Here is a 57,671-nt window from a genome sequence, read left to right on the forward strand (position 1 = left end):
GAAATTACTATAAAAAGCCAGTCCGTGCGTATACGCTTCATCAAAATCCTGACCGGAAACGTGCGTAACGTTTTAAGGCAGCGCATTGAAGAGTGTGCCGTTGTCCGCCATTGGGACTTTCTGGAAGTCAGAACCAAAGATCCGGCTAACGGCCCGATTATTCGCGACGCTCTGACGCGAATCCCCGGTATTCATCACATTCTTGAAGTGGATGAAACGCCCTATACCGACATGCACAATATCTTCGAACAGACGCTGGCTAACTATCGTGAACAGTTAGAAGGTAAAACGTTCTGTGTGAGAGTTAAGCGCCGCGGTAAACAGGATTTTAACTCTCAGGATGTGGAGCGTTACGTTGGTGGTGGTTTGAACCAGCATATTGAGTCAGCCAAAGTGAATCTGACCAATCCGGACGTAACCGTGCGTTTAGAGATTGAAGACGATCGTCTGATTATGGTGCAAGCCCGCTATGCAGGGTTAGGCGGTTTCCCAATTGGTACTCAGGAAGATGTACTGTCATTGATTTCCGGTGGCTTTGACTCGGGTGTTTCCAGTTATATGTTAATGCGCCGTGGATGCCGGGTTCACTACTGCTTCTTCAATTTGGGTGGGGCAACCCATGAAATTGGTGTTAAGCAGGTTGCCCACTATATTTGGAGCCGGTTCGGCAGTTCCCATAAAGTACGCTTTATTTCCGTTGATTTTGCCCCAGTGGTGAGCGAAATTCTGGAAAAGGTGGATGATGGCCAAATGGGCGTGGTGCTTAAACGTATGATGGTCAGAGCCTCTTCAGCGATTGCAGAGCGTTATGGTGTTCAGGCGATTGTCACCGGTGAAGCGTTGGGGCAGGTTTCCAGCCAGACGTTAACTAACCTGCGTTTAATTGATAATGCTTCCGATACGCTGATTTTGCGTCCGCTGATTTCTCATGATAAAGAGCACATTATTAATATGGCTCGCCAGATTGGTACTGAAGATTTTGCCAAAACCATGCCGGAATTCTGCGGTGTGATCTCAAAAAGCCCAACGGTGAAAGCGGTGAAGGCTAAGATTGAGGCCGAGGAGGCAAACTTTGACTTCACTATTCTGGATAAGGTCGTCGAGCAGGCGGTGAATATCGATATTCGCCAGATAGCGGAACAAACTCAACAGCAGATCACTGAAGTAGAAACGGTGGCGGCGTTTGGCAGTAACGATGTGATTATTGATATTCGTTCGCCAGACGAGCATGAAACCAGTCCATTGAAGTTGACGGAAGTGAATATAAAACACATTCCGTTCTATAAGTTAGGTTCGGCATTTAGCGAACTGGATAAATCGAAAACCTATCTGCTGTATTGCGATCGCGGTGTGATGAGTCGTTTGCAGGCATTGTATTTGCAGGAGCAGGGATACAGTAATGTGAAGGTTTATCGCAAGACAGCCTAAGCTAACGATTGCATGATGTTTTTATGACCGGAATATTCAGTGAGGTCTATTTATCTGGTTTATCCGTAGTCAAAAAGGCCCTAAAGATAACCAATCGTTGGGCGGGTGTTGGGGTCGACTTGGCGTAAGCCAACGAAGCGCCCCTAACCCGGCCAGGGCCAACGTGCTCGGTCGCTGAGTACAGATGGTTTACCGACCGTTACCGGTGTCGATATAAGCACATTGTTTTTACGGTCGGAATATTTACAGGTGCTGATTTATTCGGTTTGTCAGCAGTCAAAAAGGCCCGAAACCGGGCCTTTTTGCTATATGAAAAATGAAAAAACGATGTCAGAACTGATACACCAAACCTGTCGCTACAACATTATCGGTGGAAATCCCATTGTCTTTATAGAAACTGTTATCGTCTAACAGGTTAATTTTGTAGTCCACATAGGCGGATAAGTTTTTGTTGAAGGTCTGTGTTACGCCAACATCCGCATATTTCACCAGATCTTGGTCACTACTATACTGACCATTATTGGTGTTCAAATCTTTGCCTTTGGATTGCAAATAAGCAAGAGAAGGGGCTAAACCAAATTCAAACTGGTATTGGGCGACCACTTCATAGTTTTGGGTTTTGTTGGCGATGCCATCGCCACCGTATGGTGTCATATTATTGGTTTCCGAATACATGGCTGCCAGATAAACGTTATTCGCGTTATAGCGCAGGCCCGTAGTCCAAGCATCCGCACTGTCACCACCGGCAATATTACCACCTGCGGTTTTTTGTTCTCCGGTACGGTTGGATGAACTGTAGGCGGCACCTAAGCTGATACTTTTCCCAAGGTCATAAGTGGAGGAGATCCCCCAACCGTCACCGTTTTGATGTTGAACATCATGAGGGTTGCGACTCAGGTCTTCACATACCTTGGTGCCACTTGATTCATCACAATTCTGCCCGTCATTTTTACCCTGATACTGAACGGCAAAATTTAAACCTTCAACCTGACCAAACAGATCGGTATTACGGTAAGTTGCTACGCCATTAGCTCGGCTTACCATGTAGTTATCTGCTCCGGTATAACTATCACCACCAAATTCTGGCAGTACGTCGGTCCAGCCTTCAACATCGTATAAAATACCGTTGTTACGCCCATAATCCAGAGAACCAACAGTACGGTGTTTTATTCCGGCATAAGCCAGACGGGTAAAGCTTTGGTTGCTGCTACCTTCAGTGCTACTGGCAAGAACGTTGTATTCCCACTTCCCAAAGCCAACCACATCTTGGTTGACCTGAGTTTCACCTTGAATACCGAAACGGGTGTAAGTAGCATCGCCATCTTGGCTGCTATCCGATGAGAAATAATGTAAACCATCTATTTTTCCATACAGGTTAAGTTTATTTCCATCCTTGTTATAGATTTCGGCCCCATGAGCTGCACCCGCAGCAACGATGGTTGAGATGAGCACTGCTATTACTTTTTTCATATATTATGGCCTGTGGTGATAATGATAAAAACAAGGATGAGATTAAATCCTGTTACTTGCCGTTTGAGCTTAGTAATTAAATGAACTTCTGGTTATTAATAATATGTAAATAAAAGATAGAGAATAAAACCAAATATTTCAACTCATCCTTAACAATAAGTTAATACTAAAATTAATTTATATATCCATATGATTTATCTAATTAAATTAATTTTTATTTCTGGATTTTTAAACGGGTGATTGTGTTGTCATATTCATTATGAGTGAATTTAATTTTCAGGGTGATAGCATTTATAAAACTTATAGACCACATAAACTATATGTTTTATATGAATTATTTTGCACATCATTAGTGCAGCATGGATAGTGGTAATATTACTTTATCAACACCAATTTAGGTTAAATGTTGAACTAATTTTATTTATCAATAATAAAAATAAATTCTATAAGGTGTTGGTTTTTTAAATTTTGCAACGGGTTGTGATTTAATTAATCTGCTTTAGTCGAGGGGTGTTTTCATTTTTCGGTATTTTTTTCATGATTTATTATAGTGCAAAAATGCACAAGTAAAGTGCAGAAATGATAATTTCCCGGCAGAGATAATGATATTTTATAAAGACGTTTTATATTGGTGGAAAACACGACAGATTTTAATCAAAAAAGAGCAGAGTGCGGAGCCGTGGAGCCCCGCAAACGGCTTAGAGGTAGGCGTATATCCCCGGAGCGACTATAAGCTGCTCGGCAACTTCGGCGGCCTTATCCCGATTGATCAACAACTCAATTAATTTCAGACCAAAATCGATTGAGGTTCCCGGTCCTTGGCTGGTGACGAGATTGACGCGTTCATCATAGTTGACCCGTCTATCGACCCACTTATTATCCGGAATCATATGTTTGAAACCAGGATTAACGGCCATATTACCTACCGGAAACAGGTTGTGGTGTTCCAGTACCAGCGCGGGTGCCGCACAAATCGCAGCGACAATGTTACCGCTAAGATGAGTTTGGCGAACTCTTTCTACCAACAGTGGACTATCCCGAAAGCACTCCGCACCTTTTACTCCGCCTGGCAATACGACGACATCAAAATGCTCATCGGCGACGTCAACCAATGCATGGTCAGCAATTAATTTTACACCCCGGGAACAGACAATATTCAGGCAGCCATCCCCTTCGACGCTGGCAGTGATCACTTCTATTCCACCGCGAACCAGTAGGTCAATCGTAGTAACCGCTTCGGTTTCTTCCGTGCCGTGAGCTAGGCAAACCAGTGCTCTAGGTACCATTTGGTACTCCTTAATCAATAAGATTGTCAACCTGACAGGTTGTGCAGGCGTGAATATAACCGTTATCATGCATAACATTATTTGTTATTAAAAGTGCCATCATAAAAAAGGAAGAAGTTATGCCATCTTTCGATATTGTATCTGAAATTGATATGCCTGAAGTCCGTAATGCGGTGGAGAATGCCAGTCGTGAGCTAACCAGCCGTTGGGATTTCCGTAACATACCCGCCAGCTTTGATCTGAATGAGAAGAATGAAACCGTGAAGGTTGCCAGTGAGTCTGAATTTCAGGTTCAGCAGTTGCTAGATATTCTGCGCGATAAGTTTTCCAAGCGCGGTATTGATGCCGGGGCGTTAGAGATCCCTGAAGAAATGCTGCACAGCGGTAAAACATACAGCGTAGAGGTTAAGCTTAAGCAGGGTATTGAAGCTGACGTGGCTAAAAAAATCATTAAGCTGATTAAAGACAATAAACTGAAAGTACAGGCGCAAATTCAGGGTGAGCAGGTCCGTGTTACCGGCAAGTCCCGTGATGACCTACAGGGTGCCATGGCACTGGTGAGAGGGGCCGAGTTAGGGCAACCGTTCCAGTTTAATAATTTCCGTGACTAAGGGAATGACCCCAAATACCAGACAGCGCCGCTAAACTGGCGTTGTTTGGTTTAATTGAAATGGAGTTTGTATGAGTAAAGCGGGTACGCTGAAAAACTACTCCCGGTTATTGCCGCTGTTTATCGGCGCGGGCATCGTGTTAAGTGGATGCAGTAATAGGTATGAGCAGCAGCTTGAGTTTGCCGAATATTGTGCTCAGGTTGACAGGCTGGGGGGGATCGATTTTTCCTTTTCCGGTTTTACTTATGATGAACTGAAAGAGGTGACGGTAAAGCACGAGCGGGATGGAGAAATTATCGATCTGTTCTCTTTACACGTTGATACCTACAGTTTTAAATCCGGCGAAAATAATTTTTCTCTGTATGACTACAGCCGGCAGTTGCACGTCCGGGATAAATACACCGTTAAAGTTTCAGAACAACAAATTTTTGTGTTAAACGGCATGAAAACCAAAGTGATACCGCAGCCCGATCCAACGGCTAAAGGGGATGGTTGTCACTTGAGCGGTTACTCACTGAATGGTATTTCGGTAGAGAGTTACGCTTCACCGGTATTTGTAAAGCTTGAAGTCGCTGAGAACAAAAATACCAAAAAGAACAAAAAGAGTAAGAAGAGAAGAATTAAAAAATAACGGATATAGTGAATAGCGATCTAAATATGGCCCGGAATGGATATTCTGGGCCATAAGTTTCTCAAAGCAATCCGGTTTACCGCCCAAACAGTCTGGAGAGGTTAATGCCTTTCAGGAAGATGAAGGCCAGTAATAGTCCTCCCCACAGCGCCATAGTAATGTAGCTGCTTACTCCCAGAATATTCAGTCCACTTTCCAGCATCTGTAATAAAATCAGCGCCATCACCATGCCGAATACCTTACCAAATCCACCGTCCGGGTTTATTCCGCCTAATACTGCCGCCAGAATCGAAACCAGCAGGTAGGATTCACCATAAGAAGCTTTGGCTGAGTTGAGCTTAGACATCATCAACAGCGCGGCAACCACACAGAGCATTGACGATAGAATGTACACCCAAACGATAGTTTTACGGGTGTTGATACCGGAATAGTGGGTTGCCTGTTCATTGGAGCCAATCAGGTAAATAGTGCGACCAAATGCAGATTTTTCCAGAATGACCCATATTACGGCAACGACGGCCAAAAAGACTAACAGCGGTACAGGAATGCCCAACAGATTGGTGCTGTTAATGGTCAGAATATAGTCTGGAAAATTAGAGATAGCCGAGCCACGGGAGATTAAAATATTAATCCCGTTCAGCAACGTCATAATCCCTAGGGTTGCCAGAATAGGAGAGACTCTGACTACCGCAATCAGAAAACCGTTCACACTACCGATAACGATAGCCATCGTTAGCCCAGCAAGCAGCACTAATGCCATACTGCCAACGCTCGGTGGATAATGGGTGGCTACCCAAGCCATTACTAATCCACAGGCATTCATGGTGGCAATAATCGATAGATTAATCCCGCCGGTGAGCATGGTGATCGCCATAGCTAATGCCAGCACGCCGAGTACCGGCATTTGTGATGCGATTGACTGAAAATTAGCCGATGACCAGAAAACATCAGGGATCAGAAAACTGAAGGTCATCACCACCAGACCAATCAGCAGGCTTAGGTAAATCTCTACATTATCTTTTACTTTTCTTGCGCTCATGGTTACACCCCCTGACCTTTACGCTGGCTCCAGGCCGTCATACTGACGCTGATGACGATCACCAAACCGGTAACCACGGTATGCCAGTAAGAGGATATACCTAGCAGGTTCAGGCCGTTTTGTAGTACGGCTAACAAAATAACGCCCAACAGAGTACCTAGTAGGGTTCCTCGGCCACCAACAATGCTGGTACCACCTAACACGACGGCAGCTAATACCGTTAGCTCATAGCCCAGTAGCGAGTCCGGCGCTACGGTTAATACGGTTGCAGACTGAACTACCCCAGCGACCCCGGACATCAGCCCCATATAGCCATACACAAATAGCTGAAGTTTAAATATGCCAAACCCCATACGGGAAGCGGCTTCTTTATTGCCACCCATGGCGTAAATCATTCGGCCAATACTGGTTTTATTCATGATGATGCCGGTCAGAGCAATCACCACAATCAGCGTGATAATTTGCAGGCTTAAACCATAATCATAGCCATCTGTAGCGGTGAATTTAAACAGCATAACGCCTTGCTCGAACCACTCGGGATAGCTGTATAGCCATACTCCTTTGGTGAGATAGAGCAGCAATCCGTAGAAGATATTCAGGGTTGAGATAGTAATAATGATGGACGGAACTTTAAGCCGGTTAACCAACACAGCGTTAACCATGCCCAGCAGCAAACCAATACCGCCAGATAGCGCAAAAGCAATGGCAAAGTTACCGGTGGTGCCCTGAATAAGCGTAACCATCACATATTGAGAGATAATGGTCATGGCCGGGAAAGAGATATCAATACCGCCGGAGATCAGAACAATAAACAGACCGCAGGCCAGTATGGTTAGCATGGCGTAGTTATTGACCAGATCGTAAATATTGCCAAAGGTCATAAAGTCCGGACTGGCAAAAGAGAGATAACCACCAATAACCAAGATGGTTAAGCCTAAAAATAGTTCATGTGGCTTGATGCCAAATTTATTAACCATTGACCACCTCTGCCAGGATTGCTTCCGTTGTTTCTCCCGGTAAATATTCCGCGGTGATTTCACCTTTACGCATCACTAAAATCCGGTGGCTATTAAAGAAGGCTTCATCGATTTCATCGGTAATCATCAGTACCGCAATGCCTTTTTGCGACAGTGCAGAGATAATCTGATAAATACCGGCTTTATTGGCGATATCTACCCCAACGGTAGGGGAATCAAGAATGAGAACTTTAGGATTAATAGCCAGCCATTTGGCAATGGCAACCCGTTGGGCATTGCCTCCGGAGAGGGTATTCACCGGTAGATTGACGCTGCCGATTTTAATGGTTAATTGTTTCACCAAATCTATAACCACGCTGTCTGCTTTTGGCTTATTTAACAGTTGCAGTGGGGTTTTCAAACGGTTTAGCACGGTGGAGATAATATTGTCATTAATCGATTGCTCCATCACTAAACCTGTACTCATCCGGTCTTCTGAAACGTAGCCAATACCGGCTTTAATCGCTTCGCGATTGCTGGAGAAGTGAATGGGTTTGCCGTCTAGCAATATTTCACCAGCATCAGGCTTAGTAAGGCCAAACAGACTAAGGCAAAGCTCGGTACGACCCGCGCCAAGCAGACCAGTGATTGCAACGATTTCGCCTTTATGCAGACGGAAGGATACTTGGTTATATTCCTGAGCGCGGCAGAGGTTTTTCACTTCCAGCGCGATAGCCTCGTTTCCCTGTATTGGTGGTAGTACGGCATAGGAGAACTCTTTACCCGTCATCAGGAAGGCCAGTTTCTTATTATCGATTTCTGCGGCAGGGTACGTGCCAACCAGTTTGCCATCTTTCAACACGGTGATGCGGTCAGAGATTTCCATGACTTCGTCCAGCCGATGGCTGACGAAGACCACACATATATTTCTTTTTTTCAGATCGTGAACCACCCGCAATAAGCCTTTCACTTCCTGCATGGTCAGGGAGGCGGTGGGTTCATCCATAATAATCAGTTTGGCTTCCTGCGACAGTGCTCGACAAATGGCGACAATTTGGCGTTGGGCAATGGGCAGAGATTCTACCGTAGCATCAAGATCCAGTTTGGCGTCGATGCTCTTAATCGTCAGTTCGGCAATTCGGCGAAGTTCACGTTTATTAACCAATAAATTGTGGTGATATTGGTTAATGCCAATGTTTTCAGCAACGGTCAAATTTGGGAACAGCGACAGATCCTGATAGATAACCTGAATACCGGCTTTCACTGAATCAATAGGGGAAAGGTGAGTGTATGGCTTACCATTGATGGTAATGTTTGCCCCCGCGTCCGGTTGATAAACCCCGGAAATAATTTTAGTCAGCGTTGATTTTCCGCAACCATTTTGTCCGGCCAGGCAGTGAACTTCTCCCGGTAACAGCGTTAGGGCAATGTTATCCAACGCCTTAACACCATAGAAAGTCTTGCTAATATTACCCAGTGAAATAAAGGGTTCCATTTTTACCTCTTATTAACTTCTCACCCATTTGTAGCGAACTGCTGTGTTTCAGCTTCCCCTGCCGTGGGTTACCGGCAGGGGAGAGAGAACGATTAATACAGGCTGTCGATATTTTCTTTGGTGACGCGCAGAACTTTATGGAATTTGATAATGTGTTTTTCCATATCCACATCGGCTTTACCCAGATTTGGAATATCCAGCTCTTTAGTAATCTCTTCACCTTTGAGGATTTTGTTAGCCACTGCTGTCAGCGCATAACCTGCTGAAGCCGGGTCATAGGTTACGCCCATGGTGATGTCACCGCTTTTAATCAGCGATGCGGCCTGAGATGGGATCATCATGCCGTAAACAAAAACTTTGCCGCGAGCGCGTTTCTCTTTAACTGCACGACCAGCACCAATAGGACCTTGTGAACCAAAGGCGATAATGCCTTTCATTGTTGGATAGGCTTTCATCAGATCCAACGTAGTGCGACGAGCATCATCAATGTTTTCTGCCACAGGCATACGGCTGGTGACTTCAAACATTTCCGGATAGTGTTCTTTCTGGTATTTAACGAACAGATCGGCCCACAGGTTGTGCTGAGGAACGGTCAAGCTACCCACGTAGATAACGTAGCCACCTTTACCGCCCATGGCTTTCGCCATTTCTTCTACGTTGTCCGCAGCAAATTTTTCATTATCGATGATTTCAACATCCCAGTTAGCGCTTGGCTGCCCTGGGGATTCGTTAGTTAATACAACGATACCTTCACTGCGGGCTTTTTTAAACACTGGTTCCAACACATCGGCGTCATTTGGTACGATAGTAATAGCAGAGACTTTTTTGGCGATTAAATCTTCAATAATTTTAACCTGTTGAGGGGCATCCGTACTGGATGGTCCAACCTGATAGGCTTTAATTCCCAAATCTTTTCCTGCATTGGTTACCCCTTCACCCATTCGGTTAAACCACGGCATGCCACCAATTTTGGAAATATTAACGACTTCAACTTCTTTTGCCATTGCGGCGGTAGAACAAACCACTAACCCTAATAAACTAGCGGATAATAGTTTAGCCAAATTCATTTTACTCATCTTATACCTCGAGCTGGTGGTAAAAATAATTACGGTAATAATTTTGTTTATGAAGAAATAAAAAAATACCGATTTCTTTTTTGCGCACAGTTACATCCTATTCAGCGATAAAGGAGTGAATTTACCGTAATTAAGGTGCCTTTTTATGTAAAAGTTGGCTATAAAATAATTATGGATAGTGTCGGTGATTTTGATGTGTTCTCGACAAACCCCGTCAACACTCCTTTCTGCCACTGGACTGTAGAGTTTTAAGGTCAAAATGGTTATGTATTTATTGGCTGTTTTTATGGATAAAAATGTCTCTATTCTGTTTTGAGACTTGGGTCACAATTGGGGGTGGTTGTTTTATCGGCTATTTAAAGTTTTATGTCGTTTATTCAAGTTATAAATTATTTAGATTATTTAACCATTAACTTATTGATATATGTTTTGACGGTTAGTTCTTATTTGTATAACTCGAGTAGATAACCTGAATATTAGACATAAAAGTGTAGTTTAATATAAAAGCTGAAACGAGAAACCAATGTATATAATAATGAAGTAAGGGGAAAGGTATCTTGAACATATGAAAACTAAACGAAGTCGCGAGGCGGCTAACTTCGTTTAGATTGTGCTTAAAGCGTTATTTCTACCGGAGATGAACTCTCTACATCAGTGTAGGTGGTCAGTTCCATATTTCTGCGACGGAAATCGCTAGGGCTGACCCCGACACGTTTGCGAAACACGCGGGAAAAATAGAGCTGATCGTCATAACCCACAATGCGTCCCACGCTGGCGATAGATTCCTGAGTTGTTTGTAGCAGTAATTTAGCGCGAATAACTCGTTGGTCTTCACGCCAACGCAGCATATTAATACCAACCTGCTCGCGAAAAAGATGTGCCAGACGGGAAGGGGAGAGGCAGACATGGTTAGCAATATCTTCGATACGGACGTCATCGGACAGATTACTGGTCATATACTGGCAGGCTTCAATGATCCGTGGGTCCATGATTTTCTGTGGCGATTGAGGATCTTCTTCAATGCAACGCAGTAGCAGCCTTTCTAGCAGGTTCATCGATAGCTCTTCAGACAGGCGCCTGCCGGACTGATGGGTTTGTTCAATAGAGGTAAACAGCAGCTCAAACTCTTCCTGTAGTGCTTCTGTCGGCAGTGTCAGACGACCCACACGGTTGGTCTGGCTATACCATTCCAACCAGTCTGCCCAGTAGGCACGGGGGCGGAAGTAGATCCAACGGTGATACCAACAATCGCTGTCAGGTGAGCGACCATAATAGTGAGACTCTTTTGGCTGGAATAACAACATATCGCCGGGGTTACAGTAAAACGCATTCTCGCCGTCAAAAATTTGCCCCTGACCTTTAATCGTTAGATTCAGGATATAGCCTTTCATGCCGTTAGGGCGGTCAATAAAGAAGTCGAGAGGGCCATCAATGACGATGGGAGTCAGCCCGGCCACTAGGTAGGCGTTAAAGGAGTATCCGGGTAACAATGGGTTTGGTTGTGAGTCAGAGACAATGCGTTGGTACAATCTTTCCTCCTCAGGCTGACATTAGCGCGTAACATACCATACCGAGCATAACCCGGTATGGCGATTAGTTAATTATACTTTCTGTTTTGCCAGTTGTTTATAACGGTCGAAGATAACCGCTGCAAGCAGGATTAGACCACGCACAACATATTGATAGAATGGCGAAATATTTAACAGGTTCATCGCATTTTCTACCGTACCGAGAATCAGTACACCGGCAATAACATAAGATATTTTACCGATACCCCCTTTCAACGAAACCCCACCCAACACACAAGCAGAGATAACGATCAGCTCATAGCCCATTGAGGTCATTGGCTGTCCGCTGGTCATCCGTGAGGCTAAGATGATACCTGCGGCCGCAGAAATTAAGCCAGTTAGGGCGAAGATGATGATCTTAGTGCGAATTACCGGTACACCCGCTAGGCGGGCCGCTTCTTCATTACCACCAACTGCCAGCGTGTTGCGACCAAAGGTGGTTTTATTTAGCAGGAAACCAAACAGAATAAAGCAGAACAGGGTAATCCAGATAGGAACTGGAATGCTGAACCAACTGGTGTTACCCAACTCAAAGAAACGCTCATCCTCGATACCTACCGCTTTACCATCAGAGATGATATAGGCTAAACCGCGGGCAATTTGCATGGTTGCAAGGGTCGTAATCAGGGCGTTAATCTTCAGGCGAGCGATAACAAATCCGTTTAGCAGACCAAATACCAGCCCTAATAATAAGCCAGCACCAATGCCGAGAGCCAGACTTTCGGTATGGTTGATGACGACCGCCGTGGTTACGCCAGCGCAGGCAATGACGGATGCTACCGACAGGTCAAAATCGCCGGATGCCAGACAGAATAGCATTCCGCAGGCCACCATGCCGGACATGGAGATAGCCAGACCCAGACCGCGCATATTAATCCAAGAGGCAAAGTTAGGGACAAATACCATACAGGCGATAAACAGTACGGCAAAGACTACCAGCATACCGTAGCTATCCCAGATACGGCTCAGGTTATTGCCTGTATCGTTAGCCGATGTTTTTGCCGGGGATATGGGTGTAGTTGTTATTGACATGAAGATTTTCCTTCTCTTAGGCAACCGCATCAGCGGTGGTATTTAACATGGCCAAACTTAGGGCTTTTCCTTCGGTAGCGTTGTCATGGGTTAATTCCCCTGACAGCGCACCTTCTCGCATCACCAGAATACGGTCGGCAAGGCCGAGAACTTCCGGTAAATCACTGGAGGCAAAGACAACGGCAATACCCTGTTTTGCAAGTTCATAAATAACGTTATAGATTTCGTGTTTAGCGCCAACGTCAATACCGCGCGTAGGTTCATCTAACAAAATCACTTTCATTTCTTCGGATAGCCAGCGACCAAGAATCGCTTTTTGCTGGTTACCACCAGAAAGATTCATAATCAGCTGTTCTGCCGACGGGGTTTTGATGTTGAGTTCGCGAATACGCTGTTCAGCGTTGCTGTTTTCCCAATTGTTATTGATTAGGCAGCCTGCGCTGAGGGTTTTACGCCGAGCGCTGATATTGATATTGTCTTTTACCGAATGTACCGGAATGATACCCTCGGCTTTGCGGTCTTCCGGGCATAACATAATGCCCTGAGTGATACCGTCGATGGGGGTAGTGATATTCAGCGTTTTGCCATCCAATTCGACGCTACCGCCAGTAATACGCGTCGCGCCAAATAGCGCTTTGAGTAATTCACTGCGGCCAGCACCGACTAGGCCGAATAGACCGACGATTTCTCCCCGGCGTACCTGAAAACTAATTGGGTGCTTAACCCCCGGTGCTTTGACATTTTTCAGTTCAAAACGGACATCCCCTAATGGACGAGGGCTATAACCATAGATGTCACCAATATCGCGCCCAACCATGGTTTGAACCAGTTCGTCGTGAGTCAGATTAGGAATGTCGGTAAAGGTTTTCATGTAGCGGCCATCTTTAAACACGGTAATGGCATCGCTAAGGGCGAAGATCTCCTCCATACGGTGCGATACATACAGAATGACTCGACCTTCAGCACGCAGCTCGCGAATAACGCGGAATAGCTGTTCAATCTCTCTGGCGGACAGTGAACTGGTTGGTTCATCGAAGGCAATGATCTTGGCGTTACGCGCCAGTGCCTTAGCTATTTCCACCATCTGCCACTGGCCGATGGAGAGATACTTAAGCGGAGTATTTGGGTCGATATCCAGTCCCAGATGCTCCAGTTGAATACTTGCCTCATAGTTAAGGATTTTTTATTGACTACGCCGCCTTTGGTCGGCAATTGCCCCAAATAGATATTTTCAGCGACGGTCATTTCAGGAATCAAATGCAGTTCCTGATAAATAATGGCGATACCAGAATTCAGGGCATCCATGGTGTTATTGAATTTTACCGGTTGTCCCTTGACTCTAATCTCACCCGTGGTTGGGATATAGTTGCCACTGAGTATTTTAAGCAGTGTTGATTTTCCTGCTCCATTCTCTCCCATCAGCGCATGAACCTGACCTGGGTGACAGTCAAAGCTAATGTTTTGCAGCGCTTTCACGCCTGGAAACGTTTTACTGATTTGACAAAACTCGAGATAAGGTGATTGCAGCGTAGGCATAATAAGTTCCTTAATGCTCGTACCACTTATCCGCAGGGGGCGTGTAATTTTAAACGGCCCAAAAGAAGCGACTGACGGAATAAGTATATTTTTCGATAATACGGTGTCGTATAAAGAGGGCAGATGGTTAACCATCTGCCCGATGGACCATTACAGACCTTTCTTTTTCAGCTCAGCTTTGAAGTTGTCGCGCGTAATCAGGACTACGTCGGTAACTTCAGTGAATTTAGCTGGCTCAACACCTTTGGTTTCCCAGTTGTAGAGCATTTCAATACTCTTATAGCCGTGTACGTCCGGGCTTGGTAACAGCGAGCCATAGAAACCAGTAGCATTAGCTTTTGATAGCTCATTGACCGCATCTACCCCGTTGATACCGATACCGATAACGTTTTCAGGTTTGAAATTTTGACCTTCTGTTGCACGTACTCCACCTAAAATGGTGTTGTCGTTAAAGCCAACAATCAGCCAGTTTTTCACTTCCGGATGTTGCACTAACATGGAGTTAGCCGCATCGAAAGCCCCTGGGATATCGTTTGATTTGGTTGGAACCTGATAAATTTGCTTCTCAGGGAAGCCAGCGGCTTTCAGTGCTTCCATAGAGCCCGCTGTGCGGCGACGAGCGGTATCCAGTTCGTTAGAGGTAATAGCCATTACACCCGTCTCGGCTACGTTCCACTTACGCTTGCTCATCTCTTTCCACAGTTCTTCACCCTGACGCTCACCAATTTTGGTCGCAGCCATCATCACTAGAGGTACCGTATCCATCGGTTTACCTTTAGCGTTAACGAACTGGTCGTCAACGGTAATCACTTTCAGGTTATAGCTCTTGGCTTTAGCGATAATTGCCGGCCCTAATTTCGGGTCAGGTGTACAAATAACAAAACCTTTTGCGCCATTAGCCGCTAGGCTATCGATAGCATTTAGGGTTTTTTCACCGTCTGGAACGGCAATTTTAATGACGTCAAAACCGAGGTCTTTACCTGCTTTATCAGCAAATGCCCACTCGGTTTGGAACCAAGGTTCTTCAGGTTGTTTAACCAGAAAGCCGAGCTTCATCGTTTCAGCGATAGCTGAATGTGACATAATCGCCGACAATCCTACAACAGCAAGGGCCTTAGTAAATTTATGCATATGTTCTATCTCTCCTGTACTTGGTCTATATAGCCTAATTGGCTGTCTTTATGTTATTGACTCAGCGAGATCTACTATTGTTATAACAACGAATTTGCATTTAACACGCGTGTTTAAGCTCGTTTTTATGCAATCCATAACAAAGTGGCGTAAGTTTTAACGTTTATTTGATATGAGTTTTTAGAGCGCCATCACAATTGAGAATTACAGCAATATTGTTCATATATTCAGTGAAAAAGTGATGCATTTTGATTTTGAAGTAGATCACACTCCACCTTAAGAAAGCAGAATTGTGCATATATCTAGCTAATGCATCCTCGCCGATTTGATGGGATTTTTTTATGGTATCCCCAAACAAAAATCACCATTAATTCGTATATGAGGTTTTTATGTCAAAAGGCGCTATTGCTCTTGGGCTTGACTTCGGTAGTGACTCTGTTCGCGCTTTGGCTGTTGATTGCATAGAAGGCTCCGAGATTGCAACCGAAGTCGTCTATTACCCTCGCTGGAAGCAGGGGTTATTTTGTAAACCCTCTGATAATCAGTTCCGCCATCATCCTCAGGACTATATTGAGTCGATGGAGCAGGCAATTAAGGCCGTCGTTGCGCTGCTGACGCCGGAACAGCGTAAAAGTATTGTAGGTATTGGTGTTGATACGACGGGGTCAACGCCAGCGCCAATTGATAATGAAGGGCGAGTATTAGCGTTACGCCCTGAGTTTGCCGATAACCCGAATGCGATGTTCGTGTTATGGAAAGACCACACCGCCATTGAAGAAGCAGAAGAAATTAACCGTCTGTGCCATAGCGGTAAGTTTGATGACTATACCCGCTATATTGGTGGTATTTATTCATCGGAATGGTTCTGGGCCAAAATTTTGCACGTTTCCCGTGCGGATGCCGCGGTACGCAGCGCGGCAACGTCGTGGGTTGAACTGTGCGACTGGGTACCTGCATTATTAAGCGGTACGCAGGCACCAACGAATCTTAAACGTAGCCGTTGTGCTGCGGGTCATAAAGCATTGTGGCATATGGACTGGAATGGTTTGCCACCGAGCGATTTCCTTCAGGCATTAGATCCTATTCTGGTTAATGATCTGACTTATCCTATGTTTACTGAAACGCACACCGCTGAGAAACCGGTAGGGCAAATCACTAAAGAGTGGGCTGAACGTCTGGGTTTGCCAGAAAACGTGATGATCTCTGGTGGTGAGTTTGACTGCCATATGGGTGCCGTGGGTGCTGGCGCACAACCTTATACGCTGGTGAAAGTGATTGGTACTTCCACCTGTGACATTCTGCTGGCGGATTATGAACTGGTGGGCGATCGTGCCGTTGCTGGCATTTGTGGTCAGGTGGACGGTAGCGTTATCCCGGGGCTTATCGGTATGGAGGCCGGACAGTCTGCATTTGGTGACATGTACGCTTGGTTTAGTCGCTTGCTGGCATGGCCGCTTAATCATGCGGCAGCACAGAACCCTGAGTTAGCGCCAGCGCTGAAGCAAATCGAATCTAATTTGTTACCTGCTTTAACCGAAGCTTGGGCCCAGCAAACCTCACTGGACAAACTTCCTGTGGTGCTTGACTGGTTCAATGGCCGTAGAACACCGTTTGCCAATCAGCGCCTGAAAGGTGTTATCACGGATTTGAACTTAGGTACCGACGCACCAACTCTGTTTGGTGGATTCATTGCCTCTACGGCATTTGGTGCTCGCGCCATTATGGAGTGCTTTGTCAATCAGGATATCCCTGTGGAAAACGTACTGGCATTAGGCGGTATTGCCCGCAAATCTCCGGTGATCATGCAGGTTTGTACCGATGTAATGAATCGCCCACTGCAAATCGTTGAATCCGACCAGTGCTGTGCGCTGGGAGCCGCCATTTTTGCAGCGGTTGCCGCCGGTGTTTATGACACTATTCAGGATGCTCAACAAAACATGGCCAGCCCGATTGAACGCACGCTGACGCCAGATCCTCAGCGTGCTGCACAGTATGAAAAACTTTATCAGCGTTATCAGCAATGGAGTCAGGTTGCAGAACCTTGCTATGCAGCCAAAGCAGAATAATGCTGTACTGAATTTTGAATTAGCCTGCTGAAAAGCAGGCTCTCTATTAGGAGTTTATATGAACGTCTTTAATCAGTTAGAAGTTTGGTTTGTTATCGGTAGTCAGCATCTGTATGGGCCAAAAACGTTGCAACAGGTGAGTCATCAGGCTCAAGAAGTGGTCGATGGCTTAAATCAACACGCAGGATTACCGATCAAGTTAGTGATCAAACCGCTGGCGACTACGCCGGATGAGATTACAAACCTGTGCCGGGAGGCGAATTATGCACAAAGTTGTGTGGGTATCGTCACTTGGTTACACACTTTCTCTCCTGCCAAAATGTGGATCGCCGGTTTAAGCCAACTGGAAAAGCCGTTATTACAATTACATACCCAATACAGCAATGAAATTCCATGGGGTACCATTGATATGGACTTCATGAACTTGAACCAAACCGCCCACGGTGGTCGCGAGTTCGGTTTCATTGGTGCACGCATGCGTAATGAGTACACCGCGGTTGTGGGTTCATGGAAAGATAAAGAAGTACATCACAAACTAAACCGCTGGATGCGTGTTGCTGCCGGTATTTATGAAAGCAAAAACCTAAAAGTCGCACGCTTTGGTGACAATATGCGTGAAGTGGCGGTAACCGAAGGTAATAAGGTTTCTGCACAGATCAAATTTGGTTATGCGGTAAACGGCTACGCCTTAGGTGATTTGGTATCCGTAGTGGATGCCGTGTCTAAAGGTGAGATTGATGCGCTGGTTGAAGAGTATGAAGCGACCTACCGTCTGACTGATGTGGTCAAAGTTAATGGTGCTAAACGCAGTAACTTGCTGGACGCTGCCCGTATTGAGCTGGGCCTGAAGAAATTTCTGGAGCAGGGTAAATTTGGTGCTTTTACCACCACGTTTGAAAACCTGTATGGTTTAAAACAACTGCCGGGGTTGTCGGTTCAGCGTTTAATGCAACAAGGCTATGGTTTTGGCGCAGAAGGCGACTGGAAAACTGCGGCTCTGCTACGCATTATGAAAGTAATGGCAAGCGGTATGAAGGGCGGAACGTCCTTTATGGAAGATTACACCTACAACTTTGCAGCCGGTAACGATCTGGTATTAGGTTCCCACATGCTGGAAGTTTGTCCATCTATCGCCAGCGAAGAAAAACCGTTGCTGGATGTACAGCATCTAGGTATCGGCGGTAAAGACGATCCAGCTCGACTGATTTTCTCTGCTCCAGCAGGGCCAGCGCTGAATGCCAGCCTGATTGATATGGGCGACCGTTTCCGCCTGCTGGTAAATACAGTTGATACCGTTAAACCGCCACACGATCTGCCTAAGCTCCCTGTTGCTCATGCCGTTTGGAAAACCCATCCATCGCTGGACGTGGCGGTTGAAGCCTGGATTTTAGCCGGTGGCGCGCACCATACGGTGTTCACTCAGGCGCTGGATGTTGATCATCTGCGTATCTATGCTGAAATGTGCGGCATAGAGATGTTGGTGATCGATCAAGGTACTGAGATCCCAGCGTTTAAGAACGAGATTCGCTGGAATGAGGTTTATTACAAGTTGTGTCGCTAATATTTGGATATAGCGTAAGTGTCGTCGTTAGTTATATTGAGTCAGACTCGGCATAGTACTAATGACGAACGGCAAGCCCTTGGCATTGATGTCAGGGGCTATCCTCTTTCAGTCGTCAGTTGAATTTAACTGCTCATTTAGAAAGAAAAGGTTAAAAGGCAAAACAATATGTATCAGCAACTGAAGAAACAGGTTTTAGAGGCCAATCTGGCGTTGCCCCGTCATCATTTAGTGACCTTTACTTGGGGAAATGTCAGCGGAGTCGATCGTGAGCGCGGTGTGATCGTGATTAAGCCGTCAGGTGTTGAGTATGAGCATATGACCGCTGACGATATGGTGGTAGTGAGTCTGGAAACCGGGAAGGTTGTAGAAGGAAGCAAAAAACCTTCATCGGATACAGAAACCCATTTAGCGCTGTATCGGGCATTCCCTGAAATTGGTGGAATTGTACATACTCACTCTCGCCACGCCACGATTTGGGCGCAGGCTGGACGTGATTTATCCGCATGGGGAACCACCCACGCAGATTATTTCTATGGTCCAATTCCTTGCACCAGAAGAATGACACCGGAAGAAATCGCCGGGGAATATGAGTTAGAAACCGGTCATGTGATTATCGAAACCTTCAAATCACGGGGTATTAGCGCTAAAGATATTCCGGCGGTGTTGGTTAACTCTCATGGGCCTTTTGCCTGGGGAGCCGATCCGGATAATGCGGTGCACAACGCCGTGGTACTGGAAGAGATTGCCTATATGAATCTGTTTACCCGCCAGCTAACGCCAGATTTAGGTGAAATGCAGCAGGAGCTGTTGGATAAACATTATCTGCGTAAGCATGGTAAGAATGCTTATTACGGGCAGTAATCACCGTACCTGAGCAATGAAAAGAGGCTGTCATGGAAATGACAGCCTCTTTCTTTATTTTTTATCCCAGCATTTAACTAGTTGGTCTTCAATTGTTCTTTTTTGATTGAATAATAATCCAACCAACAACCTATCAATATGCCCATTAGGCACAGAAACCCGCCAATAATTAACAGTGCTTCTTTAAGGTAATAGAAAGTACTGAATTCAGTCGCGGACCAGAATAGTAAGACCAGCCATAATCCCAACATACTTGCCCCCGCAGTGACTAATCGAATCGCTGATTGGTACTGATGGGAGAAATGTATTCGGGGCATAAAGCTATCCGTTTGCTGGGTATGTTCCAACGTCTGACGGCATATCGCCAGCAGTAGCAGACCGGGAACCGCCATCACAATGGTAAACAGGTAGAACAGCGGCCAGTTGTAATGCTCGACAAACCAGCCAGCGACGGGACCGACGTAGACGCGACCAACGGCGGATAACGCCGAGAGCAGGGCAAATTGGGTGGCAGAGAATGATTTATTACACAGCGTCATCAGAAGGGCAACAAACGCTGCGGTACCCATCCCTCCACACAGATTTTCAAGGAAAATCGCGCTACCCATAGTAATAATGCTTTTATCGGTTACTGCCAAAATCCAATAGCCAAAATTGGATACCGCCTGCAAAATACCGAACAGCATCAGCGAGCGAAACAACGTTAGCCGTTGCATCAGAATACCGCCAATCAGAACCCCAATAATAGTGGCGAGCAGGCCCAGAGTTTTATTTACCAGACCGACTTCACCGGCGTTAAAGCCTAGGCCACGGATCAGGAATGTAGTGCTCAGGCTACCGGCGAAGGCATCACCCATTTTATACAGCACGATCAGTAATAGAATCAGCCAGGCATTGTTGCGGCCAAAGAAATCTTTTAGCGGCTCAATCACTGCTTGTTCAATGGTTTTTGGCGTTGAGGCTATCGTTTCAGGTTCTTTTGCCCATAATGTGGCGATAATACCAACCACCATTAGCAAGGCCATCAGCCAATAGGTAGCGCGCCAGCCTAAATAATAATGAGCAATCCACAGCGCCAGTCCACCAGAAACTAACATGGCTAAACGGTAGCCTAATACCGAAATAGCAGCACCATTTCCCCGCTGGTCTGCTGGTAGTACATCGGTTTTATAGGCGTCAAAAACAATGTCCTGAGAGGCGGAGAAAAAGGCAATCATTACCGCCAAAGCCGCCATCAGCCATAAATCGTGTTGAGGGTTCAGGCAACCAATAGCAAAAATCAAAATAACCAGAGCGACTTGGGTTAGCAGCATCCAGCCACGACGGCGACCAAGGAATGGCAGACTGTAGCGATCCATCAACGGTGACCAGAGAAACTTAAAAACGTAGGCCTGCCCAACTAAAGAGAAAAAACCAATGGTGGTTAAATCCAGTCCAGCTACGGTCATCCAGGCTTGCAGGGTACCGGAGGTTAGCGCGAGAGGAAGACCTGATGCAAAGCCAAGCAGCAGCAATATCGCGGTATTACGCTGAGTAAACGCTTTAAAATAGTGATTAGTCATAGAGTCAGAAACCCCTGCTGGTTTGAGCAGGGGTTGGTACTGGATTAACCGCGTGCATTTTGACGGATAAAGTCGCTGATACTGGTATCCTGCGCCATTTCATTAATCATATCGGTTAACGCCTCATTGATAACGTCCTCGATGTTTTTATTGCTGGCGGTGAAGGCACCTTTAGTATTGTGGGTTGTGCGGAAGTTTTTAGTCTGCTGTTGACCATTTTTTGCTTGGCTGACAATAGAGATATCCACTTTGGTGGCGATGTTATAACGTAAATCACCTTCCTGAACATCAGCGAACAGGTTATTGATAATAATCTGCACGTTAACGCTGCCATCCGAGCCTACCATATAACCACGGGCGCGCAGTTGTTTTTCCAGCGCTTCTTGCAGCAGGAAACGCATATCCCGTGATGGGGTTAAGGTTAACAGTTGACCATCGCGATTCACTTTGGCAAGCGCGTTATCCTGACGCTGATCGGCGCTGGTGATACTGATGGTTGCACCCATCAGCGATGGGTCTTGCTGAGGAAGGTTCATGGTTGGATTGATATTCAATGTGGTATCCGGACGGGCACAGCCAGCCAGAATAAATAGCGCCATTAACGGAAACAGGATGCGCTGTGGCAGAGTTATTTTTTTCACGGTAAACCTTTTAAATTCAATTTATTATCCATGTGCCGCTTCGATGATGGTGTCATCAATGAATACCTGAGCCTAATCAGAGGTCAGAGCGGCTTGTGAGTTGGTTTAGTCACCTGCATTGTTAATCATACTGCCGAGATAAACCGTGGTACAAATAAGACCAACGCCTATCATATCATTGCTCTGGTGATGAGGAAGAGGGGAAATGATAATATCACGCAGGTTAATCTGCTTTTGGGTGCAATTACCCGCCGCTTGGTTAATCGTTCATTCAGATAGGATGCTGTAAATTAGCAATGGAGACTCATCATTGGGTACCATTTGAATAAAAGATCGCTTTTCTCAGGCAAAATCATAGAGGGTGTACTTTAATTGCAGGGACAATAAAAATGTCGATGCTTAATAAAGTAAAAATGAATCATCAGAAAGCCAGTTGGGTAAGAAGGTAATGATGAAAGAGATTATCAAAAGTAAATTAGCGGTGCTGGATCCCGTGTTTATTGAGGTGGTTAACGAAAGCGATCGGCATAATGTGCCCGCGGGTTCAGAGAGCCATTTTAAGGTGGTTATTGTCACCGATCGTTTTGAAGGACAGCGTTTGTTGGCTCGCCATCGTGTGATTTATCAACTGTTAGCACAGGAGATGCAGCAGCCGATCCATGCCTTGGCTTTGCATACCTATACGCCAGATGAGTGGCAGAAACAGCAGGATTACGTGCCAGATTCACCTGAGTGCCGCGGCGGTAGCCGTTTTTCGTAGCGCTTGGGGTAGGATGACAATAAGGCTGGATAGCCACAAAAATAGGGTAATAACTATCGGTTGGGGAAAGTTTCGGGAACTGAATCACGATTTATCTGGTACTAACGCCCTCTCTTTTCTCGACTCATCATCAATGCGCGGCTATAATGCTGCGTCTAATTTTCCGGACTTTATTCGGGATGCTTCCGACAATAAGGGATAGGGTACCGTAAGCGCGGCCGTCCCGGTCTTAAGAAACGGTTTCAATTATTGCCTGGCGCAATAATTGAAAATGATTTCTGGAGTTGACCGAGCACTGTGATTTTTTGAGGTAACAAGATGCAAGTTTCCGTTGAAACAACTCAAGGCCTAGGGCGCCGTCTATCAATCGCTGTTGCGGCTGACGTGATTGAAGAAGCAGTAAAAAAAGAGCTGGTAGATATTGCCAAGAAAGTACGTATCGACGGCTTCCGTAAAGGAAAAGTACCAATGAACATTATCGCTCAGCGTTATGGTGCTTCTGCGCGCCAAGACGTGCTGGGTGAACTGATGCAGCGTCATTTCATTGATGCCATCATCAAAGAAAAAATCAACCCAGCGGGCGCACCGAAGTATGTACCGGGCGAATATAAGCTGGGTGAAGACTTCAACTATGCCGTAGAGTTTGAAGTGTATCCGGAAGTAGAACTGAAAGACTTAAACACCATCGAAGTTGAAAAACCAGTGGTTAACGTAGGCGAAGCTGACGTGAATACTATGCTGGATACTTTACGCAAGCAGCAGGCTACTTGGAAAGAAACTAATGACCAAGTTAAAGCTGAAGATCGCGTAACGGTAGATTTCACCGGTTCTATCGACGGTGAAGAGTTCGAAGGTGGTAAAGCGTCTGATTTCGTTCTGGCTATGGGCCAGGGCCGTATGATTCCGGGCTTTGAAGAAGGCATCGTGGGTCATAAGAAAGGTGAAGAGTTTACTATCGACGTTAACTTCCCTGACGATTACCATGCAGAAAACCTGAAAGGTAAAGCGGCTAAGTTCGCTATCGTTCTGACGAAAGTTGAAGAGCGTGAACTGCCAGAATTCACGCCAGAGTTCATTTCTCGCTTTGGCGTTTCTGAAGGTACGCTGGATGGCTTAAAAGCGGAAGTGCGTAAAAATATGGAACGCGAGCTAAAAGGCGCTATCCGTAACCGTATTAAGACTCAGGTTATCGACGGTTTAGTCAAAACGAATGATGTGGATGTCCCTGCTTCACTGGTTGATGGTGAAATCGATGTACTGCGTCAACAAGCGGCACAGCGTTTTGGTGGCAACCAACAGCAAGCGATGGAATTACCTCGCGAACTGTTCGAAGAGCAAGCTAAACGCCGCGTTGTAGTGGGTTTACTGTTAGGTGAAGTGATTCGTAAGAATGAACTGAAAGCTGACCAAGCTCGCGTTAATGCACTGATTGAAGAAATGGCTTCTGCGTATGAAGATCCACAAGAAGTAATTGAGTTCTATAATAAGAACAGTGAACTGATGAACAACATGCGCAACGTTGCAATGGAAGAAGAAGCAGTAGAAACACTGCTGTCTAACGCTAAAGTAACTGAGAAGGCCATGTCATTCAGCGAGCTAATGAATCAAACTCCAGCTGCATGATAATGCTTTGAGAGCAGAGAGAAAGTTGACTTAGTCGCTATTCTTCTGCAAATATGGCTCGGAGGCTCTGTTTCCGGGCCATTTTTCTATCAGGAGACTTCAATGTCCTACAGTGGCAGGTTAGATAATTTTTCATCAGATATGGAACAACCTATGGCACCTCACATGGCGTTAGTACCAATGGTGGTTGAACAGACTTCTCGGGGAGAGCGTTCTTACGATATTTTCTCTCGTCTGTTAAAGGAGCGTATCGTTTTCCTTAACGGTCAAATTGAAGACCATATGGCGAATTTGATTGTGGCTCAGTTACTGTTTTTGGAAGCTGAAAACCCGGAAAAAGATATTTTTATGTATATCAACTCACCCGGTGGCGTAATCACTTCTGGTATGTCTATTTATGACACCATGCAGTTTATTAAACCGGATGTCAGCACCATGTGTTTGGGGCAGGCTTGCTCAATGGGTGCATTCCTGTTGACGGCAGGTGCGGCAGGCAAACGTCTATGTTTACCGAATGCGCGCGTGATGATCCATCAACCATTAGGTGGTTTCAGAGGGCAGGCTTCAGACATCCAGATTCATGCAGAAGAGATCCTGAAGATCAAAGCTAAAATGAATCAACTGATGTCCCATCATAGCGGAAAGCCACTTGAAGATATCGAGCGTGACACCGATCGTGACAGATTCCTATCTGCTCAGGAAGCGATGGAATACGGTTTGATCGATGAAATCGTTACCTCAAGGGTGTAATCATTATCCCTGACATTGAGTCTATTTAGCGCCTACACTTATACAAATAGGTAGGCGGTAATAGCTTTGCCGGATACTGGTATGCGTCAGGGAAAGTGAAGCAGGATGCATAAAGTAGAGTTTAAATTTATGAGGTTTACTGATGACAGATAAGGGCAAAGACGGTTCAGGAAAGCTGCTGTACTGTACCTTCTGTGGTAAAAGCCAGCACGAAGTTCGCAAGTTAATCGCTGGTCCGTCAGTGTATATCTGCGATGAATGTGTCGACTTATGTAACGATATTATTCGCGAAGAGATTAAAGAATTAATACCACACAGAGAGCGCAATGCACTACCGACACCGCACGAAATTCGTCAGCATCTTGATGATTATGTGATTGGGCAAGAGCAGGCTAAAAAAGTTCTGGCGGTTGCGGTTTATAATCACTATAAGCGTTTACGCAATAGCGATAGCAGCCATGATGTTGAATTAGGTAAAAGTAACATTTTGCTGATTGGCCCAACGGGTAGCGGTAAAACACTACTGGCGGAAACGCTGGCACGTTTTCTGGATGTGCCGTTTACTATGGCGGATGCAACCACATTAACGGAAGCGGGTTATGTGGGTGAAGATGTTGAAAATATCATTCAGAAACTGCTGCAAAAATGTGATTACGATGTTGAGAAAGCTCAGCGTGGTATCGTTTATATCGATGAAATCGATAAGATTTCCCGTAAATCAGACAACCCGTCTATTACCCGTGATGTTTCCGGTGAAGGCGTACAGCAAGCACTGCTGAAGCTGATTGAAGGGACTATTGCTGCCGTTCCTCCGCAGGGTGGACGCAAACATCCACAGCAAGAATTCTTACAGGTTGATACCTCTAAGATTCTGTTTATCTGTGGTGGTGCATTTGCCGGGTTGGATAAAGTTATCGGTATGCGTATTGAAACCGGCACGGGTATTGGTTTTGGCGCGACGGTGAAAAAAGCATCCGATAAAGCAACGGAAGGTGAACTGTTTAAGCAGGTTGAACCAGGTGATCTGATCAAGTACGGTCTGATTCCTGAGTTTATCGGTCGTCTGCCGGTAGTGGCTACGCTGGGTGAGCTGGATGAGCAGGCGCTGATTCAGATTTTGAAAGAACCTAAAAATGCGTTAACCAAGCAGTATCAGGCATTGTTCCACCTTGAGAATGTTGAACTGGAGTTCCGCGATGAAGCGCTGGATGCCATCGCTAAAAAGGCGATGTCACGCAAAACGGGTGCTCGTGGCCTGCGTTCAATTGTGGAAGCCGCATTACTTAACACCATGTATGACATTCCTTCTATGGAAAACGTGGACAAAGTGGTGATTGATGCTTCGGTTATTGAAAACAATACCGATCCACTCCTGATCTACAGCCAGGCTGAAGCTCAGGCATCCGGTGAGTAACTGATAAAATCATCGTCGGTTTTCAATAAAGTACGGTTGAAAATGGCGTTGCAATCAGTGAAAAAATCAGGGGGATAATATCCTCCTGATTTTTTATCTTTGTCTACCGTTGAATGTAATTGAATAGTCCCCATATACTCTTTCATGTACTACGTTGATAACGTATCCCCCATTTCCGTTAATGTATTTAGTTGGCGGAAAACGAACAAAGAGAGAGCTCTATGAATGCTGAGCGTTCCGAACGCATTGAAATCCCTGCGCTGCCCTTAAGAGACGTAGTGGTTTATCCACACATGGTTATTCCACTATTTGTTGGAAGGGAGAAGTCTATTCGTTGTCTTGAGGCAGCGATGGAGCAGGATAAAAAGGTTCTGATGGTCGCACAGAAAGACGCCACTATGGATGACCCAGGTGTTAACGATCTGTTTTCGGTGGGAACCGTTGCCTCTATTTTGCAAATGCTGAAATTGCCTGACGGTACGGTAAAAGTGCTAGTCGAAGGATTACAGCGTGCCCGTATTACCATGCTGGCTGATAACGGTGAGCATTTCTCTGCACAGGCAGAATATATGCCGACTGCCAGTATTGATGAGCAGGAGCAGGAAGTTCTTATCCGCACTGCTATCAATCAGTTTGATGGTTACATTAAGTTGAACAAAAAGATTCCACCGGAAGTCCTCACTTCCCTGAATGGAATCGAAGATCCTGCTCGTCTGGCAGATACGATTGCTGCACATATGTCACTGAAGTTGAGTGACAAGCAAACCGTGTTGGAAATGGTGGATGTCGGTGAACGCCTTGAATTCCTGATGGCGATGATGGAGTCTGAAATCGACCTGCTGCAGGTTGAGAAGCGTATCCGTAATCGCGTTAAAAAACAGATGGAAAAAAGTCAGCGTGAGTACTATCTGAATGAGCAAATGAAAGCCATCCAGAAAGAGCTGGGTGAGATGGACGATGTGCCAGATGAGATAGAAACGCTTAAACGTAAGATTGAAGCGGCGAAAATGCCGAAAGACGCCCGGGAGAAAACCGAGGCTGAATTGCAGAAGCTGAAGATGATGTCTCCAATGTCTGCGGAAGCCACGGTAGTGCGCGGTTATATTGAGTGGATGATTCAGGTTCCATGGAATTCACGTAGCAAAGTGAAAAAGGATCTGAACAAAGCGCAAGAGATTCTGGATACCGATCACTACGGGCTTGACCGGGTGAAAGATCGCATTCTTGAGTATTTAGCGGTTCAGAGCCGTGTCAGCAAAATTAAAGGGCCAATCCTTTGTTTAGTTGGGCCTCCGGGCGTAGGTAAGACGTCACTGGGCCAGTCTATTGCCAATGCTACCGGTCGTAAATATGTGCGTATGGCATTGGGTGGCGTGCGTGATGAGGCTGAGATTAGAGGCCACCGTCGTACCTACATTGGTTCCATGCCGGGCAAACTGATCCAGAAAATGGCCAAGGTTGGGGTGAAAAACCCGTTATTCCTGCTGGATGAGATCGACAAAATGTCTTCTGACATGCGCGGTGATCCGGCTTCAGCACTATTAGAAGTGCTGGATCCAGAGCAAAACGTCGCGTTTAACGATCACTACCTAGAAGTGGATTATGACCTGTCCGACGTCATGTTCGTCGCGACATCTAACTCCATGAACATTCCTGCGCCACTGCTAGACCGTATGGAAGTGATTCGTCTGTCGGGCTACACCGAAGATGAAAAGTTGAATATCGCCAAACAGCATCTGTTACCGAAGCAACTTGAGCGTAATGCATTGAAGAAAGGTGAGTTGACGTTAGATGACTCAGCGATTGTTTCTATGATTCGCTATTACACCCGTGAGGCTGGCGTTCGTAGTTTAGAGCGTGAGATCTCCAAAGTTTGTCGCAAGGCAGTTAAAACCTTGCTGATGAATAAGACCGTGAAACATATTACGGTGAATGCGGATAACCTGAAAGAATTCCTCGGGGTTCAGCGTTTTGACTATGGTCGTGCCGACAATGAAAACCGCGTAGGTCAGGTAACCGGACTGGCGTGGACTGAAGTTGGCGGTGACTTATTGACTATCGAAACCGCCTGTGTGCCGGGTAAAGGTAAGCTGACTTACACCGGGTCTCTGGGTGAGGTTATGCAGGAATCCATCCAAGCGGCGCTGACTGTCGTGCGTGCTCGCGCCGAGAAGCTGGGTATTAACGGTGACTTTTACGAGAAGCGCGATATCCACGTTCACGTACCGGAAGGCGCTACACCAAAAGATGGCCCAAGTGCCGGTACCGCCATGTGTACCGCTTTGGTTTCCTGTTTGACGGGGAACCCGGTGCGTGCTGATGTAGCTATGACGGGTGAGATTACACTGCGTGGTCAAGTTCTGCCGATTGGTGGTCTGAAAGAGAAGTTACTGGCAGCGCATCGCGGTGGAATTAAAACTGTGCTGATCCCTGCAGAAAATAAACGTGATTTGGAAGATATTCCGGAAAACGTGATTGCCGATCTGGACATTCATCCGGTAGAGCGGATTGAAGAAGTGCTCACCCTTGCGCTACAGAATCCACCATTTGGTGCTGCACCGGTGGCGACAAAGAAGCCAACGGCAGCGGTAAAAATGCCAAAAAAGTGATGTAGAGCAAATATTGTTGATAAAACTAGGGCTGGCAAGGGTGTTCTCTCTTGCCAGTTTTTTTATGTACCGTTAAATTAGTGCGCAGGCTAACTTGCTATCGCTTGTTTTGCTTGATATAAGAGCAGTGGCGTCGTATCCCTATCGATGATCAGGGACGACAATTTATCGTAAAGGGGATTTTATAGTGAATAAATCACAACTGATCGACCAAATCGCTGCGGGAGCAGATATTTCTAAGGCTGCAGCTGGCCGCTCATTAGACGCAATCATTGATGCAGTTACTGATGCGCTGAAAAACGGCGATCAAGTTTCTCTGGTTGGCTTTGGTTCATTTGTTGTTCGTGAGCGTGCAGCCCGTACTGGTCGTAACCCACAAACTGGCAAAGAAATCAAAATTGCAGCAGCAAAAGTTCCGGCATTCCGCGCGGGTAAAGCGCTGAAAGACGCAGTTAACTAAGATTTTTTTGGTTTTTGCCATGTAAGGCCTTACCTTAAGGCAATGAACTGATAGAATAGAGGCGCATCGAATGATGCGCTTTTTTTATGCCTTTTTTGAAGGTTAATATAAACTTATAGCCATCTGTCAGATAAGCATCAATTCTGGCAGTAAACATATAGACCCGTTGGTAAATCGTCATATGGCGGTCAACCATATCTATGTTTCATGGTTTAGCCCTATTACAGCGGAGAGTTGTCACCCTATGATGGACAATCTACGCGCGGCCTCGAATAGTGTCGTGCTTAAAGTTATCCTTGCTTTGATTATGCTATCGTTTGTTTTAACCGGCGTGGGTAGTTACCTAGTTGGCGGTTCAAAGTCTTACGTTGCCGAAGTAAACGGACAAGAAATTGACCGCGCCCGGTTTGAGCAATCGGTCATGAATGAACGCGCTCGTTTACAACAACAGCTTGGCGAACAGTTCTCTCAGTTAGCAGGCAATGAAGCATACGTGAAGCAGATGCGTCAGCAGGTACTTAACCGCATGATTAACGATCTGTTGCTTGACCAATATGCTGCCAAGATTGGCATGGCGATTGGCGACGATCAGGTTAAAACCTCTATTCAGTCATCTCCTGAGTTTTCTACTGACGGTAAGTTTGATAACAGTAAGTACCGTGACTTGTTAAACCGCTTTCAGATTGCGCCAGAACAATATGCAGAAATGACGCGTAAACAATTGCTGACTCAGCAACTGTTAGCCGCATTTGCGGGTACTCATTTCTCTCTGCCGGCTGAAACTGAATCCGTTGTCGCATTGATTCAACAGCAGCGCGATGTACGAGTTGCCAGCATTGGTATGAAAGCGCTGGAAGCCAAGCCTGAAGTTATCCCGACGGCAGAGCAAGTTAAAGCATTCTACGATCAGAATAAGAGCCGCTTTACTGCACCAGAAATGGCCCGTGTCAAATATATTGAAGTAGATGCAGCAAAACTGACCGACGATATCAAAGTCAGCGATCAGGACGTTGCCGATTTCTATGCCAAGAACAAACCGCTATATGTTCAGGCTCCGCGCACCAGTTACAGCATTATCGTGTTGTCTAAAGAGAGTGATGCTAAAGATGTGTTGTCACAACTGAAAAACGGTGCTGATTTTGCCGCATTAGCGAAAGAGAAATCACTGGAAAAAGATTCTGGCGCTAAAGGTGGTGATTTAGGTTGGTTGGAAGCAACAGCCGTGCCTGATGATATCGCTAAAGCGAAATTAACAGAAAAAGGCCAACTGTCAGATGTGATTCATTCTGATATGGGCTATCTAATTGTTCGTTTGAACGATATTCAGGCCGCAAAAGAGAAATCGCTGGAAGATGTGAAAGCTGAAATTACTAAAAACCTGTTACAGGATAAGTCTTATAACAAGTTTGAAGATATTCAGAGCAAATTAATTGATGGTGCAGCCAGCAATAATACGTCTCTGGATGCAGCAGAAAAAGCATCGGGTCTGAAAGCGCAAGAAAGCGGTTGGTTGTCTCGCAGTAACATGCCAAAAGAGCTGGCCTATCCTGAAGTAGTCCAAGAGATTTTCGGCGGAGATCTGATTGGTGTGAAAGGTGCGCCTGGCCCTAACTCTGATTTAATTACGGTAGAAGGCGATCGTGCTTTTGTACTGCGTATTGCTGAATATCGTCCAGAAGCCGTACAGCCGTTTGAAGAAGTCTCAGCCGATATTACCGAATTGCTGAAACGTCAGAACGTAGTCAAGATGGCGCGTGAGCAAGCCGATCAACTGCTTGCTGCACTGAAAACTGATAAAGGTGATGAAGCGCTTCAGGCTGCCAACATTAGGTTTGGTGACAAGAAAGTAATTACCCGTATGTCAGATGACGCACAACTGGCAGAGAGCGTATTCGCGTTACCGCTGCCGAAAGAAGGCAAACCATCATACGGCGTCTCTAGCGATAAGAGTGATAATGTCGTTTTAGTGGCGTTGGATGCGGTTCACCCAGGCCAAATGGATGCTTCGTCATTAAAAGCATTTAGTGCTCAGATGGCTAATCAGGATAGCAGTGTTGTACTGGATGCCCTGATCGGTAACCTGAGACAGCAGGCAAAAATCAAAATGGGTGATTTAGCTAACGTTCAGTAATATGTGCGGCATACGTCGCATTTATATGTAACATATCACCATAATCAAAGGCCGCTTTCGCGGCCTTTTGCATATCTGAAAACCGCCGATTTAACTTAATCACCGGGATTGGCAATCTGTTATGGCTGTGACCATAAGGCGCAGTTTAATAACAAAGGATATCCATATGAAAGAATCAATTCTGACCTTACGCCACTGTCTGTTTCTTGGAGCGTTGTTGCTACCACTTAGCGGCCCGGCTTTTGCCGATAAAGCACCGGTGAAAGAGAGTGCACCGCCAACGTCGGTAGTCACTGCACCATTACCGGAAGTAGTGACCACAGGTAAAGGAAAGAAAGTGTTAGATAATGCCCAGGTCAGTATTAATCAAGCCACAGCGGAGCAGCTAGCCGAGGTTATGTTGGGCATCGGGCTGAAAAAGGCCCAGAGTATTGTGAATTATCGGGAACAACATGGGCAGTTTGCCAGCATTGAACAGCTTCAGGAAGTGCCAGGTATTGGTGCGGCGACAATTGAACGTAACTTAACCCGGCTGAAGCTCTGAGTTATATCAGGGGCCAATTAAACAATATAACGACACCACGCAGATATGGCGTGGTGTCAGGGAGATGATAAAGTTTGATGGGTAAGTTTTATGCATTCAAAATGCCAATTGTCGGGCTAAACCTGACGCGCTCTCTTGGTGAGTACAGACGGTTTACCGAGCGCATACAATGCAGGTTTAAGCATATTATTACGGTCGGAATACCCATAGATACCGATATCGCAGGTTTATCAGTAATCTGGCACTAAGCCATAATGGAGTGCTGTTTGAAAAGAACTCGATTACTTCAACGTCAGTTTACGTTTCAACTGTGCCATAACCTGTTGGTGATTGTCTTGATAGGTTTTCAGCCCATTGGCGCGCAAATGACAGGCCGGGCACTCGCCACAGCCATCTCCTTGAATACCGTTGTAGCAGGTCAAGGTTTGGTGGCGGATCAACGCCAATTGGCCGTAATAATCGGCTAGCGCCCAAGTTTCGGACTTATTCAGCCACATTAGTGGCGTTTCGAAACTCACCGGATAGTCCATACCCAAAGCAACCGCGTGATTCAGTGCTTTAACAAATTCATCACGGCAGTCGGGGTAACCGGAAAAATCGGTTTCACATACGCCGGTAATCACTGCCTGTGCTTTAATCTGATAGGCATAAATTGCTGCCAGCGTTAGAAACAGGATGTTTCTACCGGGTACAAAGGTGTTAGGAATGCCATCATCAACGTGGGTAGGAACAGGAATGTTGTCGCGAGTTAAGCTGCTGATAGCCAATTGATTTAACAAGCCAACATCCATCACTTTATGCGCGGTGACGCCCAGTTGTTTAGCCAGAGATTTGGCGACCTCAATTTCAGCCTGGTGACGTTGTCCATAATCGAAGGTGACGCAATGAACTTCATCATACTGTGTTAGTGCCTGAATCAGGCAGGTTGTTGAGTCCTGACCACCGCTAAAAACAACCACCGCACGTTTCATAATCACTCCATCAACCGTTTCTATCTGATACCCCTTGTTATCGGGGAAATAGCATATACATTCAGGGTATTCTTCATTACATTGTTATAAGCTGTCTGCCTGACAATATGGCAAATATGGTGATATCAGGAATACCCATAAGCAACAAAGCAGCTAATAATAGTGATTCGCAGGTGATGTTGCCATGTTTTATTGTGGCTAGCCTTCAATCCTAACCAACGATTTCTGCTCATGCGAAACAGATAAGAGAAAAATAACGTGAAAATTCTGGCTGATGAAAATATGCCTTATGCCCGCGAACTGTTCGGGCAGTTGGGTGAGGTAAGTCTGGTTGCCGGACGGCAGATAGAGCGTGAACGATTAGCGGATGCTGACGTGCTAATGGTTCGTTCAGTCACCAAAGTAAATAGCGAGTTATTGAGCGGTTCTCAGATTCGTTTTGTGGGGACAGCAACAGCAGGTACCGATCATGTTGATGATATCTGGCTTAAACAGCATGGTATAGGCTTTTCGGGGGCTCCGGGCTGCAACGCGATTGCCGTTGTTGAGTATGTCTTCTCTTCCTTACTGATGCTGGCTGAACGAGATGGTTTTCAACTCCAAGATAAAACCGTCGGCATTGTTGGTGTTGGTAACGTAGGCTCACGATTAAATAACCGACTGAAAGCATTAGGCGTCAGAACGTTGTTATGCGATCCACCTCGGGCACGCAAAGAAAAAGACACAGAATTTTTACCGCTAGAAATGCTGGTGCAGCAGGCCGATATTTTAACCTTCCACACGCCTTTGTATAAAGATGGGGTGGATAAGACCTTCCATATGGTGGATGACTCAGTTCTAGCTGCTATAGCTCCAGGGCGTATTTTGATTAATGCCAGTCGCGGTGCGGTGGTGGATAATATTGCTTTATTGCGAGCCTTGGAGAAAGGGAAACAGCTGAGTACTATTCTTGACGTTTGGGAACCTGAACCAGACTTACTGCTGCCGCTATTGGCGCGGGTAGATATCGGTACTCCTCATATAGCGGGTTATTCGCTGGAGGGGAAGGCGCGTGGCACCACTCAGATTTATCAGGCACTGAGTGAATATATGGGGCAACCGAAAAACATCGAGTTCTCTTCTTTATTACCGCAGGCAGAGTTCAACCATATCACTTTTAACGGTGAATTAGATGAACACAGGCTAAAACGATTAGTTCATCTGGTGTATGATGTGCGCCGTGATGATGCGCCACTAAGAAAAGTGGCAGGCCAGCGCGGTGAGTTTGACCGCTTACGTAAAGAGTATGTCGAACGTAGAGAGTGGTCCTCTCTAACCGTTGAGTGTGACAATGTTGAGACTGCCACTCAGCTTCAGCAGCTTGGCTTTAGCGTCAGATATCGATAACACTTGAATTAAAATGATTCCACAGCATGCTCTTTTTCCCCAAAAGGAGAGAGGGAGTGTGCCGTGATGTGCATACATGTAACAATTTGGAGAGCTCAGCATGACTGATGGTTGGCAAGTCGCGGTACTTGGGGCGACAGGAGCAGTAGGTGAGGCCCTGCTTGAGTTGTTGCAGGAGCGCAATTTCCCCGTTGGAGAACTGCATCTTTTAGCCAGTGAACGCACTGCCGGTGAAACGCTGCGTTTTAATGGTAAAAGTATTGTGGTACAGAACGCGGCTGAATTTGACTGGTCGCAGGCCCAGTTGGCTTTCTTTGTTGCAGGAGCAGAAGCGGCAGTACGCTATGCTGACGAAGCGGCGAGTAGTGGATGCTTGGTCATTGATAACAGCGGGGTATATTCCCTTGAGCCGGAAGTGCCTTTAGTGGTGCCGGGGGTGAACAATCATGCGTTATCAGAGTATCGTAATCGCAATATTGTTGCCGTAGCCGATAGTTTGACCAGCCAGTTGCTGACGGCGATTAAGCCACTTTCTGAAGCAGCCGGTCTTTCTCGGCTTCAGGTAACCGCCATGTTATCTGCCTCCGCGCACGGTAAAGCGGCAGTGGACGATCTGGCCGGCCAAAGTGCCCGTTTGCTAAATGGTTTACCGGTAGAAGAGGGTTTCTTTAACAAACAATTGGCGTTTAATTTGCTACCACTGTTACCTGATTTTGAAGGAAGCGTTAGAGAAGAACGCCGTATGGTGGATGAGACCCGTAAAGTCCTGCAAGATGATGGGCTGATGATTTCAATATCTTGCATTCAGTCCCCAGTATTCTATGGTAATGCGCAAGTGGTACATATGGAAGGACTGCGTCCACTATCGGCGGAAGAGGCTTATGATGAGCTCTCCAATGCTGAAGATATTCAACTTAGCGAGAATGATGATTATCCCACTCAGGTTAGTGATGCGACCGGCAATCCACACTTAAGCATTGGCTGCTTACGTAATGACTATGGTATTCCTGAGCAGATCCAATTCTGGTCGGTTGCTGATAATATCCGTTTTGGCGGCGCATTAATGATGGTGAAAACGGCGGAGAGCCTGACTCAGGAGTATTTTTACTGATGTCAGCGGCGGGAAAAGTTAAGGTTGCATTAGGCATCGAGTATGATGGCAGTGCCTATTGTGGCTGGCAACGCCAACAGGAAGTTGCCAGCATTCAGGGGCATTTGGAACAGGCATTAACTCAAGTGGCTAACCAACCGATAACCGTTTTTTGTGCTGGCCGTACGGATGCGGGCGTTCATGCCACTGGGCAGGTAATCCACTTTGAGACCGATGTTCAACGGCAAGATGTTGCTTGGACAATGGGCGTGAATGCCAATCTACCAAAGAATATTGCCGTGCGTTGGATAAAACAGGTTGATGAAGATTTTCATGCCCGTTTCAGTGCAACGGCACGTCGTTATCGTTATATTATTTATAACCATCGTTTTCGTCCTGCCATATTAAGCCGCGGGGTTACCCATTTTCATTTACCTCTGGACGAAGCGCGTATGCACCGTGCCGGGCAGCACCTGTTAGGTGAAAATGATTTTACCTCTTTTCGGGCCGTGTATTGCCAATCGCGTACGCCGTGGCGGAATGTAAATCATTTAAATGTCTCGCGACAGGGTGCCTATGTAGTGGTAGATATAAAGGCTAATGCGTTTGTGCATCATATGGTGAGAAATATTGTTGGCAGCCTGCTGGAGGTTGGTTGTGGCAATCAGCATGAGCACTGGATGGCTGAACTGCTGGCTGCGAAAGATCGCACACTGGCTGCTGCAACGGCAAAGGCGGAAGGCCTGTATTTAGTGGCGGTGGATTATCCGGAGCGTTTTGAGTTACCCAACTTGCCGCTAGGCCCGCTTTTTTTAGATAACAACCTTTGTGGATGATTAACAGCTACTATGGATTACATTACTTATTTAATTGATTTCATTCTCCATATCGATGTGCATTTAGCGCATATCTTTGAAAATTATGGCATGTGGGTATATGGCATCCTATTTTTGATTTTGTTTTGCGAGACAGGCCTAGTGGTAACGCCGTTCTTGCCAGGGGATTCATTGCTGTTTGTTGCTGGCGCGTTATCGGCACTGCCGGGAAATGATATTAATGTCCATGCTATGGTGGCATTGATGATTACCGCAGCCATTTTAGGCGATGCGGTAAACTACATCATTGGTAAACTATTTGGTGAACAACTATTTAGAAACCCAGATTCTAAAATATTTCGCAGAAGTTATCTGGTGAAAACCCATGAGTTCTATGAACGTCATGGCGGCAAAACCATTATTCTGGCTCGATTTGTTCCGATCGTTAGAACATTTGCGCCGTTTGTTGCCGGTATGGGGCATATGAGCTATCGCCATTTTGCCACTTATAACATTATTGGGGCCGTGCTCTGGGTTGTGCTGTTCACGTATGCAGGATATATTTTCGGCGATTTAAAGATTGTGCAAGATAACTTAAAATTATTGATAGTTGCGATTATCCTTATTTCGATTATGCCGGGTGTGATAGAGGTTATTCGCCATCGTCGCGCGGCTGCAAAAAATAAAAAAATACAATAATTCATTTGGTTATGATTTTCTCTATGTAGAATAAAGGGTTCCGATAAGTTTTTAGTCCACTCTATCGGAGCGTTATGGTTTAATGGGCGATTATTTATGTCATATACCTGTGCCAGACAATCACTGTCATTATCACAGGAAGATATCAGTCTGAATAACAGGCCAGCAGTATGCTCGGTTTAAACAGAAAGGTCATCAATGAGCTGGATTGAAAGAATTTTAAGTAAGAGCAGCGCTCCAACGCGCAAAGCTAGCATCCCTGAAGGGGTTTGGACCAAGTGCGATAGCTGTGGTCAGGTGCTTTATCGCGCTGAGCTGGATCGTAATCTGGACGTTTGTCCTAAGTGCGATCACCATATGCGTATGAGTGCCCGGGTGCGTCTGCATAGCTTCCTAGATAAAGGTAGTGAAGTTGAGCTGGGTAGCGAGCTTGAACCTAAAGATCTGCTGAAGTTTAAAGATTCTAAAAAATATAAAGATCGTCTGTCCGCAGCTCAAAAAGAGACGGATGAGAAAGATGCACTGGTCGTCATGAAAGGTACCCTGTACGGAATGCCAGTCGTGGTAGCATCGTTTGAATTCTCTTTTATGGGGGGTCAATGGCGTCAGTGGTTGGAGCCCGTTTTGTTCGCGGTGTTGAACAGGCGTTGGAAGATAATTGCCCACTGGTTTGTTTCTCTGCCAGCGGCGGTGCCCGTATGCAGGAAGCTTTGTTCTCTCTGATGCAGATGGCCAAAACTAGCGCCGCATTAGCTAAAATGCAAGAGCGTGGGTTGCCTTATATTTCAGTATTAACTGACCCAACGATGGGTGGTGTTTCTGCCAGTTTGGCAATGCTGGGTGACATCAACGTGGCAGAACCAAAAGCCTTGATCGGCTTTGCTGGCCCACGGGTTATTGAGCAGACTGTCCGTGAAAAGTTACCGCCAGGTTTCCAGCGCAGTGAGTTTTTGATTGAGAAAGGGGCAATCGATATGATTGTTCGCCGTCCTGAAATGCGTCAGCGTTTAGCTGGCCTGCTGGCAAAAATGACCGGTCAGCCTCTGCCGACTGAGGGTGAAACTCAGGCCGAACCTTCAGAGCCGACGCAAGAAGCGAAAGAGTAGCTCTGAACGGTGATTTACTAATGATAATTACACAATCCGGTCTTTTGGTCGGATTGTGCAAAACAATACCGTAGCTAAGTGAACGGGAATCATGAAAGATCTGGAAATACCACAAGCCACGTCGCCTCTTGCCTCGTGGCTTTATTATCTTGAACACCTGCATAGCAAGGCTATCGAATTAGGTCTGGAGCGGGTTCGTTTGGTCGCTGAACGCCTTGATTTACTCAAGCCTGCCCCCTATGTCTTCACTGTTGCTGGAACTAACGGCAAGGGTACGACCTGCCGAACGCTGGAAACTATTTTGATGGCCGAAGGCTATCGGGTTGGCGTTTACAGTTCCCCTCATTTGGTTCGTTATACCGAACGGGTACGAATTCAGGGGCAAGAACTGGCAGAAAGTGACCATACCCAGGCTTTTTCCCTGATCGAACAGGGAAGAGGGGAAACCTCACTGACCTATTTTGAGTTTGGTACCCTGTCAGCGTTTCAACTGTTTAAGCAAGCCCGGCTGGATGTGGTCATTCTGGAGGTCGGACTGGGTGGACGTCTGGATGCAACCAATATAGTTGATGCCGATGTGGCCGTCGTCACCAGTATCGCATTGGACCATACTGACTGGTTAGGTTTTGATCGCGAAAGTATCGGTCGTGAAAAAGCTGGTATTTTCCGTTCAGCACGTCCGGCTGTCGTGGGTGAACCCGATATGCCACAAAGTATTGTCGATGTTGCTCATCAGCTTAATGCACATCTTTACTGTCGTGGCCATGAGTGGTCATTCAGCGTCAATCCTACGGGTGATAGCTGGAGCTGGCAGGCGAATGGAGAACAACTCACTTCTTTACCATTGCCAAACGTGCCATTAGCGAATGCGGCAACGGCGATGGCTGCCCTGCATTACTCTTCGTTGAGTCTGGGTGATGATGCTATTCATCAGGGATTAAAGCAAACCTCACTGCCGGGCCGCTTCCAGATTATTGGTCAGTCACCGTTAAGAATTCTTGATGTGGCTCATAACCCTCATGCGGCAGGCTATTTAGCTGAACGCTTGGCGGCGTTACCTAAGCTGGGTGGAAAGGTTTATGCAGTAATTGGAATGCTGTCGGATAAAGATATCGAAGGCACTTTAGCATTACTTAAACCTCAAGTGGATATATGGTATTGCGCTCCTCTGGAAGGGCCTCGTGGCGCGACAGCAGGGCAGTTGGCGCAGTATTTACCTCAACCGCATATCTTTTCTGATGTTAAACAGGCCTGGAATCAGGCGCTACAGGATTCGGGTAGTCAGGACACCATTATTGTCTGTGGTTCCTTCCACACGGTTGCACACGTGATGGAAGCGTTGGAGTCATGCACAGGAGAACAGGATGGCTAGTCAATTTCAGAACCGGCTGGTGGGAGCAGTGATTATTGTCGCTATTGGGGTAATTGTCATTCCCAGCCTGTTTGACGGTAAGAAAAAACATTACGAAGATGAGTTTGCTTCAATCCCTTTGGTACCTAAAGAAGGGGATGAGCAGAACACTGAAATTTTACCTTCGGTAAATCATAATCTACCGCCGGTAAATACAGGCGTTACCACACCTGAAGCGGGTGACGGCTCTGAACCGGGAGCGATAGAGACGCCACCGCTGGCGGCAGGTAATGGAGGGGTAACAACACCGCCAGAAGTCGTACCGCCAACTAAAAAACCAGAAGTCAAACCAGAGCTGAAGCCTGATCCTAAACCAGAGCCTAAACCAGAGCCTAAGCCTGAGCCAAAACCGACGGTGAAGCCAGTCGATCCTAAACCAGAACCTAAGCCTGAGCCAAAACCGACGGTGAAGCCAGCCGATCCTAAACCAGAGCCTAAACCTGAGCCAAAACCGACGGTGAAGCCAGCCGATCCTAAGCCAGAACCTAAACCGGAGTCTAAACCAACGGTTAAGCCGACAGAGCCGACCAAGCCGGTAGAAAAACCGCCTGTTGGTCAGGCTTATATTGTTCAGCTTGGCGCATTAAAAAATGCAGATAAGGTGAATGAGTTAGTTGCTACGTTGCGTTTGTCAGGTTACCGAGTATATACGGCGCCTGCGACACCGGTTTCGGGGCAGATTACGCGTTTAGTGGTTGGCCCGGATCCTTCAAAACAAAAACTTGAAGCATCATTGCCGGACTTACATCGACTGACTGGGCTGAGTGGACAAGTTAAAGCATATAGTACCGGACGATAACGTTTGCTTAAGTGGAAAAACGATACGCAAACGTTTTCTTTTTCTGTTAGAATACGCTGAAAATCAGACGGCGTAGCATTTACATAGGCTGATTTTATGAAGTACCACATTATGAATACATGGATGTACATATGATGAATTGGGTTGACTATGCCATTATCGGCATTATTGTTTTTTCAGTGCTGGTTAGCCTGATTAGAGGATTCGTTCGTGAAGCGTTGTCATTGGTAACTTGGGTAGCGGCATTTTTTGTAGCCAGTCAATTTTACCCTTACCTGACAGTTTATTTTACGCAGTTTCAGGACGAGTTGGTACGTAACGGAATTGCTATCGCCGCGCTATTTATTGCGACATTGATTGTGGGTGCTATTGTTAACTATGTAATCGGTTCCTTGGTAAAACATACCGGACTTTCCGGAACGGACCGCGTTTTGGGCATCTGTTTTGGTGCTTTAAGAGGCGTGCTAATTGTCGCTGCGTTACTGTTTTTCCTTGACTCATTTACATCGCTTTCTAAAAGCACAGATTGGGTACAGTCCCAGTTGATCCCGCAATTTAGTCATATTATCAAGTGGTTTTTTGACTACTTGCAAAGTTCGTCGAGTTTCTTGCCTCACGTTACGCAATAGACATTTTCGTCAGGGTGGGCGTGGGGTGATACTGATGAGGAAAAGACAGCATGTGCGGTATTGTCGGTATTGTTGGTTTTACACCAGTCAACCAATCCATCTATGATGCGCTCACGGTGCTTCAGCACCGTGGGCAGGATGCTGCGGGTATTGTTACCATTGATGAAAATAACAATTTTCGCTTAAGAAAAGCCAACGGCCTAGTGAAGGACGTGTTTGAGATGCGGCATATGCAGCGTCTGCAAGGTAACATGGGTATCGGGCATGTTCGTTATCCTACGGCAGGTGGGTCTAGCGTTTCTGAAGCTCAACCGTTTTACGTTAACTCCCCTTATGGTATTTCTCTGGCTCACAATGGTAATCTGACCAACGCCCATGAACTGAAGCATAAGATGTTTGAAGTGGCTCGTCGCCATATTAACACTTCCTCTGATTCTGAAGTTCTGTTGAATATTCTGGCCAGCGAGCTGGATAACTTTCGCCATTATCCGTTAACGCCTGAGGATATTTTTGTCTCGGTTCGCAATACTCATAAATTGATCCGTGGGGCTTACGCCTGTGTAGCCATGATTATCGGTCACGGTATGTTGGCGTTTCGCGATCCCAACGGTATTCGTCCGTTGGTGATTGGCAAACGGAAGCTGGAGGACGGCCGTATCGAGTATATGGTCGCTTCTGAGAGCGTAGCGCTGGATACCTTAGGATTTGAGTTCTTGCGTGACGTCGAGCCGGGAGAGGCCATCTACGTGTCGGAACAAGGGCAAATGTTTACGCAACAGTGTGCCGATAACCCGCAAAGTCATCCTTGTTTGTTCGAGTATGTATATTTCGCTCGTCCGGATTCTTTTATCGATAAGATCTCTGTCTACAGTGCCCGTGTCCGTATGGGTAAAAAACTGGGTGAGAAGATTGCCCGTGAATGGGACGATTTGGATATCGATGTGGTTATTCCTATTCCAGAAACCTCCTGTGATATCGCTCTGGAAATTGCCCGTATTCTCGATAAACCCTATCGTCAGGGTTTTGTGAAAAATCGCTATGTTGGCCGGACCTTCATTATGCCGGGCCAGCAGGCGCGTAAACAATCGGTTCGTCGTAAACTTAACGCTAACCGTGCTGAGTTCCGTGATAAGAACGTGCTGTTGGTTGATGATTCTATTGTGCGCGGTACCACGTCAGAGCAGATCGTAGAAATGGCCCGTGAAGCAGGGGCTAAAAAGGTCTATCTGGCGTCGGCTGCTCCGGAAGTGCGTTTTCCTAACGTTTACGGCATCGATATGCCAAGTGCCAATGAGTTAATTGCTCATGGTCGTGAAGTTGTTGAAATTAATCAAATCATTGGTGCGGATGCGTTAATTTTCCAGAATCTGGACGATCTTGTTGAGGCCGTTCGCGAAGATAATCATGATATCGAGAAGTTTGAGAGTTCCGTGTTCGACGGTATTTATGTCACGCGGGATATTGATCAAAACTATCTCGATTATTTGGATACCTTGCGTAATGATGGCGCTAAGGTAGACAAAGATCATCATAATGCAGAAAATTTGGAAATGTATAACGAAGGGTAGATTGGCAATTATTGATGATTGAACTTCGAAAATGCCGTGCTGATGTTTCAGTGCGGCATTTGAGACTGCTGGCAAACCTAATAATCAGTATCTGTGAATATTCCGGCCGTAAAAACGATATTGCTTAAATCACTTTCGTGCTTGGCTGTAAGACCATCTGTACTTAGCTGTAGAGCGCGTCGGGCCTAGATTCCCTAGGGGCGCTCCGGCAGCTAAAGCTGCTACGACCCCAACGGCAATCTCTCCCGCCGATTGGCTATGCTAAAACACAAAACCAATATAAAACTGAATCATGTGACTTTGTTATCAGTCTGAAATGCCGTGCTGATGTTTCAGTGCGGCATTTGAGACTGCTGGCAAACCTAATAATCAGTATCTGTGAATATTCCGGCCGTAAAAACGATATTGCTCAAATCACTTTCGTGCTCGGCCGTAAGACCATCTGTACTTAGCTGTAGAGCGCGTCGGGCCTAGATTCCCTAGGGGCGCTCCGGCAGCTAAAGCTGCTACGACCCCAACGGCAATCTCTCCCGCCGATTGGCTATGCTAAAACACAAAACCAATATAAAACTGAATCATGTGGCTTTGTTATCAGTCTGAAATGCCGTTCTGATGTTTCAGTGAGGAATTTGAGACTGCTGGCAAACCTAATAATCAGTATCTGTGAATATTCCGGCCGTAAAAACGATATTGCTTAAATTACTTTCGTGCTCGGCGGAAGACCATCTGTACTTAGCTGTAGAGCGCGTCGGGCCTAGATTCCCTAGGGGTGCTCCGGCAGCTAAAGCTGCTACGACCCCAACGGCAATCTCTCCCGCCGATTGGCTATGCTAAAAACACAAAACCAATATAAAACTGAATCATGTGGCTTTGTTATCAGTCTGAAATGCCGTGCTGATGTTTCAGTGCGGCATTTGAGACTGCTGGCAAACCTAATAATCAGTATCTGTGAATATTCCGGCCGTAAAAACGATATTGCTCAAATCACTTTCGTGCTCGGCCGGAAGACCATCTGTACTTAGCTGTAGAGCGCGTCGGGCCTAGATTCCCTAGGGGTGCTCCGGCAGCTAAAGCTGCTACGACCCCAACGGCAATCTCTCCCGCCGATTGGCTATGCTAAAACACAAAACCAATATAAAACATGAATCATGTGACTTTGTTATCAGTCTGAAATGCCGTGCTGATGTTTCAGTGTGGCATTTCAGACTGCTGGCAAACCTAATAATCAGTATCTGTGAATATTCCGGCCGTAAAAACGATATTGCTCAAATTACTTTCGTGCTCGGTGGAAGACCATCTGTACTTAGCTGTAGAGCGCGTCGGGCCTAGATTCCCTAGGGGTGCTCCGGCAGCTAAAGCTGCTACGACCCCAACGGCAATCTCTCCCGCCGATTGGCTATGCTAAAACACAAAACCAATATAAAACATGAATCATGTGACTTTGTTATCAGTCTGAAATGCCGTTCTGATGTTTCAGTGCGGCATTTTTTATTCATAAGCGTTATTACCCAATAGGATTCTGATTGATAAAGTGCCCTGATTACGGCAAAGTCCTGTCATTATTCAGCGAATGCGAAGAGTTTTCATATGAAACGTTTGATTGTCGGTATTTCCGGTGCCAGTGGTGCGATTTATGGCATCCGCCTGTTACAGGTTCTGCAAAATTGTGCAGAAGTAGAAACCCATCTGATAGTCAGTAATGCTGCTCGTCAGACGTTAGCAATGGAAACGGATTATAGCCTGCGTGATGTCACCTCATTGGCTTCTGTGGTTCATGATGTGCGAGATATTGCCGCTTCGGTATCTTCCGGTTCGTTTCGCTGTCACGGTATGGTGATTTTGCCATGTTCGATGAAAACGCTGTCGGCTATTGTAAACAGTTACACCGATGATTTATTAAGTCGGGCCGCGGATGTGACGTTGAAAGAGCGTAAGCCGCTGGTGCTGTGCGTGCGGGAAACGCCATTACATCTGGGCCATTTGCGTTTGATGACTCAGGCGGCGGAAATGGGAGCGGTGATTATGCCTCCGGCTCCGGCGTTTTATCATCGACCTCAAAGCGTACAGGATATTGTCGATCAGACGGTGAACCGGGTGTTAGACCAGTTTGATATTCAATTGGAACAGGATTTGTTTGAGCGCTGGCAGGGTAGTAAGCCATAAGGCAATCGACTAAATATTTTTCTGGTTCTGGAAGATCGGGTTATTTCAGGAACCATGAATCCTGAGATAACCATCAAGCGTTTATTCATCATACAGCCCGTCATTACGCACTGCCGTATGTTTTTTGTTTGGGCGGATACGGCGTACCGATTCCTGTATTACCAACGTGCCGTTTAGCAATAAGTTACCGATAGGAGCCTGTGGGCGAATCAGACGCTGCTGAAGAATATGTACCGCTTCTTCACCGAGTTGATCGCGCGGTACATGAACGGAAGTCAGCGGTACATCATGGATTGCCGCCAAGTTGAAACCATCAATACTCATCACAGAAATGTCATTAGGAACGCGCAGTCCTGCTTTTTGTAGCGCACTGACGGCACCGGCAGCCATAAAATCCCCCCGACTAATAATGCACTGGGCAATTTATCCCGTGGCGTGACGGCGAGAAAATCACCGATGAGCTGTTCACTTTCTTTAGCGCTGAAGCTTTGGGCGGTTATTAGATGTTGAACATCATCGAACGGGAGGTTATGGGCTTCCCATGCGTCTCGAATTCCCGCGAGGCGGAGCTCCATGGTGTGACGCCGCAGACATAGCAGATTAACCACCACTTTATGCCCCAGTTCGAAAAGGTAGCTTGCGGCATATTCACCAATAAGTTGATTATCGGGAGATACGCCAGGCAGGCGCATTTTGCGATCGCGGCAGTTTATCAGGACGCACGGCTTACCCAAGTCCACCGCTAAATCGTGAATGTGGGGATCGTCAATCCCCAGCAGTATCACCGCTTCGGTATCGGGCTCATTCATTTTTGTCAAAAACAGATTGGTATCGCTGTCGAGTTCTTCCAGTGCACAATAGCGTAGTCGAACTTCATGAGAACTTAGCGCTTTGTTGATGCCTTGAATGACACGGTAATAGAAGACATCCAGACGTTCGTCAAAAGCCCGCTGGGGGGCAAAGACCATCAGATTGTTAAGTAATAAACGACCATCAGCCATTCCTTGCAGTACGCCATTTTGCTGTGCACAAGTTAGAACGCGTTGTTTTGCTGTTTCACTTGTGTTGGATTTTCCCGCTAATACTCTTGAAACTGTACTGATAGACAGCCCCGTTTGGGCTGCAATTTGGCTGATTTTTAGCTTTTTACTCATTCTGTGATCTATGCCCATTTTGCAAATGAAAATTTTTTCATCTTTTAGTATTCACTATTCTTAAAGCTGTTTAACTAAATGTTTATCTGGCTATTTCATGCTGATGAAAATTATTGCAGCAAATCTGCTATTGGACAGTTTATAACTCATTTAGGCTCAGTTTGTCGAATTGCTTTTCGCTTTTCTACTCCAAAAAATTTAAATAAAAAACAATTAATCAGATGGTTAAAGAAAGTGGCAGCCAGAACGCTGTTAGGCCAGACCTGATTATTATCGCTGCAAGGAGGAGATCAACATGAGTACTGAAATAAATCAGGATGTGACCGCAGTGAAGGCCACGCGAACCATCCGCAATCTGCGTTGGTGGGTATTGGTACTGTTTCTGACGGGGGTTACCGTTAACTATATTACCCGTAACTCGCTTGGTATTTTGGCTCCGGAGTTAAAAACTAGCCTGGGTATTACCACCGAACAGTATTCATGGATTGTTGGTGCTTTTCAGTTAGCCTATACCGTGTTTCAGCCAATATGCGGCTGGTTGATTGATGTGATAGGTCTGAAGCTGGGCTTTCTAGTATGTGCAATTATTTGGTCAATTGTTTGTATGATGCATGCAGGCGCGGGAAGCTGGCTACAACTGGCTATTTTACGCTTCATGATGGGCGGTGCCGAAGCGGCAGCAACGCCCGCTAATGCCAAAACCATTGGTGAATGGTTCCCTAAAAAGGAGCGTCCGGTAGCTGCTGGTTGGGCAGGGGTAGGTTTCTCCATTGGTGCGATGTTGGCTCCACCTATTATCTATTTTGCACATGCCTCTTTTGGTTGGCAGGGTGCATTTATGTTTACCGGTATTCTGGCGATGTTGTGGGTTATTCTGTGGTGGTTGTTTTATCAAAACCCTGAGCAGCACCCGAATTTGAGCAAGGAAGAGCTGGCTTTCATCAAGCAAGATAACGAAGCACCTGCGGTGAAGTTGCCTTTCTTGACTGCACTAAAAACAGTGTCTAAAAACAAACGTTTTTACGGTATTGCTATCCCGGCGTTTATGGCTGAACCGGCCTGGGCGGTATTGAGCTTCTGGGTTCCGCTGTATCTTGCTAACGAACGGGGTATGGATTTAAAGCAGATTGCCATGTTTGCTTGGTTGCCGTTCCTGGCCGCCGATTTAGGCAGCGTAGCGAGTGGTTATCTGACAAAACTGTATGCCCGCTGGTTTGGCTGCTCGCGGACCAACTCTGTGGTGGCCAGTTCTGTTACCGGTGCATTTATGATGCTTTCTCTGGCATTGGTTGCGATTACTAAAGATCCGTATATTGCTATTGTACTGATCTCTATCGGTGGTTTTGGCCATCAGATTATCTCTTGTATGTTGAGTGCGCTGGTTGTGGACTCTTTCGATAAAGGTCAGATGGCGACGGTTAACGGTATGCGAGGTTCTGCAGCGTGGATTGCCAGCTTCCTGTTCTCATTACTTATTGGTGTTACCGCCGACAAGATAGGTTTTAACCCGCTGTTCATCGCGATGGGATTCTTTGATCTGATTGGTGCAATATTCTTGGTTTCTTTTATTGCAGAGCGCCGTACTAAACGTGCCTAAGGTTAAGAGCGAATACCCACAAATGTCGGGTCTAGTGCGATAATCTTTCACTGAACACCTATAAGCCTATTCTGGCGCTTATAGGTGTCAGTCAACTTCAGGCCTTTTGTTTGGACTCGTTCTTCTATATGTGCTTAATCTTTCGGAAACAAGTTTTCAAACGCCTTCTCTAGGTCGCTAAACTCAAAATGGAATCCCGCTTCTTCCAGCCGTTTTGGCAATGCATGTTGACCGCCAAGTACCAATACGGCTGATTCACCCATGAGTAAACGGATAACACATGCTGGAGTACGGAAAAAGTGTGGTCTGTCGATGGCTGAGGCCAATAGGTCAGTAAACAGCTCATTATGTACTGGATAGGGGGAAACCATATTAAATGGACCTTCCAGTTTGGGTGTGGTCAGCAAAAATAAGATGGCATTCACCATATCATTAATATGAATCCACGGCATATATTGCAGACCTGAACCTAATGGGCCACCAAGACCCATTTTAAATATTGGTAGCATTTTGGTTAGTGCTCCGCCTTCCGTCGATAGCACAACTCCGGTACGCAGCAGGCAAACTCGAGTACGATCGCTGTTTGCCCGCAGTGCTTCTTCCTCCCAACGCTGACAGAGAGTATGGGTAAATTCTGAATGAGGACTTTCGTCTTCGGTGACGATGCTTTGCCCCTGATCGCCGTAATAGCCAACGGCAGATCCAGAAATAAATACGGCCGGAGGGGTATGACTATCGAGGAACAATTTGCTGAGATGAGCGGTTAATTGCCAGCGGCTGTTGCACAGCCGTCTTTTCTGTACGGCTGTCCAGCGCTTATCTGCAATAGGTTCACCCGCGAGGTTGATCACCGCATCGAAGTTATCGAGATTTTTTAGGTTATCCAGCGTATTGAAATAGCTGACACTATCACCAAACCGTGCTCGGGCTTTTTCAATGCTGCGGCTAACCACGGTAATAGTGTGGGACTGCAATAGCAGTTTTTTGGTCAAATGACGACCGATAAGTCCGGTAGCACCAGTAATGAGTACATGCATGGGCGATCTCCTGAAGCCGTCGTAAGGAACAAAACCGTCTTGCATATACTAATCATAGCGGATAGTTGACACGAAATATTATGCGCGCTCACAACTTTGTGTTTTTACTCTATTTTGCTTTTTAATCGCCATTCGGTATCTATTCGCCGAGCGATAATCACGGCCTGTCGTTTACTTATGCGCTGATACCAGTTATTGACGGCGGGATAATTCTGCAAATCGATACGCTGTTTTTGATAATCATCAACCAAAGGATAAAGGGCAATGTCTGCAATGCTGTAACTGTCACCGGCAATATACATATTTTTTGTCAGATTTTGGTCAAGCAATTGATAAACGGCGATGGTTTTATTATGGTAAAACTCAATAGCGGAGGGAATGATGCGCTTGGAGTGATGGCTGAAATATTCCATATTCTCCAACGTTGGCATCAATTCATTTTCCAACCAAAATAGCCATTGCAGCACATCGTAATGATGGCGAAGTCCGTCAGAAGCCAGATGACCGCTCTTTTCAGCCAGATATACCAGAATGGTGCTTGCTCCATACAGCGTTAATGGAGCCTCTCCGGTATGCGGTTTGGGGTCAATAATTATTGGGCCTCTCTCTTCTGGAGATAATGTCGTGCGCGTTTGCTGCGGGTAATTGACATCGCCAATCTTGAAAGGATGTATGCTGTAAGAAAGCTCCAGCTCTTCAAGAAAGATAGCGATCTTTTTTCCATCAGGAATTGGGGTGTAATAAAATTTAATCATAATTCCCTCCATGGCATAAATTTTGCTGGCTTAATAAAGTTACGGGTTTTTCCTTGGGAGTCACGGGTATATTATGCCGGGAAAAGCCTTTTTTATTCAGTAAAATATGCGTTAATCTTAGATAATATTTTTCAATGTATTATTAATGGTCAAACTCGCGCTTTGACTGATTTTATACTCAGGAATACTCACTGATGAAATTAATGTTTGCATCTGATTTACATGGTTCTTTATCAGCCACTCAACGGGTGTTAGAACGTTTTGAGCATTCTGGTGCAGACTGGCTAATTTTATTGGGAGACTTATTGTACCACGGTCCTCGCAACCCCTTGCCAGATAACTATAATCCTGCGGAAGTAGCACTGTATCTTAACCAGTTTGCTGATAGAATCATGGCTGTCCGGGGGAATTGTGATAGTGAAGTAGACCAAATGCTATTACACTTTCCAATAGAAGCGACTTGGCAGCAGGTATTACTCGAACAGCGCCGGTTATTTTTAACGCATGGGCATCATTATCATCCTGATAAGCTCCCTGCATTACGCGCTGGAGATGTGTTTGTTTATGGTCATACGCACATACCTCAGGCTGAAAAGCGTGAGAACATTTACTTATTAAATCCGGGATCGGCCAGTTTGCCTAAAGGTGGATATCCGGCTAGTTTTGGTATGCTGAGCGATGGTGTGTTACAGGTGTTAAGCTTGCATCAACAAGAGTCCATCATTCAGGTATCTTTAGAGAAAAGGTTTTAACAGATGGAAGAACAAAACCAAGGCGAACAAATAGAATGGGTCGATGTTGTTGATGAAAATAACAATGTGATGGCTCAAGTGACCCGCCAGCAAATGCGGCAGAAGAATTTGCGTCATCGGGCAACCTATATTGTGGTTCACAACGGTATGGGGAAAATTTTGGTGCAGCGTCGTACGGACAACAAAGATTTCTATCCAGGGTGGCTTGATGCCACGGCAGGTGGCGTAGTTCAGCAAGGGGAAGACATGCTGGCTTCAGCCCGCCGCGAAGCGGAAGAGGAGTTAGGCATTGCCGATGTGCCATTTGCCGATCACGGCACCTTTTACTATGAATCGGATAACTGCATGGTTTGGGGGGCGCTGTTTAGCTGTATTATTCATGGTCCGTTTGCCTTGCAGCAAGAGGAGATTGAGAGCGTTTATTGGTTGACGCTAGAAGAGATCAATCAACGAGCCGATGAGTTCACTCCGGACTCTGTGAAGGCGTTGAATCTGTGGGTGACGCGTAATCCTGAACAGCAAGAGATTGCGGAGAGTGTAGAACATCAATATTGATATTGGATAGCCTCCACCAGTATTCATGATTTCACCAAACAAAAATGCCGGGTATCAAACCCGGCATTGTTTTTACTAAGCAACGAGAGTATTAACCTTCGTTTTGTGCAGCCTGAATAGCTGTCAATGCAATGGTGTATACGATATCGTCCACTAACGCACCACGAGACAGGTCGTTAACTGGCTTACGCATACCCTGTAACATTGGGCCGATAGAGACCAAATCGGCTGAACGCTGAACGGCTTTATAGGTAGTGTTACCCGTGTTCAGGTCAGGGAAGATGAACACGGTAGCTTTACCCGCAACCGGCGAGTTTGGCGCTTTAGATCTTGCTACATCTTCCATAATTGCTGCGTCATACTGTAACGGGCCATCGATCATCAGATCAGGACGTTTTTCCTGCGCCAGACGGGTTGCTTCACGTACTTTATCAACGTCACTACCGGTACCGGAATTACCGGTAGAGTAGGAGATCATCGCAACGCGAGGGTCAACGCCGAAAGCGGCTGCAGAGTCAGCAGACTGAATCGCGATTTCAGCCAGTTGTTCCGCTGTTGGGTCCGGGTTAATGGCACAGTCACCGTATACCAGCACTTGTTCAGGTAACAGCATAAAGAAGACGGATGAAACCAGAGAACTGCCCGGTGCGGTTTTAATTAACTGCAGCGGTGGGCGAATCGTGTTAGCCGTGGTATGAACCGCGCCCGACACCAAACCGTCAACTTCGCTTTGTTCCAGCATCATGGTACCCAGTACCACGTTATCTTGCAGTTGCTCACGGGCAACCACTTCGGTCATGCCTTTGCTCTTACGCAGTTCAACCAAACGTGGAACATAGTTTTCACGCACGACAGCGGGGTCAACAATTTCTACACCTTTACCCAGTTCAACGCCCTGAGCTTCGGCAACGCGTCTGACTTCTTCTGGATTACCCAGCAGAATACAATGTGCAATACCGCGATCGGCACAGATAGCCGCTGCTTTGATAGTCCGTGGTTCATCACCTTCAGGCAGAACCACTCGCTTGCCTGCTTTACGCGCCAGCTCAGTTAACTGATAGCGGAACGCTGGCGGAGACATACGGCGTGAACCCTCGGAATTTGCCGTCAGGGTATCAATCCATTCGCTGTTGATATGGTTAGCGATGTAGTTTTGAGCTTGTTCAATACGCTCATGGTCATCCGCTGGGGCTTCTAAGCTGAGGCTTTGCAGCGACAGGGAAGTTTGCCAAGTATTGGTATCAACCATGAATACCGGTAAGCCCGTTTCAAAAGCTTGTTCACACAGCTTGTGTACGCGCTCATCAATGGCATAGCCGCCGGTTAACAACACCGCACCGATTTCTACGCCGTTCATGGCTGCCAGACAGGCAGAAACCAGAACGTCAGGACGGTCGGCAGAGGTCACTAACAGTGAGCCAGGGCGGAAGTGCAGTAACATATTAGGAATGCTACGCGCACAGAAAGTGACGTTCTTAATACGGCGAGTACGAATTTGACCTTCGTTGATGATACGTGCTTTCAAGTGATGAGCCATATCGATCGCACGGGTCGCAATCAGATCCAGATTCCACGGAATGCAGCCTAAAATCGGCAGAGAGGAATTGGTAAATAACTGAGCAGTATCCACTACGCTTATCGTTGGCTTGGTTGCAGAATCATCAAACATTTCTGACAGGTCTGGGCGAGTACGGCCCTGTTCATCAACCGGGGCATTCAGCTTGTTGATGATAACACCTGTGATGTTCTCATTTTTGCTGCCGCCGAAGTTAGAGCGCGCTAAATCAATACGCTCTTTTAGTTGGGCAGGGGAGTCATTGCCTAATGCCATCACAAAAACGATTTCCGCACCTAAGGTCTTCGCGATTTCATAGTTCAGGGCATTAACGAATTGATGATGAGAAGTAGGGACCAAACCTTCAATCAGAACAACTTCAGCATCTTTAGCGCACTCTTGGTAACGTTCAACGATCGTCTCCATCAGTACGTCTTGTTTATTGGTACTGAGCATGCTCTCAACCTGAGCCATGCTCAGTGGTTCTGCCGTTACGGCATTGGAGTTAGCACGCAGAATAGTAGTTGTCTGGTCCGGCACATCGGCACCTGAGCGGGATTGTGCAACCGGTTTTAGTACGCCTAAACGGACACCTTTGCGCTCCATAGCGCGAACGACACCGAGGCTGACGCTAGTCAACCCGACGCTGGTGCCGGTAGGAATTAACATAATTGTACGAGACACGACGAAACCTCTTTAGGTTATGCTTTGGCTAAAACAACACCGTCAGCCTAGGCTGACGGTGTTGTTGTCGTTATTTACGCGGTAAGACGAGATGCGTCCTGAGCGATCACCAACTCTTCGTTGGTTGGAATGATCAGGGCTGCACGAGTGCCATCTTTTGCGATGTTGCCTGACTTACCAAAGCGGGCTGCCAGGTTACGCTCGTGGTCGACTTCAAAGCCTAACAGAGCCAATTTACCCAGTGCCAGTTCACGAACCATTGCAGCGTTTTCACCAATACCACCGGTGAAGATAACTGCATCTAAACGACCGTCCATCAGTGCAGTGTAAGCACCGATATATTTTGCTAAACGGTGACAGAATACATCCATCGCACGTCTGGCATCTTCTTTCTCAGCATAGTTATCTTCAACATAGCGGCAGTCGCTGGTCACTTCGGTCAGGCCTTGCAGACCAGACTCTTTGTTCAGCATCTTGTTGATTTGTTCCATGCTCATACCCATCACGTCATACAGATGGAAAATGATAGCAGGATCGATATCACCGCTACGGGTACCCATAACCAGACCTTCCAGTGGGGTCAGACCCATAGAAGTATCCACACACTCACCGTTACGAATAGCAGCAACCGAGCCGCCGTTACCTAAATGACAGGTAATGACGTTCAATTCTTCTACTGGTTTGTTCAGCATTTTTGCTGCTTCACGGCTGACATAGTAGTGGCTGGTACCGTGGAAACCATAACGACGGATGCCGTGATCTTTATACAGGCTATACGGCAGAGCATATAGGTAAGATTCCGTCGGCATTGTCTGATGGAAAGCGGTATCAAAAACGGCCACGTTTTTATTTTTAAGAGATGGGAACGCTTTGAATGCTTCATCGATGCCGATTAAGCCAGCTGGGTTATGCAGTGGGGCGAATGGAGATGCAGCCTGAATACCTTTCAGCACATCAGCATTGATGACAACTGATTGAGTAAATTGCTCACCACCGTGAACAACACGGTGACCGATAGCGGTCAGGTTGTTTGACAGCTCTGGTTTTTTAGCCAGAATAGTATTAACGATGAATTTCAGAGCTTCGCTGTGTGCAGCACCAGCTCCAAGGGCTTCTTCGTGTTTGCTTCCGTCCATTTTCCATTTGATACGAGCTTCCGGAAGGTGGAAACACTCGGCTAAACCAGAAAGGTGTTCTTCGCCATTGGCAGCATCAATGATGGCGAATTTCAGAGAAGAACTACCGCAGTTAAGAACCAGAACCAGCTTACTCGACATGAGAAGTACCTATTTAATTTTGTGATTTGAAAAACGAAAATAGGGCAAGCGTAGCGTTAACCGGTAAGGCTGAACCTTTATCACCAAGTTTGCTGCGTACCCGCGTTTTATTATTGTACACAATTGCCTGAAAACAGGTTATTGGTATTGTTTTATCCCTAACAAAAAATTGACCATAAGGTCTTAGCCAGAATAATACCTGGCTCAGTAAAAATAAAACACAAATACAAATTAAATTGATATTTATTAAACTACATCAAGTTTTTTGTGTATTTGTTTTAAAATTTACATGATTTTTTGAATGTGCATTATAATCCGGATCGAAACATAATGTACATATTGGCAGATCTGGAATCAAAGGCGGCAAACAAAATGCTACGTTCATCAGGCCCTATCCGTTGGATTCAGATATTTCAGCGCGGGCAGGCTTATATGAAGACCTGGCCAAACGAAAAACGTTTGTCTGCGGTGTTCCCGGAAAATCGTATCACTACGGCAACGCGCTTTGGTGTTCGCTTTATGCCGCCTGTGGCAGTCTTTATGCTGGCTTGGCAAATCGCCATGAATGGCCAACTGGGGCCCGCCGTTGCTACCGCGATTTTTGCCTGTAGTTTACCGATACAGGGTCTATGGTGGTTAGGTCAGCGTTCCATTTCCATCTTACCGCCACCACTAAAGCAGTGGTTTTTACAGTTGCGTGGGAAGCTGGCAGATGCAGGGCAGGAGTTCGCGCCTTTAGAGCAAGAGCCAACGTATCAACATCTGGCAGAATTGCTTAAGCATGCTTTTAATCAATTAGATAAAACTTTTCTTGATGAGCTTTAGCCTAACGTGCGGGCTTCTGACCTCGCTCAGAAGCTATGCCGTTGATTGATTTTCCTTCCTTTAATCATCTCTGCCTGAGTAAACAAAAAATTACACTGAATGGCTATCACTCTGCGACACAATATGCGATTCTCTACCCATTCGTGATGACCTTTATTCACATACAGAATTCTTTTTTGTCTTGGAATCTCAGGAGTTGTTATCGTGGAAATGACCAATGCCCAACGGCTAATCCTTTCAAACCAATATAAAATGATGACCATGTTAGACCCAGATAACGCAGAACGTTATCGCAGGCTACAGACCATCATTGAGCGCGGTTTCGGTTTGCAGATGAAAGAACTGGAACGCGAGTTTGGTGAATTGTCAGAAGAGACCTGCCGCACTATTATCAATATCATGGAAATGCATCACGCTTTGAGCGTCTCTTTTGAGAATCTGCGTGATAACCTGAAAGATAAAGCCGAAATTGATGAACGTCGTATTAATTTTCTTGGTTTTGATGTCGCAACGGAAGCCCGCTATCTTAGCTATGTTCGCTTCTTGGTGAATACTGAAGGCCGCTATACCCACTTCGATTCAGGAACTCATGGTTTTAACTCACAGACTAAAATGTGGGACAAATATCAGCGCATGCTGGCCATCTGGCAATCCTGTCCTCGTCAGTACCATCTATGTGCCATTGAGATTTCTCAAATCATTAATGCCTGATGACTTCTCTTCTTAACTTATTATGGTGGCCGGCGAATGCCGGTCACTAATTTTTGTTTTGCTAGTGAGAGTATTAATTTGAATTGTAAAGGTTTTCTTTTTGATTTGGACGGTACGTTGGTGAGCTCTTTACCGGTTGTTGAACGTGCATGGTTAGGCGTGGCTGAACGTCTGAATGTTGCGCCGCAGGAAATGCTCGATTTTATTCACGGCAAGCAGGCAATAACTTCACTGCGTCATTTTATGGCGGGTCAAAGTGAAGAGGCGATCAAAAAAGAGTTTGACCGACTGGAGCAAATTGAAGCGACTGATACAGAAGGGGTAGAAGCTTTGCCGGGTGCCATTGAGTTGCTCAACCGCCTGAACGAACTGAAAGTACCCTGGGCGATCGTGACTTCAGGCACCATTCCTATTGCTCATGCCCGTAGTAAAGCCGCGGGAATACCGTTCCCCGAGGTGTTTGTCACCGCAGAACTGGTAGCCAGAGGTAAACCTGAACCTGACGCCTATTTGCTGGGCGCAGAACGCTTAGGTCTGGCACCATCAGACTGTATGGTGGTTGAAGATGCCGCTGCGGGGCTAGCTTCTGGGCTGGCGGCAGGCTGTCAGGTGATCGCGGTAAATGCACCGGCGAATACGCCTGAACTGTCTCAGGTGGACAAGTCGCTAAAAACGCTGCAACAGTTACATGTCAGTTATGCAGATAACATTGCCAGAATTCAATTTGATTAATCAAATGAATAATTAGCAGTATAAAGATAAAAAAGCGCCAATTTATGGCGCTTTCTTATTAATGTGTCGAGGTGACTATTGGCTAATCTTATTGTTTCTGCTGAATGTTTTGGTTTTTGATTGATATAACGTTGACGATGTGTTTTATTCTGTTAAAACGCCTATATAGCTCCTTTGTTGAGGAAAAAATAGCGTAACTTTACAGGCGGGCTGAAAAACAGCTCAAAGCCAATGTGTTATCACGATGAGTATTCGATTATCTCTTTGCATGGGGCAAAAACGTTTAGAAAACCAGTAAAGGAGCCGCAGTGATCGAGCGATTATTGACAACGGTAGCTACGCTAGCCGATAGCCAACTTTTTTGGGTCTTATGCTTTCTATTGCTCGCAATAATCTTGTTCATATCGAATAAACTTCGGATGGATGTGGTTGCTTTATTATTGATCACCGTTTTTGTTACCAGCGGCATACTGACTCTACCGGAAGCTATTTCTGGCTTCAGCGATCCCAACGTTATTCTGATTGCGCTACTGTTTGTGATTGGCCAAGGGCTGGTGCGAACCGGTATTGCCTATCAAGTGGGTGACTGGTTGGTTCGGGTGGCTGGCAGTAGTGAAACTAAACTACTCGTGTTGCTGATGTTAGCGGTAGCCGGATTGGGCTCGATAATGAGTTCCACCGGTGTGGTCGCTATTTTTATTCCGGTGGTGATGAGCGTTTCATCGCGGATGGAAAGAGAGCCGGGCCGCCTGATGATGCCTCTGGCATTTGCCGGATTAATCAGCGGTATGATGACGCTGGTGGCAACACCGCCAAACTTGGTGGTGAACAGTGAATTACATCGTCATGGCGCAGGGCAGTTTGATTTCTTTAGCATTACGCCCATTGGTATAGTGATTCTGGTCATGGGGATCGGCTACATGCTGCTGGTGCGCTCTTGGCTGGTGAAACCGGTGAGTCAGGATAAAGCTAAATCCCGTACTCGCCGTACCATGCGCGATCTAATTCATGATTATAAGTTGAGTGGCCGAGCACGACGGCTCTCTATTCGCCCCGGATCCCCGCTAATTGGCCGTACGCTAGATGAACTGCATTTGCGTTCCCGCTATAGTGCAAACGTGGTGGGTATTGAGCGCTGGCGTAAATTCCGCCGGGT

Annotated in this window: 46 protein-coding genes and 3 pseudogenes (2 of these 49 only partly in view); 31 read left to right on the forward strand and 18 right to left on the reverse strand. The window is 46.2% G+C overall.

Annotated elements, in window-relative coordinates:
* Positions 1–1,428: the 3' portion of a tRNA uracil 4-sulfurtransferase ThiI gene (thiI, locus tag HYN51_RS04815; protein WP_108901793.1), read on the forward strand. Its footprint begins 27 nt before the window's first position; the window shows 1,428 of its 1,455 coding nt (coding positions 28–1,455); its start codon lies beyond the left edge, outside the window; its stop codon occupies positions 1,426–1,428.
* A 330-nt stretch (positions 1,429–1,758) separates the two neighbouring features.
* Here thiI and ompC read toward each other — a convergent pair whose 3' ends face one another.
* Positions 1,759–2,898, reverse strand: a complete 1,140-nt coding sequence (ompC, locus tag HYN51_RS04820; protein ID WP_108901794.1) for a porin OmpC — start codon at positions 2,896–2,898, stop codon at positions 1,759–1,761.
* Between the two features lie 698 nt (positions 2,899–3,596).
* Complete coding sequence (gene yajL / locus HYN51_RS04825) at positions 3,597–4,184, reverse strand: protein deglycase YajL (protein ID WP_108901795.1); 588 nt, start codon at positions 4,182–4,184, stop codon at positions 3,597–3,599.
* Between the two features lie 119 nt (positions 4,185–4,303).
* Between yajL and HYN51_RS04830 the strand changes: the two genes are divergently transcribed.
* Positions 4,304–4,795 carry a YajQ family cyclic di-GMP-binding protein gene (locus HYN51_RS04830; protein WP_108901796.1) on the forward strand — a complete coding sequence of 164 codons (492 nt, stop codon included), beginning with the start codon at positions 4,304–4,306 and terminating at the stop codon, positions 4,793–4,795.
* Between the two features lie 70 nt (positions 4,796–4,865).
* Positions 4,866–5,426, forward strand: a complete 561-nt coding sequence (locus HYN51_RS04835) for a hypothetical protein (protein ID WP_108901797.1) — start codon at positions 4,866–4,868, stop codon at positions 5,424–5,426.
* A gap of 76 nt (positions 5,427–5,502) precedes the next feature.
* Here HYN51_RS04835 and HYN51_RS04840 read toward each other — a convergent pair whose 3' ends face one another.
* From HYN51_RS04840 to HYN51_RS04875, 8 genes and pseudogenes are all read right to left on the reverse strand, one after another.
* A complete protein-coding gene (locus HYN51_RS04840; RefSeq protein ID WP_108901798.1) occupies positions 5,503–6,465 on the reverse strand; it encodes an ABC transporter permease in 963 nt (320 codons plus the stop codon).
* Between the two features lie 2 nt (positions 6,466–6,467).
* Positions 6,468–7,442: an ABC transporter permease gene (locus HYN51_RS04845; RefSeq protein WP_108901799.1), complete on the reverse strand. Its 975-nt coding sequence runs from the start codon at positions 7,440–7,442 to the stop codon at positions 6,468–6,470.
* Positions 7,435–8,916: a sugar ABC transporter ATP-binding protein gene (locus HYN51_RS04850; protein ID WP_108901800.1), complete on the reverse strand. Its 1,482-nt coding sequence runs from the start codon at positions 8,914–8,916 to the stop codon at positions 7,435–7,437. The genes HYN51_RS04845 and HYN51_RS04850 overlap by 8 nt, the downstream gene beginning before the upstream one ends.
* 92 nt (positions 8,917–9,008) lie before the next feature.
* Entirely contained in the window at positions 9,009–9,992 is a 984-nt protein-coding gene (locus HYN51_RS04855) for an autoinducer 2 ABC transporter substrate-binding protein (RefSeq protein ID WP_108901801.1), read from the reverse strand.
* Between the two features lie 614 nt (positions 9,993–10,606).
* A complete protein-coding gene (gene araC, locus HYN51_RS04860) occupies positions 10,607–11,521 on the reverse strand; it encodes an arabinose operon transcriptional regulator AraC (RefSeq protein WP_108901802.1) in 915 nt (304 codons plus the stop codon).
* Positions 11,522–11,593: 72 nt separating this feature from the next.
* Positions 11,594–12,592: an L-arabinose ABC transporter permease AraH gene (gene araH, locus HYN51_RS04865; protein WP_108901803.1), complete on the reverse strand. Its 999-nt coding sequence runs from the start codon at positions 12,590–12,592 to the stop codon at positions 11,594–11,596.
* Positions 12,593–12,608: 16 nt separating this feature from the next.
* Positions 12,609–14,128 (reverse strand): annotated as a pseudogene (gene araG / locus HYN51_RS16695) (L-arabinose ABC transporter ATP-binding protein AraG).
* Positions 14,129–14,278: 150 nt separating this feature from the next.
* Positions 14,279–15,259 carry an arabinose ABC transporter substrate-binding protein gene (locus HYN51_RS04875; protein WP_108901804.1) on the reverse strand — a complete coding sequence of 327 codons (981 nt, stop codon included), beginning with the start codon at positions 15,257–15,259 and terminating at the stop codon, positions 14,279–14,281.
* A gap of 389 nt (positions 15,260–15,648) precedes the next feature.
* Between HYN51_RS04875 and HYN51_RS04880 the strand changes: the two genes are divergently transcribed.
* The 3 genes from HYN51_RS04880 (at position 15,649) to araD (ending at position 19,750) form a co-directional block, all read left to right on the forward strand.
* On the forward strand, positions 15,649–17,325 hold the full coding sequence (locus tag HYN51_RS04880) for a ribulokinase (protein ID WP_108901805.1): 1,677 nt from the start codon (positions 15,649–15,651) through the stop codon (positions 17,323–17,325).
* Between the two features lie 58 nt (positions 17,326–17,383).
* The gene (araA, locus tag HYN51_RS04885; RefSeq protein ID WP_108901806.1) at positions 17,384–18,886 is read left to right on the forward strand and encodes an L-arabinose isomerase; all 1,503 of its coding nucleotides are present in this window, start codon (positions 17,384–17,386) and stop codon (positions 18,884–18,886) included.
* A gap of 168 nt (positions 18,887–19,054) precedes the next feature.
* Entirely contained in the window at positions 19,055–19,750 is a 696-nt protein-coding gene (araD, locus tag HYN51_RS04890) for an L-ribulose-5-phosphate 4-epimerase (RefSeq protein WP_108901807.1), read from the forward strand.
* Positions 19,751–19,827: 77 nt separating this feature from the next.
* Here araD and ampG read toward each other — a convergent pair whose 3' ends face one another.
* Together ampG and HYN51_RS04900 are read right to left on the reverse strand one after the other, a co-directional pair.
* Entirely contained in the window at positions 19,828–21,312 is a 1,485-nt protein-coding gene (gene ampG, locus HYN51_RS04895) for a muropeptide MFS transporter AmpG (protein ID WP_108901808.1), read from the reverse strand.
* Between the two features lie 44 nt (positions 21,313–21,356).
* Entirely contained in the window at positions 21,357–21,938 is a 582-nt protein-coding gene (locus tag HYN51_RS04900; RefSeq protein ID WP_108902168.1) for a lipoprotein, read from the reverse strand.
* 463 nt (positions 21,939–22,401) lie between these two features.
* Between HYN51_RS04900 and bolA the strand changes: the two genes are divergently transcribed.
* The 8 genes from bolA (at position 22,402) to HYN51_RS04940 (ending at position 32,244) form a co-directional block, all read left to right on the forward strand.
* On the forward strand, positions 22,402–22,713 hold the full coding sequence (gene bolA / locus HYN51_RS04905; protein WP_108901809.1) for a transcriptional regulator BolA: 312 nt from the start codon (positions 22,402–22,404) through the stop codon (positions 22,711–22,713).
* A 318-nt stretch (positions 22,714–23,031) separates the two neighbouring features.
* A complete protein-coding gene (gene tig, locus HYN51_RS04910) occupies positions 23,032–24,336 on the forward strand; it encodes a trigger factor (protein ID WP_108901810.1) in 1,305 nt (434 codons plus the stop codon).
* A 102-nt stretch (positions 24,337–24,438) separates the two neighbouring features.
* The gene (clpP, locus tag HYN51_RS04915) at positions 24,439–25,086 is read left to right on the forward strand and encodes an ATP-dependent Clp endopeptidase proteolytic subunit ClpP (protein WP_108901811.1); all 648 of its coding nucleotides are present in this window, start codon (positions 24,439–24,441) and stop codon (positions 25,084–25,086) included.
* Between the two features lie 142 nt (positions 25,087–25,228).
* The gene (gene clpX / locus HYN51_RS04920; RefSeq protein ID WP_108901812.1) at positions 25,229–26,500 is read left to right on the forward strand and encodes an ATP-dependent protease ATP-binding subunit ClpX; all 1,272 of its coding nucleotides are present in this window, start codon (positions 25,229–25,231) and stop codon (positions 26,498–26,500) included.
* A 221-nt stretch (positions 26,501–26,721) separates the two neighbouring features.
* Complete coding sequence (lon, locus tag HYN51_RS04925; RefSeq protein WP_108901813.1) at positions 26,722–29,109, forward strand: endopeptidase La; 2,388 nt, start codon at positions 26,722–26,724, stop codon at positions 29,107–29,109.
* A gap of 187 nt (positions 29,110–29,296) precedes the next feature.
* Positions 29,297–29,569: a nucleoid-associated protein HU-beta gene (gene hupB, locus HYN51_RS04930; protein ID WP_108901814.1), complete on the forward strand. Its 273-nt coding sequence runs from the start codon at positions 29,297–29,299 to the stop codon at positions 29,567–29,569.
* Positions 29,570–29,813: 244 nt separating this feature from the next.
* Positions 29,814–31,700, forward strand: a complete 1,887-nt coding sequence (gene ppiD, locus HYN51_RS04935; protein WP_108901815.1) for a peptidylprolyl isomerase — start codon at positions 29,814–29,816, stop codon at positions 31,698–31,700.
* Between the two features lie 166 nt (positions 31,701–31,866).
* Positions 31,867–32,244 carry a ComEA family DNA-binding protein gene (locus HYN51_RS04940; protein ID WP_108901816.1) on the forward strand — a complete coding sequence of 126 codons (378 nt, stop codon included), beginning with the start codon at positions 31,867–31,869 and terminating at the stop codon, positions 32,242–32,244.
* 281 nt (positions 32,245–32,525) lie between these two features.
* Here the strand turns inward: HYN51_RS04940 and queC are convergent, their stop codons facing one another.
* Positions 32,526–33,215 (reverse strand): 7-cyano-7-deazaguanine synthase QueC, encoded by a 690-nt coding sequence (gene queC / locus HYN51_RS04945; protein ID WP_108901817.1) that lies wholly within the window; start codon positions 33,213–33,215, stop codon positions 32,526–32,528.
* A 258-nt stretch (positions 33,216–33,473) separates the two neighbouring features.
* On the opposite strand from queC, the gene pdxB reads away from it, so the two are divergent.
* The 10 genes and pseudogenes from pdxB to HYN51_RS04995 all read left to right on the forward strand — a co-directional run bounded on the left by pdxB (position 33,474) and on the right by HYN51_RS04995 (position 44,881).
* A complete protein-coding gene (gene pdxB / locus HYN51_RS04950) occupies positions 33,474–34,601 on the forward strand; it encodes a 4-phosphoerythronate dehydrogenase PdxB (protein WP_108901818.1) in 1,128 nt (375 codons plus the stop codon).
* A 100-nt stretch (positions 34,602–34,701) separates the two neighbouring features.
* A complete protein-coding gene (locus tag HYN51_RS04955) occupies positions 34,702–35,712 on the forward strand; it encodes an aspartate-semialdehyde dehydrogenase (RefSeq protein ID WP_108901819.1) in 1,011 nt (336 codons plus the stop codon).
* A complete protein-coding gene (gene truA, locus HYN51_RS04960; RefSeq protein WP_108901820.1) occupies positions 35,712–36,527 on the forward strand; it encodes a tRNA pseudouridine(38-40) synthase TruA in 816 nt (271 codons plus the stop codon). The genes HYN51_RS04955 and truA overlap by 1 nt, the downstream gene beginning before the upstream one ends.
* Positions 36,528–36,539: 12 nt before the next feature.
* The gene (locus HYN51_RS04965) at positions 36,540–37,205 is read left to right on the forward strand and encodes a DedA family protein (RefSeq protein ID WP_108901821.1); all 666 of its coding nucleotides are present in this window, start codon (positions 36,540–36,542) and stop codon (positions 37,203–37,205) included.
* 198 nt (positions 37,206–37,403) lie between these two features.
* Positions 37,404–38,311: pseudogene (accD, locus tag HYN51_RS04970) on the forward strand (acetyl-CoA carboxylase, carboxyltransferase subunit beta).
* A gap of 91 nt (positions 38,312–38,402) precedes the next feature.
* Complete coding sequence (gene folC, locus HYN51_RS04975) at positions 38,403–39,683, forward strand: bifunctional tetrahydrofolate synthase/dihydrofolate synthase (RefSeq protein ID WP_108901822.1); 1,281 nt, start codon at positions 38,403–38,405, stop codon at positions 39,681–39,683.
* Complete coding sequence (gene dedD / locus HYN51_RS04980) at positions 39,676–40,521, forward strand: cell division protein DedD (RefSeq protein ID WP_108901823.1); 846 nt, start codon at positions 39,676–39,678, stop codon at positions 40,519–40,521. Before folC ends, dedD begins: the two co-directional genes overlap by 8 nt.
* A gap of 134 nt (positions 40,522–40,655) precedes the next feature.
* Positions 40,656–41,150: a colicin V production protein gene (gene cvpA, locus HYN51_RS04985; RefSeq protein WP_108902169.1), complete on the forward strand. Its 495-nt coding sequence runs from the start codon at positions 40,656–40,658 to the stop codon at positions 41,148–41,150.
* Between the two features lie 50 nt (positions 41,151–41,200).
* Positions 41,201–42,718: an amidophosphoribosyltransferase gene (gene purF / locus HYN51_RS04990; RefSeq protein WP_108901824.1), complete on the forward strand. Its 1,518-nt coding sequence runs from the start codon at positions 41,201–41,203 to the stop codon at positions 42,716–42,718.
* Between the two features lie 1,587 nt (positions 42,719–44,305).
* Positions 44,306–44,881 (forward strand): UbiX family flavin prenyltransferase, encoded by a 576-nt coding sequence (locus HYN51_RS04995; RefSeq protein ID WP_108901825.1) that lies wholly within the window; start codon positions 44,306–44,308, stop codon positions 44,879–44,881.
* 81 nt (positions 44,882–44,962) lie between these two features.
* On the opposite strand, the pseudogene HYN51_RS05000 reads toward HYN51_RS04995, so the two are convergent.
* Positions 44,963–46,035: pseudogene (locus HYN51_RS05000) on the reverse strand (LacI family DNA-binding transcriptional regulator).
* Positions 46,036–46,330: 295 nt separating this feature from the next.
* Here HYN51_RS05000 and HYN51_RS05010 point away from each other — a divergent pair.
* Positions 46,331–47,632 (forward strand): MFS transporter, encoded by a 1,302-nt coding sequence (locus tag HYN51_RS05010; protein ID WP_108901827.1) that lies wholly within the window; start codon positions 46,331–46,333, stop codon positions 47,630–47,632.
* Positions 47,633–47,766: 134 nt separating this feature from the next.
* Here HYN51_RS05010 and HYN51_RS05015 read toward each other — a convergent pair whose 3' ends face one another.
* Together HYN51_RS05015 and HYN51_RS05020 are read right to left on the reverse strand one after the other, a co-directional pair.
* Positions 47,767–48,669, reverse strand: a complete 903-nt coding sequence (locus tag HYN51_RS05015) for a TIGR01777 family oxidoreductase (protein ID WP_108901828.1) — start codon at positions 48,667–48,669, stop codon at positions 47,767–47,769.
* Positions 48,670–48,773: 104 nt separating this feature from the next.
* Entirely contained in the window at positions 48,774–49,424 is a 651-nt protein-coding gene (locus HYN51_RS05020) for a glutathione binding-like protein (protein ID WP_157952988.1), read from the reverse strand.
* 194 nt (positions 49,425–49,618) lie between these two features.
* On the opposite strand from HYN51_RS05020, the gene yfcE reads away from it, so the two are divergent.
* Together yfcE and yfcD are read left to right on the forward strand one after the other, a co-directional pair.
* Positions 49,619–50,176 (forward strand): phosphodiesterase, encoded by a 558-nt coding sequence (gene yfcE / locus HYN51_RS05025; protein WP_108901830.1) that lies wholly within the window; start codon positions 49,619–49,621, stop codon positions 50,174–50,176.
* Between the two features lie 3 nt (positions 50,177–50,179).
* Positions 50,180–50,731: an NUDIX hydrolase YfcD gene (gene yfcD / locus HYN51_RS05030; RefSeq protein WP_108901831.1), complete on the forward strand. Its 552-nt coding sequence runs from the start codon at positions 50,180–50,182 to the stop codon at positions 50,729–50,731.
* Between the two features lie 91 nt (positions 50,732–50,822).
* Here the strand turns inward: yfcD and pta are convergent, their stop codons facing one another.
* Complete coding sequence (pta, locus tag HYN51_RS05035; protein ID WP_108901832.1) at positions 50,823–52,970, reverse strand: phosphate acetyltransferase; 2,148 nt, start codon at positions 52,968–52,970, stop codon at positions 50,823–50,825.
* A 74-nt stretch (positions 52,971–53,044) separates the two neighbouring features.
* On the reverse strand, positions 53,045–54,247 hold the full coding sequence (gene ackA, locus HYN51_RS05040) for an acetate kinase (RefSeq protein ID WP_108901833.1): 1,203 nt from the start codon (positions 54,245–54,247) through the stop codon (positions 53,045–53,047).
* A gap of 372 nt (positions 54,248–54,619) precedes the next feature.
* Here ackA and yfbV point away from each other — a divergent pair, with 372 nt between their 5' ends.
* The 4 genes from yfbV to HYN51_RS05060 all read left to right on the forward strand — a co-directional run.
* A complete protein-coding gene (gene yfbV, locus HYN51_RS05045) occupies positions 54,620–55,072 on the forward strand; it encodes a terminus macrodomain insulation protein YfbV (protein ID WP_108902170.1) in 453 nt (150 codons plus the stop codon).
* A gap of 204 nt (positions 55,073–55,276) precedes the next feature.
* Positions 55,277–55,783 carry a YfbU family protein gene (locus HYN51_RS05050; RefSeq protein WP_108901834.1) on the forward strand — a complete coding sequence of 169 codons (507 nt, stop codon included), beginning with the start codon at positions 55,277–55,279 and terminating at the stop codon, positions 55,781–55,783.
* A gap of 78 nt (positions 55,784–55,861) precedes the next feature.
* Positions 55,862–56,515 (forward strand): sugar phosphatase, encoded by a 654-nt coding sequence (locus HYN51_RS05055; RefSeq protein ID WP_108902171.1) that lies wholly within the window; start codon positions 55,862–55,864, stop codon positions 56,513–56,515.
* A 419-nt stretch (positions 56,516–56,934) separates the two neighbouring features.
* Positions 56,935–57,671 carry the 5' portion of an SLC13 family permease gene (locus tag HYN51_RS05060; RefSeq protein ID WP_329958626.1) on the forward strand. 1,021 nt of this gene lie beyond the right edge of the window, so only the first 737 of its 1,758 coding nucleotides appear in the window; the start codon lies at positions 56,935–56,937; its stop codon lies off the right edge, out of view.

Source organism: Limnobaculum parvum (genome assembly GCF_003096015.2).
GTDB lineage: Bacteria > Pseudomonadota > Gammaproteobacteria > Enterobacterales > Enterobacteriaceae > Limnobaculum > Limnobaculum parvum.

Coding starts and splice junctions, on each gene's coding strand:
- yfbV (WP_108902170.1), top strand. CDS start 54,620: ATGCTACGTTCATCAGGCCCTATCCGTTGGATTCAGATATTTCAGCGC.
- yajL (WP_108901795.1), bottom strand. CDS start 4,184: ATGGTACCTAGAGCACTGGTTTGCCTAGCTCACGGCACGGAAGAAACC.
- queC (WP_108901817.1), bottom strand. CDS start 33,215: ATGAAACGTGCGGTGGTTGTTTTTAGCGGTGGTCAGGACTCAACAACC.
- yfcD (WP_108901831.1), top strand. CDS start 50,180: ATGGAAGAACAAAACCAAGGCGAACAAATAGAATGGGTCGATGTTGTT.
- HYN51_RS04875 (WP_108901804.1), bottom strand. CDS start 15,259: ATGCATAAATTTACTAAGGCCCTTGCTGTTGTAGGATTGTCGGCGATT.
- ampG (WP_108901808.1), bottom strand. CDS start 21,312: ATGACTAATCACTATTTTAAAGCGTTTACTCAGCGTAATACCGCGATA.
- ompC (WP_108901794.1), bottom strand. CDS start 2,898: ATGAAAAAAGTAATAGCAGTGCTCATCTCAACCATCGTTGCTGCGGGT.
- truA (WP_108901820.1), top strand. CDS start 35,712: ATGTCAGCGGCGGGAAAAGTTAAGGTTGCATTAGGCATCGAGTATGAT.
- HYN51_RS04835 (WP_108901797.1), top strand. CDS start 4,866: ATGAGTAAAGCGGGTACGCTGAAAAACTACTCCCGGTTATTGCCGCTG.
- HYN51_RS05010 (WP_108901827.1), top strand. CDS start 46,331: ATGAGTACTGAAATAAATCAGGATGTGACCGCAGTGAAGGCCACGCGA.
- yfcE (WP_108901830.1), top strand. CDS start 49,619: ATGAAATTAATGTTTGCATCTGATTTACATGGTTCTTTATCAGCCACT.
- clpX (WP_108901812.1), top strand. CDS start 25,229: ATGACAGATAAGGGCAAAGACGGTTCAGGAAAGCTGCTGTACTGTACC.
- ppiD (WP_108901815.1), top strand. CDS start 29,814: ATGATGGACAATCTACGCGCGGCCTCGAATAGTGTCGTGCTTAAAGTT.
- purF (WP_108901824.1), top strand. CDS start 41,201: ATGTGCGGTATTGTCGGTATTGTTGGTTTTACACCAGTCAACCAATCC.
- clpP (WP_108901811.1), top strand. CDS start 24,439: ATGTCCTACAGTGGCAGGTTAGATAATTTTTCATCAGATATGGAACAA.
- bolA (WP_108901809.1), top strand. CDS start 22,402: ATGATGAAAGAGATTATCAAAAGTAAATTAGCGGTGCTGGATCCCGTG.
- HYN51_RS04995 (WP_108901825.1), top strand. CDS start 44,306: ATGAAACGTTTGATTGTCGGTATTTCCGGTGCCAGTGGTGCGATTTAT.
- cvpA (WP_108902169.1), top strand. CDS start 40,656: ATGAATTGGGTTGACTATGCCATTATCGGCATTATTGTTTTTTCAGTG.
- HYN51_RS04965 (WP_108901821.1), top strand. CDS start 36,540: ATGGATTACATTACTTATTTAATTGATTTCATTCTCCATATCGATGTG.
- HYN51_RS04845 (WP_108901799.1), bottom strand. CDS start 7,442: ATGGTTAATAAATTTGGCATCAAGCCACATGAACTATTTTTAGGCTTA.
- HYN51_RS05015 (WP_108901828.1), bottom strand. CDS start 48,669: ATGCATGTACTCATTACTGGTGCTACCGGACTTATCGGTCGTCATTTG.
- HYN51_RS04830 (WP_108901796.1), top strand. CDS start 4,304: ATGCCATCTTTCGATATTGTATCTGAAATTGATATGCCTGAAGTCCGT.
- araA (WP_108901806.1), top strand. CDS start 17,384: ATGAACGTCTTTAATCAGTTAGAAGTTTGGTTTGTTATCGGTAGTCAG.
- ackA (WP_108901833.1), bottom strand. CDS start 54,247: ATGTCGAGTAAGCTGGTTCTGGTTCTTAACTGCGGTAGTTCTTCTCTG.
- lon (WP_108901813.1), top strand. CDS start 26,722: ATGAATGCTGAGCGTTCCGAACGCATTGAAATCCCTGCGCTGCCCTTA.
- HYN51_RS04855 (WP_108901801.1), bottom strand. CDS start 9,992: ATGAGTAAAATGAATTTGGCTAAACTATTATCCGCTAGTTTATTAGGG.
- HYN51_RS05020 (WP_157952988.1), bottom strand. CDS start 49,424: ATGATTAAATTTTATTACACCCCAATTCCTGATGGAAAAAAGATCGCT.
- tig (WP_108901810.1), top strand. CDS start 23,032: ATGCAAGTTTCCGTTGAAACAACTCAAGGCCTAGGGCGCCGTCTATCA.
- araH (WP_108901803.1), bottom strand. CDS start 12,592: ATGTCAATAACAACTACACCCATATCCCCGGCAAAAACATCGGCTAAC.
- HYN51_RS04955 (WP_108901819.1), top strand. CDS start 34,702: ATGACTGATGGTTGGCAAGTCGCGGTACTTGGGGCGACAGGAGCAGTA.
- HYN51_RS04850 (WP_108901800.1), bottom strand. CDS start 8,916: ATGGAACCCTTTATTTCACTGGGTAATATTAGCAAGACTTTCTATGGT.
- dedD (WP_108901823.1), top strand. CDS start 39,676: ATGGCTAGTCAATTTCAGAACCGGCTGGTGGGAGCAGTGATTATTGTC.
- HYN51_RS04840 (WP_108901798.1), bottom strand. CDS start 6,465: ATGAGCGCAAGAAAAGTAAAAGATAATGTAGAGATTTACCTAAGCCTG.
- folC (WP_108901822.1), top strand. CDS start 38,403: ATGAAAGATCTGGAAATACCACAAGCCACGTCGCCTCTTGCCTCGTGG.
- HYN51_RS04880 (WP_108901805.1), top strand. CDS start 15,649: ATGTCAAAAGGCGCTATTGCTCTTGGGCTTGACTTCGGTAGTGACTCT.
- HYN51_RS04940 (WP_108901816.1), top strand. CDS start 31,867: ATGAAAGAATCAATTCTGACCTTACGCCACTGTCTGTTTCTTGGAGCG.
- araD (WP_108901807.1), top strand. CDS start 19,055: ATGTATCAGCAACTGAAGAAACAGGTTTTAGAGGCCAATCTGGCGTTG.